The 56,298-nt window shown below is 60.9% G+C and carries 52 protein-coding genes, 2 tRNA genes and 1 pseudogene (2 of these 55 running past the window's edge); 17 read left to right on the top strand and 38 right to left on the bottom strand.

The features are described from left to right. The 7 genes in view from AC2CGQ_RS03620 to citC are tightly spaced (at most 25 nt apart) and all read right to left on the bottom strand, a layout consistent with a single transcriptional unit that may run on beyond the window. Positions 1-869 carry the 5' portion of an anion permease gene (locus tag AC2CGQ_RS03620; protein ID WP_015378437.1) on the bottom strand. The gene continues 595 nt to the left of window position 1, outside the view, so only the first 869 of its 1,464 coding nucleotides appear in the window; it begins with the start codon at positions 867-869; its stop codon lies off the left edge, out of view. A gap of 25 nt (positions 870-894) precedes the next feature. Then, entirely contained in the window at positions 895-1,779 is an 885-nt protein-coding gene (citG, locus tag AC2CGQ_RS03615; RefSeq protein ID WP_076740671.1) for a triphosphoribosyl-dephospho-CoA synthase CitG, read from the bottom strand. After that, the gene (citX, locus tag AC2CGQ_RS03610; protein WP_015378439.1) at positions 1,760-2,308 is read right to left on the bottom strand and encodes a citrate lyase holo-[acyl-carrier protein] synthase; all 549 of its coding nucleotides are present in this window, start codon (positions 2,306-2,308) and stop codon (positions 1,760-1,762) included. Before citX ends, citG begins: the two co-directional genes overlap by 20 nt. A 3-nt stretch (positions 2,309-2,311) precedes the next feature. Beyond that, a complete protein-coding gene (gene citF, locus AC2CGQ_RS03605; RefSeq protein WP_484593713.1) occupies positions 2,312-3,817 on the bottom strand; it encodes a citrate lyase subunit alpha in 1,506 nt (501 codons plus the stop codon). Next, positions 3,817-4,737, bottom strand: coding sequence for a citrate (pro-3S)-lyase subunit beta (citE, locus tag AC2CGQ_RS03600; protein WP_015378441.1), 921 nt, complete (start codon positions 4,735-4,737; stop codon positions 3,817-3,819). Before citE ends, citF begins: the two co-directional genes overlap by 1 nt. Continuing rightward, on the bottom strand, positions 4,721-5,029 hold the full coding sequence (citD, locus tag AC2CGQ_RS03595; RefSeq protein WP_004940811.1) for a citrate lyase acyl carrier protein: 309 nt from the start codon (positions 5,027-5,029) through the stop codon (positions 4,721-4,723). The genes citE and citD overlap by 17 nt, the downstream gene beginning before the upstream one ends. Further along, positions 5,029-6,099, bottom strand: coding sequence for a [citrate (pro-3S)-lyase] ligase (citC, locus tag AC2CGQ_RS03590; RefSeq protein ID WP_004940809.1), 1,071 nt, complete (start codon positions 6,097-6,099; stop codon positions 5,029-5,031). The genes citD and citC overlap by 1 nt, the downstream gene beginning before the upstream one ends. Before the next feature lie 313 nt (positions 6,100-6,412). On the opposite strand from citC, the gene dpiA reads away from it, so the two are divergent. The 3 genes from dpiA (at position 6,413) to AC2CGQ_RS03575 (ending at position 10,487) form a co-directional block, all read left to right on the top strand. Then, positions 6,413-7,099: a two-component response regulator DpiA gene (gene dpiA, locus AC2CGQ_RS03585; RefSeq protein WP_021505854.1), complete on the top strand. Its 687-nt coding sequence runs from the start codon at positions 6,413-6,415 to the stop codon at positions 7,097-7,099. A 102-nt stretch (positions 7,100-7,201) separates the two neighbouring features. After that, positions 7,202-10,297, top strand: coding sequence for a beta-galactosidase (locus tag AC2CGQ_RS03580; protein ID WP_484593483.1), 3,096 nt, complete (start codon positions 7,202-7,204; stop codon positions 10,295-10,297). Positions 10,298-10,411: 114 nt separating this feature from the next. Then, positions 10,412-10,487 (top strand) — tRNA-Asn (locus tag AC2CGQ_RS03575). A 94-nt stretch (positions 10,488-10,581) separates the two neighbouring features. On the opposite strand, the gene AC2CGQ_RS03570 is transcribed toward AC2CGQ_RS03575, so the two are convergent. Further along, entirely contained in the window at positions 10,582-11,415 is an 834-nt protein-coding gene (locus AC2CGQ_RS03570; RefSeq protein WP_004928681.1) for an oxidoreductase, read from the bottom strand. A gap of 105 nt (positions 11,416-11,520) precedes the next feature. Here AC2CGQ_RS03570 and AC2CGQ_RS03565 point away from each other — a divergent pair, with 105 nt between their 5' ends. Continuing rightward, entirely contained in the window at positions 11,521-12,441 is a 921-nt protein-coding gene (locus tag AC2CGQ_RS03565) for an AraC family transcriptional regulator (protein WP_033645505.1), read from the top strand. 195 nt (positions 12,442-12,636) lie between these two features. On the opposite strand, the gene AC2CGQ_RS03560 is transcribed toward AC2CGQ_RS03565, so the two are convergent. The 5 genes and pseudogenes from AC2CGQ_RS03560 to AC2CGQ_RS03540 all read right to left on the bottom strand — a co-directional run bounded on the left by AC2CGQ_RS03560 (position 12,637) and on the right by AC2CGQ_RS03540 (position 16,552). After that, the gene (locus AC2CGQ_RS03560; protein ID WP_099982759.1) at positions 12,637-13,623 is read right to left on the bottom strand and encodes an aldo/keto reductase; all 987 of its coding nucleotides are present in this window, start codon (positions 13,621-13,623) and stop codon (positions 12,637-12,639) included. Between the two features lie 25 nt (positions 13,624-13,648). Next, on the bottom strand, positions 13,649-14,677 hold the full coding sequence (locus tag AC2CGQ_RS03555) for an alpha/beta hydrolase (protein ID WP_484593482.1): 1,029 nt from the start codon (positions 14,675-14,677) through the stop codon (positions 13,649-13,651). Between the two features lie 34 nt (positions 14,678-14,711). After that, positions 14,712-14,840: pseudogene (locus tag AC2CGQ_RS03550) on the bottom strand (alcohol dehydrogenase); the annotation flags it as partial. 16 nt (positions 14,841-14,856) lie between these two features. Beyond that, complete coding sequence (locus AC2CGQ_RS03545; RefSeq protein ID WP_071591411.1) at positions 14,857-16,074, bottom strand: MFS transporter; 1,218 nt, start codon at positions 16,072-16,074, stop codon at positions 14,857-14,859. Positions 16,075-16,201: 127 nt separating this feature from the next. Then, the gene (locus tag AC2CGQ_RS03540; protein ID WP_437410701.1) at positions 16,202-16,552 is read right to left on the bottom strand and encodes a cyclophilin-like fold protein; all 351 of its coding nucleotides are present in this window, start codon (positions 16,550-16,552) and stop codon (positions 16,202-16,204) included. A gap of 227 nt (positions 16,553-16,779) precedes the next feature. Here AC2CGQ_RS03540 and AC2CGQ_RS03535 point away from each other — a divergent pair, with 227 nt between their 5' ends. The 3 genes from AC2CGQ_RS03535 to AC2CGQ_RS03525 all read left to right on the top strand — a co-directional run bounded on the left by AC2CGQ_RS03535 (position 16,780) and on the right by AC2CGQ_RS03525 (position 20,671). After that, positions 16,780-17,679 (top strand): LysR family transcriptional regulator, encoded by a 900-nt coding sequence (locus AC2CGQ_RS03535; protein ID WP_004928662.1) that lies wholly within the window; start codon positions 16,780-16,782, stop codon positions 17,677-17,679. A 237-nt stretch (positions 17,680-17,916) separates the two neighbouring features. Further along, on the top strand, positions 17,917-18,405 hold the full coding sequence (locus tag AC2CGQ_RS03530; protein WP_004928661.1) for a GNAT family N-acetyltransferase: 489 nt from the start codon (positions 17,917-17,919) through the stop codon (positions 18,403-18,405). Positions 18,406-18,964: 559 nt separating this feature from the next. Further along, a complete protein-coding gene (locus tag AC2CGQ_RS03525; RefSeq protein ID WP_484593481.1) occupies positions 18,965-20,671 on the top strand; it encodes a hemolysin in 1,707 nt (568 codons plus the stop codon). A gap of 47 nt (positions 20,672-20,718) precedes the next feature. Here AC2CGQ_RS03525 and AC2CGQ_RS03520 read toward each other — a convergent pair whose 3' ends face one another. Next, a complete protein-coding gene (locus AC2CGQ_RS03520) occupies positions 20,719-21,255 on the bottom strand; it encodes a hypothetical protein (RefSeq protein ID WP_484593480.1) in 537 nt (178 codons plus the stop codon). A 164-nt stretch (positions 21,256-21,419) separates the two neighbouring features. Here AC2CGQ_RS03520 and AC2CGQ_RS03515 point away from each other — a divergent pair, with 164 nt between their 5' ends. Then, complete coding sequence (locus AC2CGQ_RS03515) at positions 21,420-22,310, top strand: LysR substrate-binding domain-containing protein (RefSeq protein WP_049242430.1); 891 nt, start codon at positions 21,420-21,422, stop codon at positions 22,308-22,310. Here AC2CGQ_RS03515 and AC2CGQ_RS03510 read toward each other — a convergent pair. From AC2CGQ_RS03510 to AC2CGQ_RS03500, 3 genes are all read right to left on the bottom strand, one after another. After that, on the bottom strand, positions 22,307-23,035 hold the full coding sequence (locus AC2CGQ_RS03510) for a PA1136 family autoinducer-binding transcriptional regulator (RefSeq protein WP_075685870.1): 729 nt from the start codon (positions 23,033-23,035) through the stop codon (positions 22,307-22,309). The genes AC2CGQ_RS03515 and AC2CGQ_RS03510 overlap by 4 nt on opposite strands. Beyond that, positions 23,032-23,907: a glyoxalase III HchA gene (gene hchA / locus AC2CGQ_RS03505; RefSeq protein ID WP_015378451.1), complete on the bottom strand. Its 876-nt coding sequence runs from the start codon at positions 23,905-23,907 to the stop codon at positions 23,032-23,034. The genes AC2CGQ_RS03510 and hchA overlap by 4 nt, the downstream gene beginning before the upstream one ends. A gap of 121 nt (positions 23,908-24,028) precedes the next feature. Then, positions 24,029-24,859 (bottom strand): alpha/beta fold hydrolase, encoded by an 831-nt coding sequence (locus tag AC2CGQ_RS03500; RefSeq protein ID WP_484593479.1) that lies wholly within the window; start codon positions 24,857-24,859, stop codon positions 24,029-24,031. A 199-nt stretch (positions 24,860-25,058) separates the two neighbouring features. Here AC2CGQ_RS03500 and AC2CGQ_RS03495 point away from each other — a divergent pair, with 199 nt between their 5' ends. The 5 genes from AC2CGQ_RS03495 (at position 25,059) to AC2CGQ_RS03475 (ending at position 33,576) form a co-directional block, all read left to right on the top strand. After that, entirely contained in the window at positions 25,059-26,483 is a 1,425-nt protein-coding gene (locus AC2CGQ_RS03495) for a coniferyl aldehyde dehydrogenase (protein ID WP_484593478.1), read from the top strand. A gap of 259 nt (positions 26,484-26,742) precedes the next feature. Beyond that, positions 26,743-28,938 carry a catalase/peroxidase HPI gene (katG, locus tag AC2CGQ_RS03490; RefSeq protein ID WP_015378454.1) on the top strand — a complete coding sequence of 732 codons (2,196 nt, stop codon included), beginning with the start codon at positions 26,743-26,745 and terminating at the stop codon, positions 28,936-28,938. A 524-nt stretch (positions 28,939-29,462) separates the two neighbouring features. After that, entirely contained in the window at positions 29,463-30,362 is a 900-nt protein-coding gene (locus tag AC2CGQ_RS03485) for a VOC family protein (protein WP_484593477.1), read from the top strand. Positions 30,363-30,403: 41 nt separating this feature from the next. Next, positions 30,404-31,693 carry an alginate export family protein gene (locus AC2CGQ_RS03480; protein WP_484593476.1) on the top strand — a complete coding sequence of 430 codons (1,290 nt, stop codon included), beginning with the start codon at positions 30,404-30,406 and terminating at the stop codon, positions 31,691-31,693. 500 nt (positions 31,694-32,193) lie between these two features. Next, positions 32,194-33,576 (top strand): serralysin family metalloprotease, encoded by a 1,383-nt coding sequence (locus AC2CGQ_RS03475; RefSeq protein ID WP_075685862.1) that lies wholly within the window; start codon positions 32,194-32,196, stop codon positions 33,574-33,576. A gap of 105 nt (positions 33,577-33,681) precedes the next feature. Here the strand turns inward: AC2CGQ_RS03475 and AC2CGQ_RS03470 are convergent, their stop codons facing one another. From AC2CGQ_RS03470 to AC2CGQ_RS03445, 6 genes are all read right to left on the bottom strand, one after another. Beyond that, on the bottom strand, positions 33,682-34,734 hold the full coding sequence (locus AC2CGQ_RS03470) for an NAD(P)H-dependent flavin oxidoreductase (protein ID WP_004928630.1): 1,053 nt from the start codon (positions 34,732-34,734) through the stop codon (positions 33,682-33,684). A 96-nt stretch (positions 34,735-34,830) separates the two neighbouring features. Then, on the bottom strand, positions 34,831-36,441 hold the full coding sequence (locus tag AC2CGQ_RS03465) for an MFS transporter (protein WP_049187892.1): 1,611 nt from the start codon (positions 36,439-36,441) through the stop codon (positions 34,831-34,833). Then, entirely contained in the window at positions 36,434-36,859 is a 426-nt protein-coding gene (locus AC2CGQ_RS03460) for a DoxX family protein (RefSeq protein ID WP_049242458.1), read from the bottom strand. Before AC2CGQ_RS03460 ends, AC2CGQ_RS03465 begins: the two co-directional genes overlap by 8 nt. 9 nt (positions 36,860-36,868) lie before the next feature. Beyond that, a complete protein-coding gene (locus tag AC2CGQ_RS03455) occupies positions 36,869-37,699 on the bottom strand; it encodes an alpha/beta fold hydrolase (RefSeq protein WP_015378462.1) in 831 nt (276 codons plus the stop codon). A 142-nt stretch (positions 37,700-37,841) separates the two neighbouring features. Further along, complete coding sequence (locus AC2CGQ_RS03450; protein WP_004928618.1) at positions 37,842-39,239, bottom strand: MFS transporter; 1,398 nt, start codon at positions 39,237-39,239, stop codon at positions 37,842-37,844. 171 nt (positions 39,240-39,410) lie between these two features. Continuing rightward, on the bottom strand, positions 39,411-40,601 hold the full coding sequence (locus AC2CGQ_RS03445) for a sugar transporter (RefSeq protein ID WP_031300703.1): 1,191 nt from the start codon (positions 40,599-40,601) through the stop codon (positions 39,411-39,413). Between the two features lie 260 nt (positions 40,602-40,861). On the opposite strand from AC2CGQ_RS03445, the gene AC2CGQ_RS03440 reads away from it, so the two are divergent. Beyond that, positions 40,862-41,548, top strand: a complete 687-nt coding sequence (locus AC2CGQ_RS03440) for an aspartyl/asparaginyl beta-hydroxylase domain-containing protein (protein ID WP_031300704.1) — start codon at positions 40,862-40,864, stop codon at positions 41,546-41,548. Positions 41,549-41,565: 17 nt separating this feature from the next. Here AC2CGQ_RS03440 and AC2CGQ_RS03435 read toward each other — a convergent pair whose 3' ends face one another. After that, positions 41,566-42,498, bottom strand: a complete 933-nt coding sequence (locus AC2CGQ_RS03435; RefSeq protein WP_088381762.1) for an aromatic alcohol reductase — start codon at positions 42,496-42,498, stop codon at positions 41,566-41,568. 86 nt (positions 42,499-42,584) lie between these two features. Between AC2CGQ_RS03435 and AC2CGQ_RS03430 the strand changes: the two genes are divergently transcribed. Beyond that, positions 42,585-43,004 (top strand): winged helix-turn-helix transcriptional regulator, encoded by a 420-nt coding sequence (locus AC2CGQ_RS03430; protein ID WP_160125614.1) that lies wholly within the window; start codon positions 42,585-42,587, stop codon positions 43,002-43,004. A gap of 30 nt (positions 43,005-43,034) precedes the next feature. Here the strand turns inward: AC2CGQ_RS03430 and AC2CGQ_RS03425 are convergent, their stop codons facing one another. The 5 genes from AC2CGQ_RS03425 to AC2CGQ_RS03405 all read right to left on the bottom strand — a co-directional run bounded on the left by AC2CGQ_RS03425 (position 43,035) and on the right by AC2CGQ_RS03405 (position 48,074). Continuing rightward, a complete protein-coding gene (locus tag AC2CGQ_RS03425; RefSeq protein ID WP_015378467.1) occupies positions 43,035-43,751 on the bottom strand; it encodes an ABC transporter ATP-binding protein in 717 nt (238 codons plus the stop codon). Further along, positions 43,748-44,623 carry an ABC transporter ATP-binding protein gene (locus tag AC2CGQ_RS03420; RefSeq protein WP_004928596.1) on the bottom strand — a complete coding sequence of 292 codons (876 nt, stop codon included), beginning with the start codon at positions 44,621-44,623 and terminating at the stop codon, positions 43,748-43,750. The genes AC2CGQ_RS03425 and AC2CGQ_RS03420 overlap by 4 nt, the downstream gene beginning before the upstream one ends. Beyond that, on the bottom strand, positions 44,620-45,906 hold the full coding sequence (livM, locus tag AC2CGQ_RS03415) for a high-affinity branched-chain amino acid ABC transporter permease LivM (RefSeq protein ID WP_015378468.1): 1,287 nt from the start codon (positions 45,904-45,906) through the stop codon (positions 44,620-44,622). The genes AC2CGQ_RS03420 and livM overlap by 4 nt, the downstream gene beginning before the upstream one ends. Before the next feature lie 10 nt (positions 45,907-45,916). Further along, entirely contained in the window at positions 45,917-46,831 is a 915-nt protein-coding gene (locus tag AC2CGQ_RS03410) for an ABC transporter permease subunit (protein ID WP_004928592.1), read from the bottom strand. A gap of 124 nt (positions 46,832-46,955) precedes the next feature. After that, positions 46,956-48,074 (bottom strand): branched-chain amino acid ABC transporter substrate-binding protein, encoded by a 1,119-nt coding sequence (locus AC2CGQ_RS03405; protein ID WP_015378469.1) that lies wholly within the window; start codon positions 48,072-48,074, stop codon positions 46,956-46,958. Positions 48,075-48,507: 433 nt separating this feature from the next. On the opposite strand from AC2CGQ_RS03405, the gene AC2CGQ_RS03400 reads away from it, so the two are divergent. Next, positions 48,508-48,583 (top strand) — tRNA-Asn (locus AC2CGQ_RS03400). Positions 48,584-48,774: 191 nt separating this feature from the next. Here AC2CGQ_RS03400 and AC2CGQ_RS03395 read toward each other — a convergent pair. The 7 genes from AC2CGQ_RS03395 to AC2CGQ_RS03365 all read right to left on the bottom strand — a co-directional run bounded on the left by AC2CGQ_RS03395 (position 48,775) and on the right by AC2CGQ_RS03365 (position 54,796). Continuing rightward, positions 48,775-49,902, bottom strand: coding sequence for an NADH-dependent flavin oxidoreductase (locus tag AC2CGQ_RS03395; protein ID WP_021505879.1), 1,128 nt, complete (start codon positions 49,900-49,902; stop codon positions 48,775-48,777). Between the two features lie 50 nt (positions 49,903-49,952). Then, positions 49,953-50,603 (bottom strand): flavodoxin family protein, encoded by a 651-nt coding sequence (locus AC2CGQ_RS03390; protein WP_015378471.1) that lies wholly within the window; start codon positions 50,601-50,603, stop codon positions 49,953-49,955. Positions 50,604-50,623: 20 nt separating this feature from the next. Next, entirely contained in the window at positions 50,624-51,457 is an 834-nt protein-coding gene (locus tag AC2CGQ_RS03385; protein ID WP_015378472.1) for an SDR family NAD(P)-dependent oxidoreductase, read from the bottom strand. 64 nt (positions 51,458-51,521) lie between these two features. Next, positions 51,522-52,250 carry an SDR family oxidoreductase gene (locus tag AC2CGQ_RS03380; protein WP_230857995.1) on the bottom strand — a complete coding sequence of 243 codons (729 nt, stop codon included), beginning with the start codon at positions 52,248-52,250 and terminating at the stop codon, positions 51,522-51,524. 42 nt (positions 52,251-52,292) lie between these two features. Further along, on the bottom strand, positions 52,293-52,928 hold the full coding sequence (locus AC2CGQ_RS03375) for an SDR family oxidoreductase (protein ID WP_015378474.1): 636 nt from the start codon (positions 52,926-52,928) through the stop codon (positions 52,293-52,295). 15 nt (positions 52,929-52,943) lie between these two features. Further along, positions 52,944-53,876, bottom strand: a complete 933-nt coding sequence (locus AC2CGQ_RS03370) for an alpha/beta hydrolase (RefSeq protein ID WP_484593475.1) — start codon at positions 53,874-53,876, stop codon at positions 52,944-52,946. After that, positions 53,876-54,796: an alpha/beta hydrolase gene (locus AC2CGQ_RS03365; protein ID WP_031300707.1), complete on the bottom strand. Its 921-nt coding sequence runs from the start codon at positions 54,794-54,796 to the stop codon at positions 53,876-53,878. Before AC2CGQ_RS03365 ends, AC2CGQ_RS03370 begins: the two co-directional genes overlap by 1 nt. Before the next feature lie 138 nt (positions 54,797-54,934). Between AC2CGQ_RS03365 and AC2CGQ_RS03360 the strand changes: the two genes are divergently transcribed. Further along, entirely contained in the window at positions 54,935-55,843 is a 909-nt protein-coding gene (locus tag AC2CGQ_RS03360; protein ID WP_484593474.1) for a LysR family transcriptional regulator, read from the top strand. A 122-nt stretch (positions 55,844-55,965) separates the two neighbouring features. Here AC2CGQ_RS03360 and AC2CGQ_RS03355 read toward each other — a convergent pair whose 3' ends face one another. Beyond that, positions 55,966-56,268, bottom strand: a complete 303-nt coding sequence (locus AC2CGQ_RS03355; RefSeq protein WP_099982719.1) for a helix-turn-helix domain-containing protein — start codon at positions 56,266-56,268, stop codon at positions 55,966-55,968. Between the two features lie 4 nt (positions 56,269-56,272). After that, positions 56,273-56,298, bottom strand: the 3' portion of a protein-coding gene (locus AC2CGQ_RS03350; RefSeq protein ID WP_015378478.1) for a type II toxin-antitoxin system RelE/ParE family toxin. It continues 328 nt past the right edge of the window; 26 of the gene's 354 nt are visible here — the last part of the coding sequence; the start codon falls outside the window, past its right edge; the stop codon is at positions 56,273-56,275.

The following is a 56,298-nucleotide window of genomic DNA, read 5'->3' as shown; positions in this document are numbered from 1 at the left end:
AGGGTGTATTCCTTGCGCGTCAGCTTACCCATTTCCCCCAGCGCGGTATCCGCCCAGGCGGCCACTTCGCTGCTGTGGGTCACGCCCGGTTTGTACAGATAGTAGGAGATCAGCGGCGCGATGATCAGCAGCAGCAGGCCGACCGGCAGGAACGCCAGGAACCATTGCATCCAGCTGATATGCACCCCGGCGATCTTGCCGACGAACTCGATGCCCAGCACGTTCGGCGCGGCGCCGGTGACGAACATCGAGGAGCTGATGCTGGTGCCGACCACCATCATCCACATCAGGTAACCGCCGATGCGGCGCGAGGAGGGATCGTTAGGGAAAGAGTCGAACAGCGGCGGCAGGTTTTTCACCACCGGGAACACGGTGCCGCCGGTGCGCGCGGTGTTGGACGGCGTGAACGGCGCCAGCAGGATATCGATGATCACCACCGCATAGCCCAGCGTCAGCGTGCGCTTGCCCATGAACTTCACCAGGAACAGCGCGATGCGCCGCCCCAGCCCGGTGGCCTCGTAGCCCAGCGCAAAAATAAAGGCGCCGAACACCAGCCAGACGGTGGTGCTGGAGAAGCCCGCCAGCCCCCATTTCAGCGCCTCTTTACCGGCCTTGAAGCCCGGCTCCGCCAGTTCCTGCGCGCCGAACAGCACCCAGTTGGCGCTCAGCACGCTGACGGTCACCGCGATAAAACTGATGGCGGTGGCCGGGATCGGCTCCAGAATCATGCCGACGATCATCGCCACAAAGATGGCGAAGTAGTGCCAGGCCTGCGGCGGCATGCCGTCGGGCACCGGTATCAATAACAGGATCGCGAGCACCGCCAGCGGCGCTATCGCTTTCCAGATCTTTTCCTGGGTTTGGGACATAGGGACTCTCCTGAAGGCTTGGTTATTATTCTTGGGCACCCAGCTGCGCCAGCAGCCAGGTCACTATCAACAAGTCGGCGCTGCCGCCGGGGCTGAGGTTGCGGGCAATGCAGTCGGCATCGAAGCGCCGCAGGCGCGCCAGGCCCGCCTCCCCGGCCGAGCCGCCCTGCGCCAGCAGCAACGCCGCCCGGCGCCGCAGCCAGCGCAGCCCTTGCAGGCCGCCGCGCGAGGCGACGTTGGTGTCACCGTTGTGGGCCATCAGCCACAGCAGACTGTCCAGCAGCGCCCGCTGTTCGTCGCCGTCGGCGGCCAACCGTTGCCGATACAGCGGCAGCGCGCCATCCAGCACCAGCCGAAAACCGGCCTCCGCCTCGCCGCGCGCGCCGCTGAGGCCGTAGGCCGCGAACAGCCGCTGGCCGGCGGTCTGCCCGGCGTTGTTGCGCCGCAGCTCGCGGTCCACCAGCCCCCGACACATCGCCGCCGTTTCGGCGCACAGCGCCGCTGCGCCGATGGCGCGCCCCTGCTGCTGCAGGCGGCCGAAGGCGGCGCACAGCAACCCGAGCGAAAACACGCTGCCCTTGTGGGTGTTAATGCCGCCGGTGGCGCGAAACATCTGGTTTTCGCAGGCCAGGCCGAGCGGCCGCAGCCGCGCCAGCTGCTGTTCTGCCGGCAGAGCCGCGTCTTCGCGCCCGCGCTGGATAAAGCGCGGCAGCCACACGCCGATAGCGCGGGCGCTACGGTAAAAATGCCCGAGATCCATATCGCGGTGGGCGCCGGTGTTATGGCGATCCACCAGCCCCGGCTTGGGCGTGAGGTTGACTTCCACCAGCAGCGCGCGAAAGGCGGCGCGGGCGAAGTCGCAGGCCGGTTCGGCACGGCGGGCGGGCAGGTTAATCGGCAGAGAGCGCATCGTTGAACATCCTTTCCATTTCATGCAGCAGCTGCTCGCTGCTATGCCGCCGCTGGCGGGCGCAGATCTTGGCCGGTTGGCCACACAGCAGGCAGCGCCGTTCCGGCAGGCCGATGTCGCGGCGCGACAAAATGCGCCCCTGCGTATCCAGCACGTCGATGTCCCACAGCCGGCCGATCGGGCGGCTCACCTCCAGCTGCATGGCGCAATCTTTCACCCGCTGGGCGTCGGCGCGCAGCGCCACAAAACCTTCGCAGCCGGTGGCGAGCGCCAGCGCCTCGGCCTGCGGGCTGGGCCATCCCTGTTCGGCGCACAGCCGCAGCAGCGCCGCCCAGCCGAGGTTGAAGATGCCGCGCGTCAGCGCGCTGTCCTTCACCGGGCCGGGGACGACCAGCGTCAGCACCAGCAGCGTGCACTGGTGCTGCGCCAGCCACGCCTGCTGGCGCGCCTGGCGGCATTCGCGGCTGGTGAGCAGCTCCGGCAGGCTGACCGCGCGTTCGGCGGCCAGTTGAGGATCGACGGCGGCCATCGGTTACTCCGCCACCTGATGCACCACGTCGATCACCGAACCGTCGCGGTAGCGCACCACCGCCACCACCTTGTCGGTAAAAGCGATCGGCTGCGGTTCACCGGTCAGCTGCAGCGCGCGGGCGCGCAGCCAGTCGATGCTCACCACCTCGAGTCCGGCCTCCCGCAGGCGCTGCGCCAGCTCCGGCCGCGCCGGGTTGACGGCGATGCCGTGGTCGGTCACCAGAATGTCGATGCTGGAGCCCGGCGTGACGCAGGTAGTCACCTGCTCCACCAGCGTCGGGATGCGCCCGCGCACCAACGGCGCGACGATGATCGCCAGCCGCGCGGCGGCGGCGGTGTCGCAGTGGCCGCCGGACGCGCCGCGCAGCACGCCGTCGGAGCCGGTCAGCACGTTAACGTTGAAGCCGGTGTCGATTTCCAGCGCGCTCAGCACCACCACGTCGAGCCGATCGACCGAGGCGCCCTTGGAGCTGAAGTTGGCGTACTGGTTGGCGCTGATTTCGATATGGCGCGGGTTGCGCGCCAGCGAGGTCGCCGCCGCCCGATCGAAGCTCTGCACGTCCAGCAGCTTGCCGATCAGCCCTTTCTCGTGCAGATCCACCATGGTCGAGGTGATGCCGCCGAGGGCGAACGCGGCGCGAATGCCGCGGGCGCGCATCTTGTCCTCCAGGAACCGGGTCACCGCCAGCGAGGCACCGCCGGTGCCGGTTTGCAGCGAAAACCCTTCGGTGAAGTAGCCTGAACCGGCGATCACCTCGGCGGCGCGGCGGGCGATCAGCAGCTCGCGCGGGTTCGAGGTCATGCGCGTGGCGTCGGCGCCGATCTTGTCGGCGTCGCCCACCCGCTCCAGCTGCACGATCAGATCCACCCGATCCTGCGCCAGGCTGGCGGGATGATGCGGATACGGCACCAGCTGCTCGGTCAGCAGCACCACGGTGCCCGCCGCCTCGGCGTCCACCCGCGCATAGCCGAGCGAGCCGCAGCAGGCTTCACCGCTGTAGCCGTTGGCGTTGCCGAACTCATCGCAGGCCGGCACGCCGAGGAAGGCCACGTCTATCTTCAGCTCGCCGGATTCGATCAGGTTGACCCGGCCGCCGTGCGAATGAATTTGCACCGGCTCCGCCAGCAGCCCGCGCGAAACGGCGTCCGCCAGCGAGCCGCGCAGCCCGGAAGTGTAAATGCGGCTCACCACGCCGTGGCGGATATGCTCAACCAACGGCGCGTGGCAATCGGTCAGCGAACTGGAGGCCAGCGTCAGGTTGCGGAACCCCATCGCCGCCAGCGTCTCCATCACCTGATTGAGCGTCAAATCACCACCGCGAAACGCATGGTGGAAGGAAATGGTCATGCCGTCCTGCAGCCCGCTGCGGCGCACCGCTTCCTGCAAGGAGTCGCACAGCTTGAGATCGCGCGGTTTGCGCGCCTGCAGGTTGGCTTTGGAAACGTCCTGATAGCCCGGCAGATCCGCCGGGTTGGCGAAGGTCATCAATCGTTGTTGGCGGTTCATCATGCTTCCTCCCCGTGCTGCGCCGGTTCTTCCCGTAAGCCGGACAGCGCGGCGCGCTCCAGCACCAGCCGGGCGCGTTCAATCACCGGGCTGTCGACCATTTTTCCGTTCAGCGACACCACGCCGCGCCCCTCCCGCTCCGCCGCTTCGGCGGCGTCCACCACCCGCTGCGCGTGCGTCACCTCTTTGGCGGTCGGCGCGTACAGGTTGTGCAGCAGCTCAATCTGGCGCGGGTTGATCAGCGATTTGCCGTCGAAGCCGAGCTGTTTGATCAGCGCCGCCTCCTGCAGGAAACCGGCCTCGTTGTTGGCGTCGGAGTAGACGGTGTCGAACGCCTGAATGCCGGCGGCGCGCGCCGCCTGCAGCAGCGAGCAGCGGGCGAACAGCAGCTCGATGCCTTCCGGCGAGCGTTCGGTGCGCAGGTTGCGTACATAGTCTTCCGCCCCCAGCGCGATGCCGATAAGACGCGGTGAAGCGTGCGCGATCGCCACCGCGTTGGTGATGCCCTGCGCCGATTCGATCGCCGCCAGCAGCCCGGTGCTGCCGACCGGCCGGCCGCAGGCCGCTTCGATGGCGGCAATCTCGCGCTCCATGTCGATAACGTCCTGCGCGCTGTCGGTCTTCGGCAGGCGCACGATGTCCGCGCCGCCGCGCACCACCGCCTGCAGGTCCGCCAGACCGTAGGCGGAGTCGAGCGCATTGACGCGCACGATGGTTTCCACCTCCTGGTATAGCGGGTGCTGCAGCGCGTGGTACACCAGCCGGCGCGCCGCGTCTTTTTCACGCAGGATCACCGAGTCTTCCAGGTCGAACATCAGCGCATCGGCCTGATAGATAAAGGCGTTGCTGACCATCGCCGCGTTGGCGCCGGGGACGAACAACATGCTGCGGCGCAGCCGGGTTTTATTCAGCGTTTTCATCTTTCGCCTCCCACGGCAGTTGGCCACCCTCGCAGGCGCGCATCAGCGCGGTTTCCAGCCGGGCGCGCAGCACGCAGTCCAGCGCCCCTTTGTCGTCGACGATCACCTGCACCGGCTCCACCTCATAACGCTGCAGCACTTCCAGCAGGGTGCGACGGATCGCCGCGCCGAACTGTTTTTCCACGCTGCTGGCGATCAGCAGATCGTGCTGCGGCCCCTCGGCGGGCGCGATGCGCACCATGACATCGCTGGATTCCAGCGTGCCGGCCATTGCTTCTCGGATAATTTTCATCATTCACCTGATTGTGCGGACTCAAAAGGATGCGGGGCCGCCTTGGCCCGGCGCTGCGTTTGCAGATCCTGCAGGTAGTACAGGGTGTCCGGCGGCACCAGCGGCGCGGCGGCGTGGAAGTCCCCCGCCGCCAGCAGCTTGCGCACCCAGGAGGCGGAGATCGCCGTGCCCTGATATTGCAAACGCTCGATTTCCACCAGCGCGATCGGCGGGCTGGGCAGCGCCGGCGTTTCCAGCCAGTAGCGCATGTCGCGGTTGTATTTCGCGGTCACCGCGCAGAACGGCTCGTTGCCGACGAAGCGGTGCGTAATGCCCAGCGCGGGCGCCAGATACTGGCGGAAGATCTTCAGATCGATTTCGGTGTAACAGTCGTCGGCCACGCCCTGGTCCTTGATGAAGTAACAGGGGAAGGTGGCGCGCGAGATCACGTACTGCGAGCCTTCGTGTACCGTGAGGTTGGGGATGTCGGCAGTGCCGGCCAGCACCAGCCGGCGCCGGTCTTCATAGCTGAAGCGCGAGGTATTTTCCTTCACCAGAAACAGGTGCAGCCAGTCGCAGCGCTTGGCCGCCTGACGCACCAGATACTGGTGCCCGCGGGTAAAGGGGTTGGCATTCATCACGATGCTGCCGATGGTGTCGCCCGGCCGGCGCTGGCTCGCCAGTTGGGCGGCGTAGCGTTTCAGGCGGCACGGGCTGTTTTCCATCAGCACCACGATGCCCGGCACGGTGGCAATCGGGTAGAAACCGCACTGGCGAAACAGCGGCTCGTTCTGCACCTTGGTGTAGATAAACAGCTGGGTGTGATGGCGCTCATAGGCCAGGTTCACCAGCTCGGTCGCCAGCGCCAGCGCCAAGCCTTCGCCGCGCATCAGCGGGCTGATGGCGACGCATTTGATAATATTGTCGGCGATGCCGCCGCAGGCGACCAATTTGTCGTGCTGGGTAACGGTAATAAATATTTCAACCGTGGTATCGATATTCAGATCGTTACTGCGCAAGAAGGCGCTTATTTCTGAAATCGCTTTATGATCCGATCGCTTTACCCGATTAAATACGGCATCGCCTAACATAACACGCTCTCTGGGTTAACTGGCAAACAACAAATGAAATACAAAAATGCATTTTAATTAACATCGGAAATGGCAATTAAAACCTTAAAAACCATGAAGATAAAATCACCCTCTCGTTCAATAAACCCATGGTAAGCAGAAAAAAAACGCGGATTATTGACCTATTTCACAAACCGATCCCGGTTAATAAGTTATTTAATGTTCTTTATTTTCTTAATTAATCTTATGGTGTTTATTATTGAGATAATCTTTATTTGGCGCCGCAATTCACTTACATTCACTTAGCATTTTTATTGCAATTACGGGTCGCACTATGGAATGGCTGAACATCCTGATCGTTGAAGACGAAACGCCGCTGGCGGAGATGCACGCGGAGTTTATCCGCCAGAACGGCGGCTGCCGCCAGATTTGGCTGGCCGGCACGCTGGCGCAGGCGCGCGCCATGACCGAACGCTTCAAGCCGGACCTGATCCTGCTGGACAACTTTCTGCCCGACGGCCAGGGCATCACCCTGCTGCGCGAACTGACGCTGAGCGGGTATCGCGGCGGCATCGTGTTCATCACCGCCGCCAGCGACATGGCTACCGTGGCCGAGGCGTTGCGCTACGGCGTGTTCGACTACCTGATCAAACCGCTGGCCTATGACCGGCTGAGCCAGACGCTGCAGCGCTTCAGCCAGCGCCGCGAAGCGTTGAAGGACAAAGCGCGCCTTAACCAGCGCCGCATCGACGAGATGTTCAACACCTACGCCCGCGGCGAACAGCAGGCGGCGCTGCCCGCCGGCATCGACGAGCTGACGCTCGGCAAGGTCCGCGCGCTGTTCGCCGAGCCCGCCGCGCGCCACACCGCTGAAAGCGTTGCGCAAAAAATGGGGCTCAGCCGCACCACCGCGCGCCGTTATCTGGAGTTTTGCACCGCCGCGCAGCAGCTGCGCGCCGAGATCATTTACGGCAAGGTGGGCCGCCCACAGCGGATCTACCGCGCTGGCGAGCCGCATTAGCGGTTATTTGATCGCCCTTGCAAGGTTGCGTGTAACCGCTTTACTTTTTATGCGCCGGTCAGCATCTTGGTGAGCATCACCTAGCCGACTGGACGATCGCCGATGCCCGCTGAACCCCTAGCTTCCCTGTCCGAGATCCTCGCCCGCCGTGACTGGCAAAACCCGGCCTGCACCCACTACCGCCGGCTGGACGCCCACCCGCCGTTCGCCAGCTGGCGCACGGTGGAAGACGCGCGCGACGATGCCCCCAGCGCCAGCCGCCGGTCGCTGAACGGCGAGTGGCGTTTCAGCTACTTCCCGCGCCCAGAGGCGGCGCCGGAAGGCTGGCTGCAGCAAGATCTGCCGGACGCCGCCCCGCTGGCGGTGCCGGGCAACTGGCAGCTCGCCGGCTACGACGCGCCGATCTACACCAACGTGCGCTACCCGTTCCCGGTCGATCCGCCACGCGTGCCGGAAGACAACCCCACCGGCTGCTACTCGCGCACCTTCAACGTCGATCCGGCCTGGTTGGCCGCCGGCCAGACGCGCGTCATCTTCGACGGCGTCAACTCGGCGTTCTATTTATGGTGCAACGGCCACTGGGTCGGCTATTCGCAGGACAGCCGCCTGCCGGCGGAGTTCGATCTCAGCCCGTGGCTGCAGCCGGGTGAAAACCGGCTGGCGGTGATGGTGCTACGCTGGTGCGACGGCAGCTATCTCGAAGATCAGGACATGTGGCGCATGAGCGGCATCTTCCGCGACGTCAGCCTGCTGCACAAACCCGCCGCGCACCTGAGCGATGTGCGCATCACCACCCCGCTGCATGACGGCTTTACCTGCGGCGAACTGGTGGTGACGGCGCGCGCCAGCCGGCCCGGCCCGCTGCAGGTGCAGGTGCAGGTGCAGCTGTGGCGCGATGGTGCACGGGTGGCCGAGCGCACCCAGCCGCTCGGCGGCGAGATCGTGGACGAACGCGGCGCCTATGACGATCGCGTCACGCTGCGCCTGCCGGTGGAACGCCCGGCGCTGTGGAGCGCCGAAACGCCCGCGCTGTATCGCGCCACCGTCGCCCTGCTCTCCCCCAAGGGGGAGATTATCGAGGTGGAAGCCTATGACGTCGGCTTCCGCCAGGTGGAAATCAGCGGCGGGCTGTTGAAGCTTAACGGGCAGCCGCTGCTGATCCGCGGCGTTAACCGCCACGAGCATCATCCGCGCCACGGCCAGGTGATGGACGAAGCGACGATGCGCCACGACATCCTGCTGATGAAGCAGCACAACTTCAACGCGGTGCGCTGCTCGCATTATCCCAACCACCCGCTGTGGTATCGGCTGTGCGATCGCTACGGGCTGTACGTGGTGGACGAAGCCAATATCGAGACCCACGGCATGCAGCCGATGAACCGGCTGGCTGACGATCCGCTGTGGCTGCCGGCGATGAGCGAGCGCGTCACCCGCATGGTGCAGCGCGATCGCAACCACCCTTGCATCATTATCTGGTCGCTGGGCAACGAGTCCGGCCACGGCGTGAACCACGACGCGCTGTACTGCTGGGTGAAAAGCCAGGATCCGACCCGCCCGGTGCAATATGAAGGCGGCGGCGCCGACACCGCCGCCACCGACATCATCTGCCCGATGTACGCGCGAGTGGATCAGGATCAGCCGTTCCCGGCGGTGCCCAAATGGGCGATCGGCAAGTGGATCGGCCTGCCGGAGGAGCCGCGCCCGCTGATCCTGTGCGAATACGCCCACGCGATGGGCAACAGTTTCGGCGGTTTCGAGCGCTACTGGCGCGCGTTCCATGCACATCCGCGCCTGCAGGGCGGCTTTGTCTGGGACTGGGTCGATCAGGCGCTGATCAAGCGTGACGAGCGCGGCGAGGAATTTTGGGCCTACGGCGGCGACTTCGGCGACACCCCCAACGATCGCCAGTTCTGCCTGAACGGGCTGGTGTTCGCGGATCGCACCCCGCACCCGGCGCTGTTCGAAGCGCAGCGGGCGCAGCAGCTGTTCCGCTTCGCCTTCGACGCCGCCTCGCTGACGCTGACCGTCACCAGCGATTACCTGTTCCGCCACACCGACAACGAACAGCTCAACTGGCGGCTGGAGCTGGACGGCGTGGAGCGCGCCAGCGGCAGCCTCGATCTGACATTGCCGCCACAGGGCAGCGCCCGCTTTACCCTGCTCGACCGCCTGCCGATGCTGCATCAGCCCGGCGAGCTGTGGCTGAACGTGGAGGTGGTGCAACCGCAGGCCACCGACTGGTCCGAAGCGCACCACCGCTGCGCCTGGGATCAGTGGCGGGTGCCACGCGCGCTGCATCCCGCGCCGCCGCCGGCGCAGGGCGTGCCGCCCACGCTGATTGAAGACGATCAGGGGCTGACCCTCACCCACGGCGACCAGCGTTGGCGCTTCGAGCGCAGCAGCGGCCACCTGACGCAGTGGTGGCAGAATGAGCAGCCGCAGTTGCTGGCGCCACTGCGCGACGGCTTTGCGCGTGCGCCGATCGATAACGACATCGGCGTCAGCGAGGCGGACCATATCGATCCCAACGCCTGGGTCGAACGCTGGAAGCTGGCGGGCCTGTACCGGCTGGAGGAGCGCTGCACGCGGCTGCAGGCCGATGCGCTGCAAAACGGCGTGCGGGTGGTGGGCGAACACCAGTTCGGCGTGGACGGGCAGATTTTGCTGATTAGCCGCAAGCAGTGGCTGTTCGACGCGCTGGGCGCGGTGAGCGTGAACGTGGAGGTCGAGGTGGCCGACGCCCTGCCGCCGCCGGCGCGCATCGGCCTGAACTGCCAACTGGCGACGGTGCAGCCGCAGGCGGAATGGCTGGGTCTGGGCCCGCACGAGAACTACCCGGATCGCCGCCTGGCCGCGCAGCACGGGCGCTGGCGCCTGCCGCTGGCGGATCTGCACACGCCGTATATTTTCCCCGGCGAGAACGGCCTGCGCTGCGACACCCGCAGCCTGCGCTACGGCGGCTGGCGCATCGACGGCCGCTTCCACTTCTCGCTCAGCCGCTACGGCCTGCAACAGCTGATGGCCTGCAGCCACCAGCATCTGCTGCAGCCGGAAGCAGGCACCTGGCTGCACCTGGACGGCTTCCACATGGGGGTGGGCGGCGACGACTCCTGGAGCCCGAGCGTGCACCGGGATTACCTGCTCACCGCCGGCGTTTACCGCTATCAACTGCGCCTGCAACGGGCGCCCGAGGGCTAAATCTGCCAAAAAACTCAACGGGTTGCGCATTCTGTAAGCAAACAGTCACAGAATGTGTAATCCGCCTTTGACATGCCGACGGCGCCTCGCTATTATTCGCCCCGTTCCAACGATTCCTCTGTAGTTCAGTCGGTAGAACGGCGGACTGTTAATCCGTATGTCACTGGTTCGAGTCCAGTCAGAGGAGCCATATTTAGAGAAGCCCGCTCAGGGAAACCTGAGCGGGCTTTTTGCTGTTGGGCGGCTATGCTCGAGTATCCCCGACACTCTCTACCCGAAACCGGTCAGCCATCCGTTGAACGGGTAAGTTTCTCCCATTGTTCAATTTCCTGACCTAACGCCTCGAGCTTTTGCCGCACCAAACTTAATGCGTCACTGCCTAACAACAGATGCGTGGGTGGGTTCCGGCTCTCAATCACTGCCAGCATGGCGTGAGCCGCCTTAATCGGATCGCCGAGTTGCTTACCGCTTTTTTCCTGACGCGCCTGACGAACAGGTTCAAATAACGCGTCATAGTCCGGGAGACGGCGAGGGCTGCGCACCATTGAACGCCCGGCCCAGTCCGTTCGAAACGAGCCGGGCGCTACTGCGGTCACGTAGATGTTGAACGGGTCAAGCTCTTTACTTAACGTTTCTGATATCCCTTCCAGTGCAAATTTGCTGCCACAGTAATAGCTGATACCGGGCAAGGTAATGAAGCTGCCCATTGAGGTAATATTGATAATGTGGCCGCGACGGCGCTGGCGCATGCCCGGTAGCACGGCTTTGATCATCGCCACCGCGCCAAACACATTGACGTCAAACTGGCGGCGCAGCTCTGCAAGCGGGGACTCTTCCAGAATGCCTTCGTGGCCGTAACCGGCATTGTTCACCAGCACATCTATCGGACCGACGGCGGACTCAATCTCTCCAACCACCTCATCAATACGCTCAACGTCCGTGACATCAAGCAGATAGCCAAAAGCCCGCTGCGTATCGAGCGCGCCGAAAGCCTGCAGTGCTTCGCTGTTGCGCACCGTCCCTACAACCCGATGTCCTACGGCGAGGGCTTCCCGCGCCAGCGCCTGGCCAAAGCCACTGCTGACGCCGGTGATTAAAATCGTTTTTGCAGATGCCATAAAAAGAACTCCCATGAACCATGAAGGTTGCATGGTATTCTCTGCTCTGCCGCATTTTTAGGCCGTATCTTCTCTTTTTATTGCCTGATTTTATGAGGTGGTGGGATGTCCGACATGATTGCCCTGATGAATAGACTTGCGGTGCAAGAGGGATACAACCTCACTGCCCTACCTGATGTGCGAATTTTGCGTTCCGATCGCCCGCTTGCCAGAACGCCGGTGCTTTACGATCCGGGGATCGTGATTGTCTGCCAGGGCAGCAAACGCGGTTATTTCGGTCAACAAACCTATTTATATGATGAGCAGCACTACCTGGCGGTTTCGGTGCCGGTGCCGTTTGTGATGGAAACCGACGCGTCGGCAGCACATCCGCTGCTGGCGATTTATATGCATCTGGATTTTCAGCTTGCCGCTGAACTGATGTTGCAGATTGAACAGCATGGCGCCCCGCATCCTCCCGTCGCACCGCAAAGCATGATGTCGAGCCCGATGGACGACAGGGTAAAAATGGCCGTTCTTCGCTTACTTGACGTCCTGACCAACCCGCTTGAGGCGGCGATCCTCGGCCCGGCGCGGGTGCGTGAGCTTTATTTTCGCGTGCTGACAGGCGCACAGGGCAACGCAATGCGTGCCGCTCTGGCCTTGCAGGGCCAGTTTGGCAAAATCGGTAAAGCGTTGCAGCACATCCATGCAGCTTACGCGGAGCCGTTAACGCTGACGCAGCTGGCGATGAGGGCCGGCATGAGCGTGCCGACCTTTCATAGCCATTTCAAAGCGATAACGCAGATGCCGCCGATGCAGTATGTGAAATCGGTACGCCTGCACCAGGCACGGATGCTGATGGTGCGCCAACAAATCACCGCCGCCGCCGCGAGTTACGCCGTTGGCTATGAAAGCCCATCGCAATTTAATCGAGAATTCAAACGTCTGTTTGGCCTACCACCGGCAGAGGAGATAAAACGCATGCAGCGTCACTTCGCCATTCCGCCCGCGCAGCCTGCCTCGGTATTTGTTTCATCGCACTGAGGCTTATGTGGTCAGGCGAACGATAGTCCGCTTCTGGCGCCAGGCGGATCGGCACTTGGGGAGAAAGTCCGCTATGAGCGAGAGCGGACATCAAAGTATTAAAGCAAAGAACAACATCTTCAGGTAATAAATAAATTTGACTGAAATAACGTACTTACCGACCCGAAGGCCGGTCATTGTTAACACGGATAACGGTTACCATGCGTAGGCTTCAGGGGCTTCCCCACCCGGTCCCGGCCAGATGGTATCCAGTCTTTTGAGCGTATCGCCTGAAAGGGACAACGTCAGGGCATTGAGATTCTGACGGAGCTGTTCAGCTGTGCGCGGACCACTGAGCACAGCGGTAACCACGGGGTTCTGCAACAGCCAGGCCAACGCCACGTCTGAGGGCGCCTCCCCCAGCTCATCACACAGCGTTTCCCAGGCCTCCAGTTGCGACCGCAAGCGATTGATTTGTGCCTGCAGCTGCGGTGTTGCCCGGCGGCCATCGGCAATTTTTTTCAGCACGCCACCCAGCATCCCCATCCCGACCGGGCTCCAGGGGATCAGGCCAATGCCGTAATGGCGCAGTGCCGGAATGACTTCAAGCTCAACCGTGCGCTGGGTCAGGTTGTAAAGGCTCTGTTCCGATGCCAGCCCCAGCAGGTTGCGCGCATCAGCCGTGCACTGTGCGGTGGCAATATCCCAGCCGGCAAAGTTACTGCTGCCCACGTAGCTGATTTTACCCTCACGGATCAGCTGTTCCATGGCCTGCCAGATTTCCTCCCAGGGGGTGTTCCGGTCGATATGGTGCATCTGGTAGAGATCGATATGGTCCGTTTTCAGTCTTTTCAGACTGGCCTCACAGGCCCGGCGAATATGGTAAGCGGACAGATATTTGTCATTCGGGCCCGTATCCATCGGCTGGTAAACTTTCGTGGCCAGCACGATTCGGTCACGCAGGCCACTGCGCGCCAACCAGTTACCGATGATTTCTTCGGATGTCCCGTACCCCTTTGCCATATCCGGTGACTGCGGTCCGCCATAGACGTCAGCGGTATCGAAAAAGTTGATACCCGCATCCACGGCTTCATCCATGATCCTGAAGCTGGCCGGCTCATCCGTCAGCTCACCGAAATTCATGGTACCGAGACCGATGCGGCTCACCCGCAGGCCGGTACGACCCAGATGTTTATAGTTCATGTCAGATGCTCCTTAACTGAACGTGTTATTGCAGGTTCTTACGGAAAAAGTCTGTCAGTTTGTCAAAAGGGATCACGTCGGTACGATCATAGAGATCGACATGCCCTGCGCCCGGTACGACATAAAGCTCTTTAGGCTGACCGGCGCGTTTGAATGCATCCTCGCTGAACTCTTTTGAGTGAGCCCGATCGCCGGTGATAAACAGCATCGGACGCGGTGAAATGGTTTCAATATCGTTGAACGGATAGAAGTTCATAAACTTGCCGATACTGCTCAACATCGGTTTCGTCGTCAGTGCTTCTTTCTCACCCTTCGGGGTGTAACCACCGCGTTCGGTGCGGTAGAAATCGAAAAACTCACGCTGAATATCCGGCGTTGAAGCGTCCAGTGTATTCACGGTACCGGGAATGTAGGCCGTCTCGCCTCCCTGAAACTCTGCTAAACGCTGCTCTGTGGCTGACCGGATAAAGGCCTTTCGTTGTTCCGGCGTCTGGGAATGGTTGAGGCCGTTGCGAAATGCAGCCCCCATGTCATACATGCTGACGGTGGCAATGGCTTTCATACGCGGGTCAATCTTGGCAGTACTGATAACAAAACTTCCGCTGCCGCAGATACCTAATACACCGATGCTATCCGGATCAACAAACGGCTGTGTGCTTAGATAATCAACCGCCGCGCTGAAATCATCTGTGTAGATTTCCGGTGAAATCAGGTGCCCCGGTTTGCCCTCGCTTTCTCCCCAGAAAGAGAGATCGATAGCCAGCGTGACAAACCCCTGCTCCGCCAGCTTCTGCGCATAAAGATTCGAACTCTGTTCCTTAACGGCTCCCATCGGGTGACCAACGACGATCGCCGGGTGTCGGGTATTCTGGTTCATCTTTTTCGGGATAAACAGGTTGCCGACCACGGCCATCTGATACTGGTTTTTAAAGGTGACTTTTTGCTGCGTCACCTTATCGCTTTTATAAAAATTATCGGCCCCACGGGACATATCCGCCGCAGAGGAAGCAAATGCACTGATCAACAGCCCCAGCGCTAACGTAAATTTTTTCATGATGGTCTCCTTATCATTAAGCCAGGGTGGCGTTATCCGAATGGCAGACGCCGCAGAACGCGAAATCAATCTGCACATCACGGGCGCCGGAGGCGCGACGGGTGATATCCATCGGCTCCAGCGGCAGTGTGCCCGCATGGGCACCGTAAGCTTTACCTGTCATGACATAACTCCAGGGTTTATGAATGGTCTCTGGCAGAGGTGTCTGCGCGTGAGGTCAGGAAAATCAGCCCGGCCGCGATAAGCAGCATCGTGACGCTGGCCAAGAAAGTGCTCTGGTAGCCGTGGTGATCGAAAAGCAGCCCCCCTACCGTTGAACCTAGCGCAATGGATAACTGGACCATTGCCACCATCAGCCCGCCGCCGGCTTCGGCATTCTGCGGAAAGATACGCGGTACCCAGGCCCACCACCCCACCGGCGCACCGGTAGAAATCAGCCCCCACAACCCGAGCAGCACCATCACGATGGCCACCTGACTGCCAAAAGCGATCAGTGCCAGCGCGGTGATGGCCATCAGCACCGGAATGGCTATCAGGGTCGAGTAGAAGCCGCGTTTCAGCACTCTGCCAATCAGCGTGGTGCCGATGAAACCCGCGACACCGATAACCAGCAGGATTAGGGTGACCACTGAAGCATCCACCTTCGTCACCGTTTCAAGGAAAGGCCTGATGTAGGTAAAGAGCGTGAACTGCCCCATAAAGAAGATGCCGACGCCCAGCATGCCTAACGTGACCACTCGACGGCGAAACAGCGTGAAGACATTGCTGGCACCGTTACTCTGCCGGGTGACCTGCATGGAGGGCAGGCTGAACAACTGCCAGATAAACGCGGCGATCGCGACCGGCACCAGACAAAAGAAGGCCCCGCGCCAGCCGATCACCGAACCGAGCCAACTGCCCAAAGGGGCCGCGATGACCGTGGCCAGTGCATTGCCGCTGTTAAAAATGGCCAACGCCAGCGGAACTCGGTGCACCGGAACCAAACGCATCGCCGTGGCTGCCGACATCGACCAGAACCCGCCGACTACGATGCCAATCAGAGCCCTGCCCGCCATATAAGTCAGGTAATTGGGTGCCATCGCAATAACAGCACCGGAAATTGCCATCATGCAGGTCAGGCCGAGCAGCAGCGTTTTCCGGTTAAGCGTGCCTGCCAGCACGGAAATAAACAGGCTGGTTACCACTGCAAATGCCCCGGAAATGGCGATGCCCTGTCCGGCCATGCCTTCGGTGACACGAAGGGTCTGCGCCATCGGTGTCAGCAGGCTGACCGGCATGAATTCGGAGGCGATCAGGGCGAAGACGCACAGCGTCATGGCAAAGACACCACTCCAGTGCGCAGGCTGTTTCCCGCTTCCGGTGTTTTTTTTTCTGTTTTCGTCTGTCTTATTACTCATTCAGGGATTTCTTTTCAGTAGATAACATGAAGTCTGTGCCCCGGAGCCTTCAGCGCTGCAGGAAGAGCTGAAACGGCATACGGAGACGGGATAAGGGGGATAATCGCGGTACGGAAGGTGCTGCGGGTCAGTTGGCGACCCTGACCTGCACCGCAAGAGGTCCGTGGCGCTGCAGGATCGGCAGTCCGGAATCCACTTTCCCTAACGGGATCAGTGAACGGGCGTAAGCCCTGCCCTGGGCAAAAATCGCCAGGTTGCCCCAGGGCGCGTAGTAAGTGATATCTCCGGCTTCCGGCGTCATGCCGTCCGGTGCCTGCACCGTGGAAAGCCTGCGCGGCAGGTCGCTTATACGCTCAATATCGTCATAGTCTTCCAGCGTCAGGCTGAGGGGAAGCAAAGACGCAAAGTCCCGGCCTGTCGGCGTATCAAAGAGGGTGGCGGTGGCGGTTTCTCCCTCCACAATGATCTCAATTTTCATAAGCGTCTCCTGCGCCACTCCCCGGTCGTTGTCACCCGCCATAGCGGACTGCGTGACGAAAAGCAGGCCGGCAAGGAGCAGCAGTGATGTTCTGCAGTAAGCGTTTTGCATAAGGGTTAGCGTTGACTTTTTCATCGCATTATTGTTACCAATATGCAGCGGGTTAACTAGCTAATGAATACTTAATACCCTTATAAGTAAAATTTATAAATGGACCGGAAACGAGCATGGCCAGACGCAATCTCAACGACTTACTCTCTTTCGTCACCGTGGCGCGTGAGGGCAGCTTTACGCGCGCTGCCGCCCAGCTCGGCGTGACCCAGCCCGCACTGAGCCAGGCGATTTCCGGGCTGGAAGAACGGATGCAAATCCGCCTGCTGACGCGAACCACGCGCAGCGTGTCAGTGACCGCCGCCGGGGAACGCCTGCTGCAGTCTGTGGGCCATCGTATTGATGAGATTGAAGCCGAGCTGGACATGCTGACGGCACTGCGTGATAAACCTGCGGGGACCGTCCGTATTACATGTGGACCTAATGTTCTGAAGACCACGCTGCTGCCAAAGCTGACACCACTGTTACGCGAATATCCTGATATTCATATTGAGTTTGATGCCAACCACGGGTTCCGGGATATCGTGGCGGACCGTTTTGATGCCGGCGTGCGGCTCGGAGACACTATCGACAAAGATATGATAGCCGTACCCATTGGCCCGAAACTGCGCATGGCGGCTGTAGCTTCCCCTGAGTATTTTGCCCGGTGCGCCGCCCCTCAGACGCCACGCGATCTGATGCAACACTGCTGTATTAATGAGCGCATGGTTCAATCGGGGAAAATTTACGCCTGGGAGTTTGAGCAGGAAAACGGTAAATTTCACGTTCGGGTTGAAGGGCAAATGACGTTTAACACATCGGAACACGTCGTTGACGCAGCTCTGGCCGGACTGGGCATTGCCTTTTTACCTGAAGAGGAGTTCGGCACACATCTGCAGGAAGGAAAACTGATCCGCGTGCTTGAAGAATGGTGCCGTCCTTTTCCCGGCTACTATCTTTATTATCCCAGCCGTAAACAGCCTTCCCCAGCGTTTTCACTCGTTGTGGATGCGTTGCGTATTAACCGGAAAATTTAACGCTGAATTATCGAGCCAATATTTCAAGAACGGACGTGAACGTCCGCTTCTGGCACGCAACGGACAGGCTACGTGGTCATTGGGTCTGCTTTGAGCGAAGTGCAGACTTCGGCGTCAGCAAAATTACGCTCAGTTGACAAAGCTATATGATATAATTTTATCATGCTGAATCGGCGGATAATTCGGTAGAATAGTACTAAGTATGCGTTACGTTGCTATTAAGAATGAGACAGTAAATTGAAAACAAAACAGTCAAAAATCCCCAAATCAATTTATAGGCCCATGCATGACGACGAATTTGGCCTCTGGGGGGGCCTCTCTTTAAATGACTATGTTGAAGACCTGATGGCAAATCATCGATACAGTCGTAAAAAAGCCCAGATAGAGGCGTCGAAATCATTTAAAGCAGCCTTGCCAGCGGGTATCAATACTCAGAATAACCATTTTAGAACTTATGAACATGACGGTCAGGCTGCGGGATATCTGTGGTTCAGCCTGGAAGATAACTCAGCCTTTTTGTCAGATATAATGCTTCTCCCAGAATTTCAGGGTAAGGGAATGGGTCGGGATTTTATCCGTGCATTCCTGAATGAGCTGACTCAACAGGGCGCATATGAGGTGGAACTCAGAGTGTCACCGGACAATCAAAGGGCTTTGAAATTATATAAAGAATTTGGTTTTCGGATAACTGGTTTTGATATGAGTCTTTTGCTAGGATCCGACTGATCAGCAATCCGTTAATCATAATTTTCGGAGACAATCTCGGGTAATATCAACTATCGATAGGCAATCTACCACTATATATCTTCACATCATCAATGTCCACTTCTGGCACAAAACCGACCGCCAGAGTCCCCACTCCAGCATTCCCCCCCATTCCACACTCCAGCAGCGCCAGAGAGAAATCGCCCTCCTGCGTTGCCGTCGGTGTGAACCCGCAAAGCGGCAGCCACCGCCATAACGCCGACGCTTGGCCCCACCAGCGAAACCCACTCTTTTATCTAAGAAGATTCCTAACCCAGCTGACGGAAATCCCTCCCTGGCGCCAATACGCGGGTTAACCCGCCGATTTACAGCAATAATCCTGTAAAAACAATCGATAAGCGAATTTTTCGCGCTCGGCAAGTTACGTCTATCCTTTCGCTATGGGCGCCTGCCGCCCATCGTTCGCTGCAGATCGCGGCATGCGCGTTTCTGGCTGTTCGGGTTTCGGTTTATTCCATCGCGCGCTTCCATTCATCATGTTGAATTTCAAAGCAATCTCTCAGCAACAAGGAGTGTTTATATGGCTTACGTCATTACCGACCGAGAAAAACTGCAAGCGATTTGGGAGGCCGCCAAAGCCGGCGACTGGCCGGCCGTGTATGCCGCCTCCGTCGATGCGCTCACCGATCCCAACCATGCCAACCAACCTATTCAGGGCGTGGATATCGCGGTGTATACCTGGATCAAAGGCGCCTATGGCGTGAACTCGAATCAGGGGGCGTTTGCCCATTACATTCGCGACCAAACCAAGCTGCAGTATGAGCTGCGCACCGGGCATGTGCCCGATGACTGGGAGGCGCGCATTCAGAATGCCTCCGACAACATCGCCAAAAACTTCGCCAAAACGCTGTTTGGCGTCGATCTGAGCAGCGATCCTAACGCGCCGCTGCCGGATGCCCCGCCCACCAGCGCCAAAGTGCCGGATATTCACGAGGTTGGCCTGATCGACGCCGGTGCGGCGGCGTCCGAAGTGTTCACCGACGCCTCCTCGACCGGTGCTCCCAACTATTCCCCCTGGGCCGGCACCACGCTGTTCTCTTATTTAGGCGATACCTCGTTCTTTACCGAATGGGTGGCGACCAACGATACCTCGGCCTTTAAGGTGGAAGGCGGGACTTACGATCTGATTGCCGCGGCGCAGGTCTCCATGCAGATGAAAAACCTCAGTTACGTGGTTGAAACGCTGCTGGCGGGCGAAGTGCCCACCTATTTGACCACCCTCGGCATTGGCCACGAGACCATCCGCCTGGCCGCCGCGGCGGCGCGTGATTTCTACACCGAATCCTACGGTAGCAGCGTGACCGGCGGCGGCAGCATTATCCCCGGCAAGCTGGATATCGGCTCGGCGATTTTCAACGACATTGCCGACGTGCTGTCCACGCCGAATCTGTACCGTGTCGGTACGCTGCATGACGACGATTTCACGCTGGCGTTCGGCAATATCGCCGTTAACACCGGCAGCGGCGACGACACCATCAGCGTGCCGCGCGGCTGGCAAAACAACGCCGGCAACTACGGCTGGACGGTGATCGACGGCGGCAGCGGCCACGATACGGTCGATTATTCCAGCCTGTCGCACGGGGTAAACCTGAAGTTTGACGCCCAGGGCAGCTATGGCGGGCGCGGGGTAATCGAGAAAAACGGCATCGGGCTGTATGGCTTTAAGGACGGGCTGTACAACATCGAAGCGGTGAAACTGACCGACTTTAAGGACAACGTCACCTTTAACGATCGGGTGCTGACGCCGGCCAACGGTCTGGAAGTCAACCTGGGCAAAGGCTCCAGCGAGATTCGCTTCGAGCATGGTTATACCACTGCGCCGGGTGGGAGTGCGCCGCAGGATTATCTCGGCGTGAACCTGAGCATGCTATCCAACGATGTGCCCTTCCCCAACAGCCTGCTGAACATTCCCGTGAAGCAGACCCACAATATCTACATCGACGACAGCTTCGAGCTGGGCTTTTTACAGGCCTCCTCCCTGTCTATCGATAACCACCTGCTGGCCTTCGGCGCCGAAGGATCAAACAGCAGCTTCTCACTGAACTACAACGCGCAAACCCATACGCAGGATCTGTCGATATTCATGCAGGGCGAAAGCGCGCTCAATCAGCACGTCGTCAATATCTACAATTGGGATCAAGGATACTTTGGCATCAATCTGGAGCAGCCGGCCATTCAGCTTGTCGGTTTGCAAACCATTGCCCCGCAAGAGCTGGCGGCCGCCTAAGCGAAGCCCGCCGGGTTTACCGGCGGGCTGTTTACCTGCGGCGCGGCTCACTCCCTGTCACGCTCCGCAATCCGCGCCATCAACGCCCCCAGCAAGGCCAGATCGACCAGCAGCGCCAGCGCGAAACAGGCTCCCTTTATCCCCGGCGCGGCATAGGTTTGCACCAACGAAACGGCAACCACTACGGCTACGAGAGTCACCACCGTCGTCAGCCTGCACGCCACGGCGAACGCCGCTTTCTCCCCCCCTGCCGTGCGGTAGGCGACGCCCTGGCCCAGGCCGCCGAGGGCGAGGCCCGGCAGCAGGGCCGGCCAGCCGTGGCCGCCGAACAGCATCAGCAGCATCAATAGCCATCCCGCCGCCGCCAGTAAAAAGCCGTGGCGGAGAATAGCCAGCGCAGGCCGGTTCCGCAGCGTCCGCCAGCGGGCCAGCGCGGCGCCGCCGAGAAACGCCAGCGCCAATGCCGTCAGCAGCATCAGGGTCGCGCCGATGCCCAGCAGATTTTCGGTCTTCAGCAGCAAGGCGCCCGCCGCGACCGGCACGCTGAGCGCCAGGGCGCTCGCCGCCGTTCCCGTGTGTTCCATAGCGCCCAGGGCGCCGTTGTTGATATAGAGGCTCATCGTTCACTCCGACATGATGGAAATGATGAAATAAATTCATTTCCCTGTTCACATGTCAGTAGCCTATCTCTTGTATAATCGGTAAGACAAACTCATAGTTTTCAGCCTTGGATGAGAATAATTCAGCCATGAGAAAAACCCGTTTGCCGCCGCTGGGCGCGCTGCGCGCTTTCCACGCCGTGGCCGTCTGCCGCAGCTTCAAACTGGCCGCCGAGGAGCTGGGCGTCAGCGCAACGGCGATCAGCCATCAGATCAAGCTGCTGGAGTCGGTGCTGGCATGCCGGGTGTGCGAGCGCAGCGCGCAGGGCGTCAGCCTGACCGAAACCGGCGAGATCCTGTATGCCGGCACCCAGCGCGCCTTCGCCGCGCTGGAGCAGTCCGTCGCCCAAATCACCCGCGCCCGGCAGCCGCCGGCACTGACCGTCACCACCACCTCCAACTTTCTCACCCACTGGCTGGTGCCGCGCCTGGCGGATTTCAAGGCGGAGTTTCCCGCCATCGATCTGCGCCTGCACACCAGCGTCGAGCGGGTGGATCTCAGCCAGCGCACCGTGGACGTCGCCATCCGCTACCGTGAAACGCCGGAAAGCGATCTGCACTGCACCCTGCTGCATGAGGATCGCTTTATCGTGGTGGCCAGCCCGGCGCTGGCGCTGGAGCGCATCGAAGATTTGCTGCGGGTGACGCTGTTTCACGTGGAGCATCGGCAGGTGCCCGCCGACTCACCGACCTGGGAGAACTGGCGGCGGCGCTACGGGCCGGAAGGATTGAACGTGGAAGCCGGGCTGACCTTCAGCGACGAGACCCATGCGCTGCAGGCGGCGGTGGCGGGCCAGGGGGTGGTGATCGCCAGCCGGCTGCTGGCGCGCGATTTGTTGCAGCGCGGCGTTCTGGCGGCGCCGTTCGAGATGTCATTGCCCGGCGCCAACTACTATCTGGTGGCCACCGAAGAGACCGCGCAGCGCCCCGATATCATGGCGCTGCGCGCGTGGCTGCTGCGGCAAATGGCGGCGGGCTAACGGCTATCGGGGGCGATTTCCCCCAGGCGGATCGCCACGCCGATCGCCTGCGCGGTGGTGGCGGCGCCGAGACGTTGGCGAATGCGCCGCAGGTGATTTTCCACCGTGCGTTCAGACAGGCCGAGCATCGCGGCGATATCCGCCTGCCGCCGGCCAATGGCGGTCCAGCTCAGCACCTCGCGCTCGCGCGCCGACAGCCGGCCCTCCCGTTCACCGGCAGCAGGTTCGAACAGCCGCCGCGCCGCCAGAAAAGCCGCCGCGCCCACCAGCGACAGCGCCAGCCGCACCGGCGGCGAGGCGTCGATGCGCTCGCCCCCCAGGCTGACCGCCCCCTCCAACCCGGCGGGGCCGAATACCGGGATCTGTACGCCGTGCAGACCGGCGCCGCGCGGCGTGCGCACAATCCGGTAGCGCTCGCCCTGCTGCGCCCGGGTTTTGGTCCAGAAGAACGGTTCTGCGGCCCGCAGCATGTGCCGGGTCACCGGGCAGTGCCGCACGTAGGTCAGCGCATCGACCGCCTCCCCCTCACCGAACCAGTCGCCCTCGACCCAATAAATATGCTCGATCCCCGCCTCCGCCGCCGCGGAGGCGGAAAACAGCACAAAGCGGTTGAAACCGAACGGCGCGACGAAGGCGCGAACCCGCCCCTGAATGGCGGACAAGGTGCGCTCGTGGTCCATCGCCAACGCCGTCTGGAAAGCGCGCTGCGCGATCTCGTCGCTCATCGCGCGGCGACGTCGGCCAGCAGCGTTTCTGCCGCCAGTTTGCCGAGGTTGTTGGAAGCCAGCGGGCTGTCGCCGGTCAGCAGGCGCCGATCTTTATGCACCTTGCCGGTGATGTCGGCGTTGACGATCTTAACGCCCAACTCGCGCAGGCGTTCGCCTACCAGCCAGGGCATCGGGCCGGGGATATAGCCGATATCGATGTTGGCGCCGGTATCGAGCGAGTCCGGGAACACACACATCTCATAGCCGCGATAGAGGAAATCCGCTTTGCTCTCGCCGATGCCCGCCGCCAGCAAACCGGCCGGCCCGTGGCACAGCGAAATCACGTAGCGATCGTGGTCATGCGCCCAGTGCAGCGTCTTTTTCACCTCTTCACTGAACGGGATATCGTTGAGCACGCCGTGGCCGCCGGGAATGAAAACGCCGAGGTAGTTGCCGCCATCCAGATCCTTCACCACTTCCGTCAGCTTTTTCGGCTGCTTGAGTTGGCTGCGGTACTTCTCGTAGGTGGCCTTGACCGCTTCATCTTCATGCGGGAACGCCCACATCTCCAGCTTCACCGGATCGCCGGACGGCGTAGCGACGTCGATCTCGAAACCGGCCAGATCCAGGTGATACATCGGCAGCAACATCTCGACCGGGTGATTGCCGGTGGAGAAGAACTTGCCGTTTTGCATCAGCAGGTAGCGCTCCTGCGAGGCGATCATCAGCACCTTCCACTTGCCGCCGCGATAGGCGTTCGGGTAACTGGCGCCCGTGAAGTCGGTTTTGGACGAGGTGTACTGGCTGAGGGAGTAAGGGGATGGGAAGAACGCGTTGTCTTCCGCCACATCCGGGGTGGGATTACGATCGTTGGACACTGAATCAGTCATGATTATCTCCATATTCATCGTTGCATTGCCCATTCAGCTTAAATAACCGCCGGCAGGGCCGCAATGAGGGATATCCCTCAAGCAGCGCCCAGGCGGCGGAGCGTCCCCCTGGGCGCTGTTCTTAGCTGTTCACAAACGCCAGCAGATCGGCGTTGACCTGATCGGCGTGGGTGGTCGGGATGCCGTGCGGCGCGCCCTTATAGGTATGCAGCGTGCCGTTTTGCACCAGCTTGGCCGACAGCACGCCGGAATCCTGATAAGGCACCACCTGATCGTCGTCGCCGTGGATCACCAGCACCGGAATGGAGATCTTCTTGAGATCTTCGGTGAAATCGGTCTGCGAGAAGGCGACGATGCCGTCATAGTGCGCCTTGGCGCCGCCCATCATGCCCTGGCGCCACCAGTTCCAGACAATGGCCTCCGACGGTTTGGCGCCCGGACGGTTATAGCCGTAGAACGGACCGGCCGGCACGTCGTAATAGAATTGCGCCCGGTTGGCGGCCAGCTGCGCCTGGAAATCATCGAACACCGCTTTGGGGGTGCCCTGCGGATTGGCGTCGGTTTTCACCATCAGCGGCGGCACCGCGCTGATCAACACCGCTTTGGACACCTTGTCCTCGCCGTGGCGCACGATATAGCGCACTACCTCGCCGCCGCCCGTCGAGTGGCCCACGTGCATCGCGCCCTGTACGCCCAGGTGTTTCACCACCGCGGCGACATCATCGGCGTAGTGATCCATGTCGTGCCCTTCCCACACCTGGCTGGAGCGGCCGTGGCCGCGGCGATCGTGCGCAACCACGCGGAACCCTTGGTTCACGAAGAACAGCATCTGGGCATCCCAGTCATCGCTGGACAGCGGCCAGCCGTGGTGGAAATAGATAACCTTGCCGTTTTTGGGGCCCCAATCCTTGTAGAAAATCTCGACGCCATCGCTGGTCGTTACATAACCCATGTCGTTTCTCCCATTTACACTATGGTTAAAAAAGAAGGTTTATACTGCGCGCGGCGCCGGGATCTCTGGCTCCCTCATCCCGGCTGGCCGACGATCTTGCGTTGATCGTTTAACGAGTATAGGTTTAAAGCTCACTTTAAGGTCAAACCCAATTCGGCAAACCGCATTCCCGCTTTCGATCGGCATCAGGAGTATTCAAGTGCAAGGAGATGACACCGCCACGACGATGGAGCAACGGCTTGCCGCCCAGCGCCACGCCTTCCTGCGCGACGGCGCGCCGACGATGGATCAGCGCAAGGCCGTCCTGCGCCGCCTGCGGAGCGCCATTCTGGCCCAGCGCGGCGCGCTGGCGGCGGCCGTCAGCGCGGACTTCGGCCACCGCTCGCCTTACGAGACCGACATTCTGGAGATTCTGGTCACCGTGCAGGCGATCGATTACCTGCTGCGCAACCTGAAACGCTTCATGAAACCGGAGCGCCGCCACGTCGCCCTGCCGTACCAGGCTGCGCGCGCCTATGTGCAATATCAGCCCAAGGGCGTGATCGGCGTCATGGCGCCGTGGAACTACCCTTTATCGTTGACCTTCATCCCGCTGGCCACCGCCCTGGCCGCCGGCAACCGCGTGATGCTGAAACCTTCGGAGCTCACGCCGCATACCAGCCAGCTCATCGAGACGATGCTGGCGGCGCAGTTTCCCGCCGACGAGATCGCCGTGGTGACCGGCGGGCCGGAGGTCGGGGCCAGATTCAGCGAGCTGGCGTTCGACCATCTGGTGTTCACCGGCAGTACGGCGATCGGCCGTCAGGTCATGCAGGCGGCCGCTAAAAATCTGGTGCCGCTGACGCTCGAGTTGGGCGGCAAAAGCCCTGCCGTCGTGGCGCCCGGCGCGCTCACCGCCAGAATCGTTAACAGCCTGGCGTTCGGCAAGCTGTCGAACGCGGGCCAAACCTGCATCGCGCCCGATTACCTGCTGATCCATCAGAACGATGTGGAGAGCTTCATTGCGCTCTACGACGCGGCGGTCAAAGCGTTTTACCCCACAGGGCCGACGGGCAGCGACTACGGCGCCATCATCAGCGACAGGCACTATCAACGTTTGCAAGACCTGCTGGCCGATGCCCAGGCGCGGGGCGCGCAAATCATTCCGGTCGGCCATCGCCCGGACTCGGCGTCTGAACGGCCGAAAACCCTGGCTCCCACGCTGATCGTCGGCGCCCCCGACGACAGCCGGATCATGCAAGAAGAGATCTTCGGGCCGCTGCTGCCGGTGCGCACCTACGCCGCCTTTGATGAAACGATCGACGTTATCAACGCCGGGCCGCGCCCGCTGGCGCTGTATTACTTTGGCCCGGCAGGCGCGCAGCAGGATCGGCTGCTGACGCACACCACCTCAGGCAACGTCAGCGTCAACGCCACCCTGCTGCATTTCGCCCAGGACGATCTGCCGTTCGGCGGCATCGGCCCCAGCGGCATGGGGGCCTGTCACGGCATCGAAGGATTTCGGGCGCTGAGCCACGCCAAGGGCGTTTTCATCCAGAGCCGCTGGCACTTTACCGGCCTGCTGCGCACGCCGTTCGGCAAACTGGCGGACGCGGTGCTCACGTTCATGTTGCGGCGCCGATAAAGCGGTGTGCTGACAATCAATAGCACAGCCATGAATCGCCGCAAGCTATCACAATATTCACTCATTCCTATTTTATCTCTCCGCCGCCGCTGACTAAGCTTAGCCATGAGTCACCCTTTGTCCGTTGGCGACGGGGGTGACGTAAATCGATTGAGTTCAGTTATTTAGCGCAACACCCGACGCAAGCCTTACCCGCATGCCTTGTTAACCGCTCCACGCCCGGCGGCTGGAGCATCTTTACGGAAGCAGAGAGCGCATTATGACAACTGAAAGCAAATGCCCGTTTTCGGGCGGCAAGCAGCCCGCACCGCAGAACGGCCCCACCAATCAGGATTGGTGGCCTAATCAGCTCAGCCTGAAACCGCTGCATCAGCACTCCCCCCTGTCCGATCCGATGGATAAAGACTTCAACTACGCCGATGCCTTCAACAGCCTCGATCTGGCGGCGGTCAAACAGGATCTGCACGCCCTGATGACCGATTCGCAGGAATGGTGGCCGGCGGACTTCGGCCACTACGGCGGCCTGTTCATCCGCATGGCCTGGCACAGCGCCGGCACTTACCGCATCGGCGACGGCCGCGGCGGCGCGGGCGAAGGCCAACAGCGCTTCGCCCCGCTCAACAGCTGGCCGGACAACGTCAGTCTCGACAAGGCGCGCCGCCTGCTGTGGCCAATCAAGCAGAAATACGGCCGCAACATCTCCTGGGCCGATCTGATTATCCTGACCGGCAACGTGGCGCTGGAATCGATGGGCTTCAAAACCTTCGGCTACGCCGGCGGCCGCGCCGACACCTGGGAGCCGGACGACGTCTACTGGGGGTCTGAGAAGATCTGGCTGGAACTGAGCGGCGGGCCGAACAGCCGCTACTCGGGCGACCGCGATCTGGAAAACCCGCTGGCGGCGGTGCAGATGGGCCTGATCTACGTCAACCCGGAAGGCCCGGACGGCAACCCCGATCCGGTGGCCGCCGCGCGCGACATCCGTGAAACCTTCGCCCGCATGGCGATGAACGACGAAGAAACCGTGGCGCTGATCGCCGGCGGCCACACCTTCGGCAAGACCCACGGCGCCGGCCCGGCGTCTCACGTCGGCGCCGATCCGGAAGCGGCCGGACTGGAGTCGCAGGGCCTCGGCTGGCACAGCACCTTCGGCACCGGCGTCGGCAAAGACGCCATCACCAGCGGCCTGGAAGTGACCTGGACCACCACCCCGACCCAGTGGAACCATGACTTCTTCCGCCACCTGTTCGAATACGAATGGGAGCTGAGCCAAAGCCCGGCCGGCGCGCACCAGTGGGTGGCGAAAGACATCGGCGAAACCATTCCCGACGCCTTCGACCCGAACAAGAAGCGCCGCCCGACCATGCTGACCACCGACCTGTCGCTGCGCTTCGATCCGGCCTACGAGAAGATTTCGCGCCGCTTCTATGAACACCCGGAAGAGCTGGCCGACGCCTTCGCCCGCGCCTGGTTCAAGCTGACCCACCGCGATATGGGGCCGCGCGCGCGCTACCTCGGCCCGGAAGTGCCGCAGGAAGAGCTGATTTGGCAGGATCCGATCCCGGCGGTCGATCATCCGCTGATCGACGAGCAGGACGTCGCCGCGCTGAAAAGCAAGGTGCTGGCTTCCGGCCTGCCGGTGTCCGCGCTGGTTTCCACCGCCTGGGCTTCCGCATCGAGCTTCCGCGGTTCCGATAAACGCGGCGGCGCCAACGGCGCGCGCATTCGCCTGGCGCCGCAGAAGGACTGGGCCGTCAACCAACCTGCGCAGCTCGCCGCGACGTTGGCCAAGCTGGAGAGCATCCAACGCGCCTTCAACGACGCGCAGACCGGCGGCAAGCGCGTCTCGCTGGCGGATCTGATCGTGCTGGCCGGCGCGGCGGGCGTGGAACAGGCGGCGAAGAACGCCGGCTTGACCCTGACGGTGCCGTTCGCCCCAGGCCGCATGGACGCCTCGCAGGAACAGACCGACGTGGACTCCTTCGAGGCGATGGAGCCGCTCGCCGACGGTTTCCGCAACTTCCTGAAGGGCAAATACCGCGTGCCGGCCGAAACGCTGCTGGTCGACAAGGCGCAGCTGTTGACCCTGACCGCGCCGGAAATGACGGTGCTGGTCGGCGGGCTGCGGGTGCTCGGCGCCAACGTTGGCGGCACGCAGCACGGCGTGTTCACCCATCGCCCGCAGGCGCTGACCAACGACTTCTTCGTCAACCTGCTCGACATGGGCACCACCTGGCACCCGGTGGGTGAGGACGGCCTGTTCGAAGGCCGCGATCGCCGCAGCGGCGCGGTCAAATGGACCGGCACCCGCGTCGATCTGGTGTTCGGTTCGCACGCGCAGCTGCGCGCGCTGGCCGAAGTCTACGGCAGCGCCGACGGGCAAGAGAAGTTCGCCCATGACTTCGTCGCCGCCTGGAACAAAGTGATGAACCTCGATCGCTTCGATCTGGCGTAAACTCCCCGCAACGGTCTGCTTCGGCAGGCCGTTTTTCCTCCCGAGAACCACACCGCCTCCGCTCAGCGCCAGCCGTAGCGCACGTCGTTATATTTCTTTTCCCGCTTATTCGTATTTACTCAACAAGTCATATAAAAATTTGATGGGCGGCAATTCTTTTAATGCTGTATTTATATTTAGAGGGCAATGAAGAACGTAAATTCAGCGCGCTAATACGATATATCCCATCAAGGAGAACACCGTTATGGATTATCCCCAATTCACTTCAACACGCGGCGAGGCGGACCGCATTATCAGCGCCGACCCTTAGCGATAGCGGGCCTGCTGGCCCGGCGCCTCACCGTTTACGCCAATAAGAATAAATGTTCTGCCCCTGCGCCATATTCGCCGGGGCGTCAGAACTTCGCCCCTATTTAGCGTTTCATCACGCGCGTTGCGTTTTTAGCTTTTATTTTTCAGCCGACGGGAAAGCTCATAGGAAATGACGTTTCACTCAGGAAAATAACCGCTACCTGGAGGTCATCATGCAACACATTATCGGTATTTCTTCTCGTCGGCTGAGGATATCGGCCCTTGCGCTGCTGCTCCCTGCCGTATCATGGGCGGCCGATACGGCATCTCTCGCCGTGGGGCCGCAATATGACACCACCCATGTCTACGTCGAACGCGGCAAGATGGATTCCTTTGTCGACAGCATCCTGAAAACCTTCGGCGGCACCCGCACCGAACGCGTGCTGGTCAACGTCACGCCCACGCCGAGCGAAACCTATTCCCAGCTGATACTGACGCCAGCCGGCAGCTTCTCGGTGTTCGATTTCAAAACGCCGATCCCGCACCCGTTCGGCGCCGAGCGCAACGGTTTTCTGGTCAGGGATATGGATGCCGCCATTCAACAAGCCAAGGCCGCCGGCGCCGATGTGCTGGTCGCCCCCTTCGACGATCCGATTGGGCGCGACGCGGTGATCCAATGGCCCGGCGGCGTCAACATGCAGCTTTATTGGCACACCAAAGCGCCCAACTACAAGCCGCTGCTGAGCGTGCCGGAAAACCGCCTGTATCTCTCCGCTTACCGCGTCGATGACTTCCTGAAAAGCTATCAGACGTTCTCGCACGGCGAAGTCGTGCGCGACGAGCAGGTCAGCGATGCGGCGATCGGCCGCAACGATAACGGCAAGATCCGCCAGATCGAACTGGACTCGCTTTTTGGCAAAACGCGCATTTTCGTCACCGATGGGCATCTGCCTTATCCGTTCGGCCATGAGCGCACCGGCTATGGCGTCGAGGATCTGCAGGCCACGCTGGCCAAAGCGACGGCCAGCGGCGCGCAGGTGCTGTGGCGATCGACGGCGGCGGAACGCCGCGCCTCGGCGCTGGTGCGTTTCCCCGGCGGCTACATCGCCGAAATTCACCAGACAGCCAAATAAACCCAAGGCGCGCTGCGGCGCGCTTTTTTCTTCGGATATTCATGATGAAACGCACGCTACCCGCACTGTTGCTGTTCTCCACGCTCCCCGCTCTGGCGGCGGAGCCCGCCGCCTCTCCCTGGAAAAACATCCCGTTGGGCGATGCGGCCACCTTATCTTTCGACGGTTCACTGCGCGAGCGCTATGAATGGACGGATCAACGGGATTTGAATGGCGGACGCGACGACACTTTCATGCAGCGCTTGCTGGTTGGCGCGCGCCTCGACTACGGCGACTATTTCGGCGCCTATGTGCAAGTGGGATCGTCGCTGGCCACGCCGCGCGATCGCGGGCGCAAGCCGACCGACGAAGATCATGCCTACCTCGGGCAGGGCTATGTGGATATGAAACTGCCCACTGCCTACGGCCTCGGCACCCTGCGGGTCGGCCGCCAGGAGATTGCGCTGGGCTCGCTGCACCTGCTGGGCACCCGCGACGGCCCCAACGTGCGCCGTTCCTTCGATGCTATCCGCGCCAGCTGGGTCAAGGATAAAAACCGCCTCGACGCCTTTATCGGCCATCCCGTCACCCTTAAAACCGGCAGTTTCGACGACGATACCGACAACAGCCAAAAGGTGTGGGGACTGTACGGCACCACGCCGCTGACGCCGCTGGCTTCTTCGCTCGATCTCTACACCTTTGGCTTTGAGGATAACGACGCCCACTACGCGCAGCTTAGCGGGCAAGAGCGGCGCTATACCGTCGGCGCACGCATCTTCGGCGCAGCGCGGGGGTTCGACTGGGATAATGAAGCTGCCTGGCAGTTCGGCAGCGCAGAACAGCGCGATATCCGCGCCTGGTCGGCGTCGGCGCACGCCGGCTATACGGTGAGCGACTGGCGCTGGCGGCCGCGCTTTGGCGGCAAGATTGGCATCGCCAGCGGCGACAAAAACGGTCACGATGGGCAGCTCAACACCTTCAACGCCATGTACCCCAAGCTGCCCTACCTGACCGAAAACGGGCTGGTGGCGCCGGCTAACCTGATCGCCATCCATCCTTCGGTCACCATCACGCCGTGGCAAACCCTGGCCATCGACTTCAGCTGGGACGCGTTATGGCGGCAACGCCGTGAGGACGCCTTCTATCTCGGGCCAATGCGCCCGGTGAAAGGCAGCGAACAGGGATCGCGCTTTATCGGCAACCAGTACCAGGTCGAAACCACCTGGACGCCGAGAAGCGATCTCCAGTTCAAGGTAGCCTATGTCTACTTCGACGTCGGCCACAGCCTGCAGCACCATGCCGGGCTGAAAGACATCAACTTCGTGCTGGCGCAGGGCACCTACAGTTTTTAAGCATCAGGCAAGTTAATCGGTATACGCGGGCCCCTCAATAATCCCGTATCCGATTAATGACGACAGCCGGAGTGCGGCCGCCTCTATGCGTTACGGCAATGGCGGCTACTCACCGCATTTCACAGATAAAAAGCCGGAAAAACAGAAAGATAAATCAGCAACGCAAATGCCGCGCGCCGATTACAGAGAAATATTAAATAAAGATTTAATTCCAACGAGTTATTTAAACAAGTCTTTTACTCATATCTTATGTAAAAGATTCATATAAGAATAACTAATTAATAAAATAATTGTGTTTATACTGCTTTAACTCAATCGCAGTGCACAATTAATTCCTCACCGTGACTAATGATAAGGATATATTCCGCTTGAACGCAATATTCAAGCCAGACCAAGGAGGCAAGCCAATGATATCACATTAATTATCCCTGATTTTCAAACCTGTGTACGAGCATATAGAGCGTTAGGTGCAATATTGTCAACGTCCAAAGGAGTTTGATATGTCATTAGCTACCGATAAGATTTCCGATTATTTAACCAGTTATGAAAGAGGCGATCACGCGGAGAGCAGTAAACCGTCATATACCACGCAAGAGGTTTCAGATCTGCTGCTGAGGAGCCATTATTCCGCCAATGGCAAAGGCGTGACAGACCATGCGGCTACCTTGACCTACTCTTTCCCCGTCTATACCGGCAGCGACAAGACGGGCGCCGCGCAGCTTACCGCCGCTCAACAAGCCCAAACCAAGCTTTCATTGCAATCCTGGTCGGATGTGGCCAACATCACGTTCACCGAGGTTAAAGGCAACGACGCGAAAAATGCAGATATAAAGTTTGGTTTTTATAAGGCGGCCAGCGGGGGCAATTACACCTCGTATGAAAGTACGCAGAGCGATCTCAAAAGCACCATTTGGATCAGCGGTAATAACGGCTACGACGCCTCCAATCCGCAAACCAATAACTACGCCAGGGATACGCTTACCCATGAAATAGGGCATGCGTTGGGGCTTTCTCATCCCGGCAATTATGATGCGTCAAATGCCACCTACCCCACCTACGCCAACTCGGCGAAGTATTATGAAGACGACCATCAATATTCTTTGATGAGCTATTTTAACGAACAATACACCAGCGCTGACTATAAAGGCGTTTGGCCATCAGGACCGCAGCTGGATGATATTACCGCCATACAGAAGCTTTACGGCGCGAATACCACCACGCGCACCGGCGATACCACCTATGGTTTCAACTCGAATACGGACAGAGACTTTCTGAGCGTTAAAGCGTCCACGGACAAAATCGTGGCGGCTATCTGGGATGCCGGCGGCAATGACACGCTGGATTTTTCAGGCTACAGCCAGGATCAGCGCATCAACATTAACGAAGGCGCATTCTCTGATGTAGGCGGCTTGAAGGCGAATATAGCCATCGCCTACGGCGCGCAGATTGAAAATATCATCGGCGGCAGCGGTGCCGACATTCTTGTGGGCAACGCGCTGAACAATACGCTAAAAGGCGGTGCAGGCAACGACATCATTTACGGTGCCGGCGGCGCCGATCAGCTTTGGGGCGATGCAGGCGCGGACACCTTCGTCTTCCGCGAAGCCGGCGACAGCCAAGCCGCCGCGCCGGATTGGATCCGCGATTTCCAGACGGCGGTGGATAAAATCGATCTGTCGTGGCTCAACCAGACGGCTAAGGCCGAAGGGAGCGAGTTGCACTTCGTGGATAGTTTAAGCGGCTCGTTGTATGAAGCGGCGCTGAATTATGACGCGCAGCAGAATGTCACCGATCTGGCCATCAATCTCTCCGGCAATCAACTGCCTGATTTACTTGTAAAAATCGTTGGGCATGTCGACGCTTCCGCCGATATTCTCGTCTAGCCAAGAAACCAACAGTCCGGCGCGAACGCCGGACTGTTCATCTCTTATCAGGCCTCACCCTGGCGTCTTTTTACATTGCCACAGCAATAAATCGCGCAGACGAGGTCACACCGCTTCCAGCTCCGCCGCCAGGGTGGCGACCAGCTGCGCCGCCGGCATCGGCCGCGCCAGGCCGACACCCTGCCCGGCCCACAGCGACATAAACTCCCCGCGCCCGGCCTTGGCCGCCGCCTGGCGGATATCGCCGGTGAGCGCGTTCTGCACCGGATAAGGCAGGATCTGCGCCTCTTCCGCGCGCATCTGCCGCATGAAATCATTGACGATGCCGCGCGCCGGGCGGCCGCTGAAGGCGCGCGTCAGGCGCGTGCTGTCATCGCCGGCGTTGCTCAGCGCCGCCCGCCAGGCTTCGGCGATGCCCGACTCCGGGCTGCACAGAAACGCGGTGCCGAGCTGCGCCGCCTGCGCGCCCAGCAATTGCGCCGCCGCGATGCCGCGCCCGTTCATGATGCCGCCTGCAGCGATCACCGGGATTTTCACCGCCGCCACCACCTGCGGCAGCAGGGCCATCAGCCCGACGCAGGATTGTTCGATATCGCCGAGGAAGGTCGGGCGGTGGCCGCCCGCCTCCGAGCCCGAGACGCAAACGAAGTCGGCGCCCGCCTCTTCCCAGGCGCGGGCTTCCGCCACCGTGGTGGCGGTGCCGATCACCCGTGAACCGGCCTTCTTGAACTGCGTGACCGTGGCGCGCGGCAGCACACCGAAGGTGAAGCTGACCACCGGCGGCGCAGCCTCCAGCAAGGCTGCGATCTGGTCGCGGTTGTTTTCGGCGAATTGAGTGGGGATCGGCGGCTCGCTCAGCCCCAGCGCTTCGCGGAACGGCCGCAGCAGGTGCTGGGCGCGCTTCAGTTCGGCAAGATCCGGGTGCTGCTCATTGAGCAGAAACAGGTTGATGTTGAACGGCGCGGCGGTCTGCGCGCGGATCTGCTGCACACGTTCGAGGAGCACCGCCGGTGAAAACAGCGCCGCCGCGCACGATCCCAGCGCCCCGGCGTTGCTCACCGCCACCGCCAACGCCGGCGGTGACGCGCCGTTCATCGGCCCCTGAACGATCGGATAGCGCAGCCCAAGCTCGCGGGCAAAAGCAGAAGGTGCCGTCATCAATGTGTCTCCCTGTACTGACTACATTCGTCTTACGGCGGCCGCGCCGCCGAACCGACCAAAAGCATAGCACCTTCTCACCGCCTGGCCGCGCAGTTAATGCTTCACCTGACGCCGGTCGAGCGACAGGAAGTGATGCACCACCGGTTTCTCCGGGCCGATATGGAAGCGCAGCGCCTCCTGCTGCAGATCGGCGTCGGCGTGCGATACCCGCTGGTGCTGCCGCAGGTGCTCCGCCCAGGACTCCACCAGGAACCACTCCATGATGCATTCCGGATCGCCGGTATGCTCGGTGATACCCCAGGCGTAAGCGCCATCGCGGCGGCGCGCCCGCTCCAGCATCAGCAGCGTGCGCAAGAACTGCGGCCGATCCTGTTCGCGGATGCGGTACTCCACCTGAATCATTACCGGGCCACGATCGTTTTCGACCGGCGTGTTGACCAACGGTTCCGGCCAATGGTTCGACGGCTGCAGATCGGCCTCACCGGTCGGCAGACGCAGGCGGTGGAACAGCAGCCCCGCCACCAACAGGCCGACGCCGCCGACCAGCAGCGTGGCAGCCACGCCCAGCTCCTGCGCCACCAGCCCCCACAGCAGGCTGCCCGCCGCCATCGCGCCGTTGAACACCATCAGGTAGATGGCCAGGCCGCGGCCGCGCACCCAGTTGGGCAGCACGCCCTGCGCCGCACCGTTGAGCGTGGTCAGCGCGATAATCCAGCCTGCGCCCAGCACCAACAGCAGCACCACCGCCAGCCACTGCGGCGGCGCCAGCGACAGGGCCGCCATCACCGCCGCCGTCAACACCGCCGCCAGCAACACCAGCCCGTCGGCATTCAGCCGCTGGCGCAGGCGCGGCAGCACAATAGCCCCGAGGATCGCCCCGGCGCCCACCGCCCCCAGCAGAACGCCGTAAAAGCCGGCGCTGCCGCCCAGCATGCGGCGCGCCACCAGCGGCAGCAGCGCCCAGACCGAGCTGGAGAAGGCGAAAAATACCGCCGCCCGCAGCAGCACCACGTGCAGCTCGCGGCTGGAGCGGGCATAGCGCAGGCCGGCGCGGAAGGCGCCGAAGAAATGCTCCGACAGGCCGCTGTCTTCGGCCTTCGGCCGCTTCCACCACAGCAGCGCCGCAATCACCAGCACATAGCTCATCACGTCCGCGCCGTAGGCCGCACCGGCGCCGAAGCTGGCCAGCAGCAGCCCCCCGGCCGCCGGGCCGATGGAGCGAGCGATGTTGATGCCCAGCGAGTTCAGCGCCACGGCGTTTTTCAGCTCGGCGCGCGGCACCAGCTCCGGCACGATCGCTTGCCAGGTCGGCCCCATCAACGCCGCGCCGATGCCGCCGACGAACGTCAGCGCCAGCAAATACTCCACCGTCAGCGAGCCGGTCTGCGACAGCACCAGCAGGCTGCCGCTCACGCAGGCCAGCAAGATTTGCACGAAGATCAGAAAGCGCCGCCGGTCGAGAATGTCCGACAGCACCCCTGCCGGGATCGCCAGCAGGAACACCGGCAGCGTAGCGGCGGTTTGCATCAGCGCCACCGCCGAAGGGTTGCTCGACAGGTCAGTGATCAGCCACGAGCTGGCGACGTCGCGCATAAAGCTGCCGACGTTGCCGAGCACCGTCGCGCCCCACAGCACCGCAAATAATGGGATTTTCAGCGGCGCGAAGCCGCCCGCCGCCGCCTTGTTTTCCGTCTGCTCAGCCATCTGTTCGCTCCTTCAAATCGTTAAATGCCACCAGCAACAGCGCGCCGGCCAGCCCAAGGTGTTCAAAAAATCCGTTCATCATCTGGCCGCGCTCCGCCCCGTCGAACTGCCAGAACGGATTGGCCATCAGCGTCGCCATCAGGGTAAAACCGGCCAGCGCCAGCGCGCCGAGCCAGCGATAAAAGCCGCTCAGGATCAGCGCCGACGCAGCCAGTTCGAACAGCGTCACCAGCACGGCGAACAGCGCCGCCGGCTGCAGGCCGAAGTGGCTCATCTCGGCGACCGCGCCTTCGACGTTCAGCGCTTTGACCAACCCGCCCTGAATATAGGCGGCGCAAATGGCGAGCAGCAGCAGCCAGCGCACCACAGGCGCATGCAGCCGCTGTGCGCAGCGGGCGGCGATAGCAGTCAGGTTCATCGCGCCCCCTTAAAACGGCGAATTTTGGATGAAGGCCAGCAGATCGGCGTTGAAGCGATCGGGATCGATCTGCGCCAAACCGTGCGAACCGCCAGCGTAAACATTCAGCTCCGCCTGTTGCATAAGCTTAGCGGCTTTCAGCGCCGAGGCGCCGATCGGCACGATCTGATCGGCGTCGCCGTGCACCAGCAGCGTCGGCTTGTCGATCGCCAGCAGGTCAGCGGTGTAATCCACTTCGGAGAACGCGCGCACACACTCGTACTGCCCTTTCACGCCGCCCTGCATGCCCATCAGCCAGAAGTGGTCGATCAGCCCCGCATTGCTCTCCACCTCGTCGCAGTGGAGGCCATAGAACGGCACCGCCAAATCTTTGAAGAACTGCGAGCGGTTGCCCGCCACGCCGCTGCGAATGCCGTCGAAGGCCGCCATCGGCGTACCCTCAGGGTTGACCGGCGTTTGCAGCATCAGCGGCGGTACGGCGCCGACCAGCACCACCTTCGCCACCCGATCGCTGCCGTGACGGCCGATGTAGCGCGCCACTTCGCCGCCGCCGGTGGAATGGCCGACCAGGATCAGATCGCGCAGATCCAGCGTTTCGATCAGCAGGGCCAGATCGTCAGCGTATTGGTTGATGTCGTTGCCGTGCCAGGTTTGCTCCGAACGGCCGTGGCCGCGGCGATCGTGGGCGATCACGCGGAATCCGCTCTGGCCGAAAAACAGCATCTGGTTGTCCCAGGCGTCGGCAGACAGCGGCCAACCGTGGGAGAACAGGATCGGCTGGCCGCGGCCCCAATCCTTATAAAAAATGCGTGCGCCATCGGGCGCGGTAAGGGTGCTCATGACGTGTTCCCCGCTCGGTATCGAATTGGATTTTGTACGGGTTAACAGTACGGCAGGCGTAAAGGCAGTGATAACGGAATAATTTTCGCATGATCGCGAGTTTTTTTGCTGAAGAAGCCGGCGTCGCCGCCGGCGCAAAACGTCAGATGTTTTCCAGATCGATACCGCGCGTTTTTGGGCCAAACAGCCCGATCACCAGCATCACGATCAGCATGCTGGCGACGATAAACGCGATCACCCCCAGCGAACCACCGTACTGCAAGATAATGCCGATGATGATGCTGCTGAACACCGTCGACAGCCGGCTGAAGGAGTAGCAGAAACCGACGGCGCGGGCGCGGATATGGGTCGGGAAGATCTCGGATTGATACGAGTGGTAGCTGTAGGTCAGCCAGGCGTTGGACCAGGTGATGAAGAAACCGCACAGGATCAGCCACAGCGGGTTGTTCTGCAGTGCGAACAGCGAGCCGAAGATCACCGTCACCAGGCAGGACAACACGATCTGCCACTTGTTCTCCATCTTGTCGGCGTAGAAGCTGCACAGCAGCGAGCCCAGCGGGTAGGCCAGCGTGATAAAGAAAGCGTACAGCAGGCTGTGGGTGACCGAAGCGCCCTTGCCCGACAGCAGCGCCGGCAGCCAGTTGCCGAAGCCGAAGAAGCCGATGGCCTGAAAGAAATTCATCACTACCAGCATCAGCGTGCGATCGCGATATTGCGGCGCCCAGATGTCGCGAAAGCGGCCGCGCAGCGGCGCTCCCTCGGCATCGTCCACCGGGCGCGACGGGAAGTCCGCGGCCGCCACGCCGCAGCGCCGCTCCATGTCCCGCATCACCTGCCGGGCCTGCGCATAGCGCCGCTGTTGCACCAGCCAGCGCGGCGACTCCGGCAGCCCCTTGCGCACCAGCCAAATCACCAGCGAAGCCAGCGCGCCGGCGATCACCACATAGCGCCAGCCGCTCAGCCCCCAAATCGTCTGCGGCACCAGCCACCAGGACATCAGCGCCACCGCCGGCACCGACAGAAACTGCACGAAGAACGCGAAGGCGAAAGCCCGGGTGCGCAAGTGCGCGGGCACCCACTCCGTCAGGTAGGTATCGATGGTCACCAACTCGATGCCGAGCCCGACGCCCACCAGAAAACGCAGAAAGATCACCCATTCCGCCTGCTGTTGAAACGCCAACAGCAGCGAGAAGGCGCCATACCAGATCAGAGCGAACATAAAGGTGGCGCGCCGGCCGAAGCGATCGGCGTACGGGCTCAGCAGGCTGGCGCCGACGAACAGGCCGAGAAAGGTGGCGGAGGCAAAGGCCGCCTGATCCGACACGCCGAAAACGCCCTGCGCGCCGGTGTGGAAAATGCCGTCGGCGATAAGGCCAGTGCTGATATAGCCGGTCTGGAACAGATCGTAGAGTTCGAAAAAGCCGCCCAGCGACAGCAGAATGATAAAGCGCCACAGGCCGGCCGACGCGGGCAAGGCGTCGATTCTGGCCGCCAAATCCCGCGCATGGATCGGCGACGCCGCTACAGATTCACTCACCATTAACCTCGCATTAACATTTTTGATGACTTTCTATGCTAGCGAAGCGGCGTCGGAGTTAAATTTTTAATTAGCAGACTATGAAAAAAAGTTAAGCATAAAACGCTGCAGCAGCCTGTTTTATAGCAGGAAAATGTAGCGCGGGATGCCGCAGCGGCATCCCGAATCGGCAGGTTAACGGCTGTGGTGCTGCTGCAGCCGTTCGCTGCGGTAGACGCTCAACAGGCACCAGCCGAGGGCGATCAGCGCCAGCGGCGCGGCGACGAAGCCGATGTTGCCCATGCCCAGATGCAGGCTCACCTGGTTGCCCAGCAGCGCGCCGCTGCCGATGCCGAAGTTGTACAGGCCGGAGAAAATCGCCATCGCCACGTCGGTAGCGTCCGGCGCCAGGCTCAGCACTTTGGCCTGCATCGACAGGCCGATCGCCATGATCGCCATCCCCCAGAAGATGCACAGCACCGTCAGGTGGCCTTCACTGCCGGCCGCCGGCAACAGCAGCAGCAGGCTCAAGGCCAGCAGCGTGATGGCACCGATGAAGAAGCCGGAAGGAAACCGCTCGCTGTAGCGGCTGAACAGCAGGCTGCCGACGATGCCGGCGGCGCCGAACAGCAGCAACATCAGCGTGGTGAAGTTCTCCGACAGCCCGGCCACGGTCTGGATAAACGGCTCAATGTAGCTGTAGGCGGTGAAGTGCGCCGTCACCACAATGATGGTCAGCATGTAAAGCGCCACCAGCGCCGGGCGCTTGAACAGCAGCGGCACGCTGGCCAGCGAACCGGAATGCTCGCTTTTCAGCACCGGCAGCAGGCGCCACAGCAGCACCAGCGCCAGGGTGGCGCACACCGCGATGCCGATAAAGGTCATGCGCCAGCCGAGCAGCTGCCCGACCACCCGCCCGAGCGGCAGCCCGAGCACCATCGCCAGCGCGGTGCCGCCCGCCAGCAGGCTCAGCGCCTGGGCTTTCTTGCCTGGCGGCGCCACGCGGATCGCCAGCGAGGCGGTGATAGACCAGAACACCGAGTGCGCCAGCGCCACACCGGCGCGCGAAATGACCAGCGTGGTGAAGTTCCAGGCCACGGCGGTCAGCACGTGGCTGGCGATAAACAGCACGAACACGCCGATCAGCAACTTGCGGCGCTCAATCTTGCTGGTCAGCAGCATGCACGCCAACGAGGCGGCGGCGACGATCCAGGCGTAAATGGTAATGATCAAGCCGACCTGTTCGGTTTGCATCGAGAAGCTGGCGGCGATATCGCTCAGCAGACCGACCGGAATAAACTCGGTGGTGTTGAAGATAAAGGCCGAGACGGCGAGGATAACCACGCGCAACCAGGCGGTTGAGCGCGAAACGGGAGCGTGTTCCATGGTAAACAAAATCCGGACAGGTGCGGGCAAGTCGCGATATTTTAACCAACCGGCCCGCTAAATGCGATATACGTCACACTTTAATTGTGTGGTTTTTTTCACCGCCCATCGACACGCTCACCGACGCACGGTTGCCAAAATGCTGTGCTAATCTATTGAAGCGTACCAATTTTTCCTGCCGTTCTTCCCAGGCCGTCCACGCGCCGCGCCGAAGAAGCGCGCAGTGTCCCTTTGGCGTTTCCTGAGGCGAGGTCATTATGATGTCCGCGATTTATGATTGGTCCGTGCTCGCATTGCGCAATGTTTACGATCGCCGCATTCAGGGCAAGCCGGTGCTCGACAGCGCCGCGCTGTTCCCCGACGCCGAACGTTTCACCGCCCAATGGCGGCAGATCCGCGAAGAGGCGCTGACCGTCGCCCACGATCTGCACAATATTCCCCGTTTTCACGAGATCATGAGCCAGCAGGCGTCGATCTCCGCCAACGACGCGCGCGACTGGCGCATGTTCATCATGAAGGCCTACGGCCAGCCCATCCCCCACAACCTGGCGCGCTGCCCGACGCTGGCGGCGCTGATCGCTTCGTCGCCTGACGTGCTGTCCGCCTCGCTCTCCTTCCTGGCGCCCGGCAAACAGGTGCCGCCCCATCGCGGGCCGTTTCGCGGCATTCTGCGCGGCTATCTGGTGCTGGACATGCCCAAACGCGCCGACGGCGCGCCGGCGGCGGTGCTGAAAGTGGACGGCCGCGAATACCGGCTGCACGAGGGGGAGTTCATGCTGTGGGACGATACCTTCGAACACGAGGTGTGGAACGACAGCCCGCAGGTGCGCACCGTGCTGCTGCTGGACATCCGCCGCCGCGACATGCCCGCCGGGCTGCGGCTGCTCTCCGGCGCCATCATCGCGCTGGTGCGGCTGAACGTGCGCTGGATGCAGCGCCAGTTCTGACTGCGGCGCTCAGGCGATTAACCGCCCTGAGAAGCCAGCCACTGCTCGGCGGTAGTGGTGGCTATGCCCTGGCGCGCATTGAAGGTTTTCGCCTTATCCCAGGCCACGCCGTCGGGCCGGGCGAAAGCCAGCCGGTATTTGGCGCCGACGTCATGCGGATGATTGCGCACCTCCGCCTGCAGCCGCTCTTTGTCCAACAGGATCCTGTTGACCTCCACGCCCCAGTGCGCCTGCATAAGTTCGGCAAGCTCGCGGTAGGTCAGCGTGTCGCCGGCGATATAAACCACCTGGTTGCGAAACGCGGGCCGATGGAAAAAAATCGCGGCCGTCAGCCGGCCAATGTCCTCAGGGGTGGTCAGCGTCACCGCGTAGCGCCAGTCGCCCAGCGCGCGCACCGTTTTGCTTGCCGCATCCACCACGCCAAAGCCGGGGTCAAACAGGTAGCTGGTGAAAATGCCCGTGGAAACAATCACCCACTCCGTCGCCTTCTGCGCACGCAGCAGGTGGCGCACCTCAAGCTGTTCATCCCACACCTGTTGCCCGCTGCCTTTACCCACGACATCGTAGTCCACGCCGAACTGCCACGGGAAGTAGCGCGCCACGCCCGCCAGCAAGACGGCCTGGGTGATCTTTACCTGCGTGCCCGCCCCGCCGACAAAGCCGCTGCAGTTGATCACCGCGTCGAAGGAACGGAATAGCGCGCTCAGCGCCTCCACGCCGTTTTGCTGCAGATCGCCTTCCACCACGGCGATGCCGAGCCGCGCCAGCGCATCCCGCCGCGCCCGGAGCGGGCCGCTCACGGCGCGTGCAGCCTCCGGCCGGAGCAGCACGCTGATTTTTAAAGATGGAGATAACCGAGCCTGCCGGCTCATCGCACGCAATACCGGCAGCCCCAGTTCACCGGCGCCGAGTATGAGCACGGCATTGATAGATGGATTTGTGGATTTCATTCTTGCCTCCTGTCTTGACACTGCGTCATCCTGACAGCTGACAAAAACGGGTTCAATTAGGTACACGCGTGATACCGGAGAGGAATATGACGAGCGATCGGGAAGCGCTGCTGCAATTTTCGCAGGCGTTCTGTGAAGAACTGAGCAACGACGATGAAGGGTTGAAGCGTGAGATCCTCGCGCATGCGGGCAACCGTTGGTCGCTGGGGGTATTGCATATCCTGGGCACTCACGGGCCGCTGCGCCACGGCGAGATAAGCCGCCAACTGGCGGGCGTGACGCAGAGAATGCTGACGCGGACGCTGCGCCATCTCGAGCGGGACGGGCTGATATCGCGCTGCGATTATCAGGAGAAACTGCCCCGCGTGGTTTACACCATCACCGACGCGGGGGAAGAGATGCTGCTCAACATGCTGCCACTCTGGTCGTGGATTATCGCCTCCGCCGACGCCTTCAGAGCGGCCCGTTCGCACTACGATGGCCAAGAGCGCAACGCCGAAAAATGAACGCGGGCATCCCTGCCCGTGGGGCGGCGCTCAGCCGCCGCCCAGATAGGCCTTTCTCACCTCCGGATCGTTCAACAGTTCTTCCCCGCTGCCGGTGAGGCGGATCTGGCCGTTGACCATCACATAGCCGCGATCGGACAGTTTCAGCGCATGGTTGGCGTTTTGCTCCACCAGAAACAGCGTCATGCCGCTGCGGGTCAGTTCGCGCAGCACGCCGAAGATCTGCCGCACCACGATCGGCGCCAGCCCCAGGCTCGGCTCGTCCAGCAGCAACAGCTTCGGCCGGCTCATCAGCGCGCGGGCGATCGCCAGCATCTGCTGTTCGCCGCCGGACATGGTCATCGCCCGCTGGTTGCGCCGCTCCTTGAGGCGCGGAAACAGTTCGAACATGCGCGGCAAATCCTCTTCCAGGTAGCGATTGCCGACGGTGATGGTGCCCATCAGCAGGTTCTCCTCCACGCTCATGTCCGGAAAGATGCGCCGCCCCTCCGGCGCCTGCGCGATGCCGCTGCTGGCAACAAAGTGCGTGGAGCGGCGGCTGATGTCCTCGCCGCGAAACAGGATCTGTCCGCCGGCGATGCGCGGCTGACCGAAGATCGACATCAACAGCGTGGACTTGCCCGCGCCGTTGGCGCCGATCAGCGCCACCGTCTCCCCGGCGTTTACCTGCAGCGACACCTGGCGCAGCGCCTGGATCGGCCCGTAAAACACATCGACCTCGCGAAATTCCAACATCGCTTCGCTCATCCCGCCAGCTCCTCTTCGTCCGCGCCCAGGTAGGCGGCGATCACCGCCTCGTTGTGCTGGATCTCCTGCGGCGTGCCGCGGGCAATCACATCGCCGTGATCGAGCACGATCACCCGATCGGAGATCTCCATTACCATGCCCATGTCATGCTCGATCAACAGCACCGTGATGCCGTGATGCTGCCGCAGGAAGCGAATGATGCGGCTCAGCGTGGCCGTTTCCACCGGGTTCAGCCCGGCGGCCGGCTCATCGAGGCAGATCATCTCCGGCGCGGTGCACATGGCGCGCGCGATCTCCAGCCGCCGCTGCTGGCCGTAAGACATCTCTCCCGCCAGCCGGTTGGCGCAGCTCACCAGATCCACCACCTCCAGCCAGTAGAAGGCATGATCGAGCGCGGCGCTCTCCGCCCGGCGGTAGCCCGGCGTATTCAGCACCCCGGCGATCAGGTTACGGTTGCTCTGCATGTGCTGCGCCACCAGCAGGTTCTCCACCACCGACATTTCGCGGAACAGACGGATATTTTGGAAGGTGCGCGCCAGCCCGGCGCGGTTCACCAGGTGGGTGCCGCCGAACATCTTGTAGTAGAGGCGCGAACCGAGCCGCTTTGGACGTATCCAGTCGCCGGCGCGGAACTTCTGCCCCAGCACCTGGATCACGTCGGTCGGCCGCTTGTGGGTATTGAGCAGGATCGCGCCGCCGCTGGCGCGGTAAAAGCCGGTCAGGCAGTTGAATACCGTGGTCTTGCCGGCGCCGTTGGGGCCAATCAGCGCGGTGATGGAGCCGCGTTCCACCTCCAGATTGACGTCGTTCAGCGCTTTGATGCCGCCAAAGTGCATCATCAGGTGTTCCACCCGCAAAATGGCGTCGCTCATGGCGCCACCCCCTTGCGTTCGGCGAAGCTGGATCGGCTGATGCGCACCAGCCCGCGCGGCCGCCAGATCATCATCGCCACCATCAGCACGCCGAACAGCAGCACCCGGTATTCGGCGAAGCTGCGCAGCAGCTCCGGCGCCACCGTCAGCACGAAGGCCGCCAGCACCACGCCGAGGGTGGAGCCCATGCCGCCCAGCACCACGATCGCCAGGATCAGCGCCGACTCGAAGAAGGTGAACGAAGTCGGGTTGACGAAGCCCTGGTAGGTGGCGAAAAACACCCCCGCCAGCCCGGCGGTGGAAGCGCCGAGCATAAACGCCGACAGCTTCACCAGCACGTGATTCAGCCCCAGAGAACGGCAGGCGATCTCATCCTCGCGCAGCGCCTCCCAGGCGCGGCCGATCGGCATGCGCGTCAGCCGGTGCTTGATATACAGCACCAGCAGCACCACCAAAAACAGCACCGCGTAGATGAAAATGAACTTGAGATTCGGGTTGTAATCGATGCCGAAAAACTCGTGGATCGGCACCCCGCCGTCTTTGGCGCGCCGGCCGAACTCCAGGCCGAACACCGTCGGTGCCGGCACCGAGACGCCGTTCGGCCCGCCGGTGAGCGACATCCAGTTGTTCAGCACCAGCCGAATGATCTCGCCGAACCCCAGCGTAACGATCGCCAGGTAGTCGCCGTGCATGCGCAGCACCGGGAAGCCCAGCAATGCGCCGGCCAGCGCCGCCATCAGCGCGCCCAGCGGCAGCATCGCCCAGAACCCCAGCCCGAGATACTGGTAGCCCAGCGCCAGCCCGTAGGCGCCGATGGCGTAAAACGCCACGTACCCCAGATCGAGCAGCCCCGCCAGCCCGACCACAATGTTCAGCCCCAGGCCGAGCAGCACGTAGATCAGGCCGAGGATCGCCACCGTCAGCAGGTATTTGGTGGCGACAAACGGGAACAGCAGCGCGATCGCCGCCATCAGCGGCAGGATCCAGCGCAGGTTGGATTTATAGCCCAGCGGCCGCACGTAAACGCCGTCGTTGCCGCCGTCGAAGCGCGCCAACACCCTGCGCCCCGGCGCGGTTTGCAGGAACAGGCTCAGCAGCAGCCGCCCGGCCATCACCGCGACGATGATCCATACCAGCCGGTGCGGCTCGAAGTTAAAGCTGTAGCCATTCAGCACGATGCCGACGATCGGCCCGAACACGATCAGGGCGATCAGCCCGGCCAAGACAGCGTCCAGCAGGCTGCGTTTGACGTTCAGCCCGCCGTTGATTACGGATTGCGACATGGCGTTCTCCTTAAACCTTGGCGATCAGGGGCCGGCCGAGCAGGCCCTGCGGACGGAAGATCAGGATCGCCACCAGCAACCCGAAGGAGAACACGTCCTTGTAATCCGAATTCACCATGCCGGCAAACTGCGCCTCCGCCACACCGAGCAGCAGCCCGCCCAGCATCGCGCCCGGCAGCGATCCGATGCCGCCCAGCACCGCGGCGGTGAAGGCCTTGATGCCAATGATAAAGCCGACGTAAAAATCGAAGGTGCCGTAGTTCATGGTGATCAGCACCCCGGCCAACCCGGCCATGGCGGCGCCGATCACGAACACCAGCGAGATCACCCGATCGGTATTGATGCCGAGAATCGAAGCCATTTTGCGATCCTGCTGGGTGGCGCGGCAGATGCGCCCCAGCCGGGTGCGCTGAATGATGTAGGTGAGGATCGCCATGCCGAGCAGCGACGCCACCAGAATGAACACTTTGGTGTAGGTGATCTGCACCACGCCGCCGTCGAACTCCAGGCGGAACACGCCGCTCAGCAGCGTCGGGATGCCCTGCTGGCGCGGCCCCTGGCTTATCTGCGCGTAGTTTTGCAGGATTAACGACATGCCGATGGCGGAGATCAGCGGCGCCAGGCGGGTGGAGTTGCGCAGCGGCTTGTAGGCAATGCGCTCGATTACCCAGCCGTACACCCCGGTGATGACGATGGTGAACACCAGCGTGCCGAGGATCAGCAGCGGAAACGAGTGCAGCCCGAAGAACGACAGCAGCGCCAAACCGATGGCGCACAGGTAGGCGGAGATCATATATACCTCGCCGTGGGCGAAGTTAATCATGCCGATGATGCCGTAAACCATGGTGTAGCCGATGGCGATCAGGCCATACACCGCGCCGAGGGTCAGGCCGTTGATCAGCTGTTGCAGAAAGAATACATCCATAATGAGCAGTCTCGCCTGGTAAGGCCGCCAACGCAGTCCGACGCGGCCCAAAGGTCATCGCGGAACGGGCGCGCCAAGGCGGCGGCCCGTCGGTCATAGGGTCATAACTTCACGGTTAGGCCGTTTACAGTTGGTGATATTTGCCCTTGTCATCCCATTGATAGACCACGTAGTCCGAGACCTTCAGATCGCCCTTCTGGTCCCAGGCTTTCTTGCCCATCACGGTGTCCACGTCGTGTGACTTCAGCCATTCGGCGGCCTTGGCGCTGTCTTTGCCGCCGGTGGCGTTAAAGGCGGCGGCGATCGCCTGGATCGAGGCGTAGGAATAGAGGGTGTAGCCTTCCGGCTCAAAGCCGCTGGCGCGGAACTTGGCGATCACCGCCTTGCCCTCCGGGATCAGGCGCGGATCGTTGCCGAAGGTCATCAGCACGCCGTTGGTGTACTGCGGCCCGCCGGCGGCGGTCACCAGCTCTTCGGTCACCACGCAGTCGCCGGAGAAGAACTTGGCGGTCACGCCCTGCTCGCGCATCTGGCGCACCAGCGGCCCGGCTTCCGGATGGCAGCCGCCGAAGTAGACCACGTCGGGTTTGACCGAGGCGATCTTGGTCACCAGCGCGTTGAAGTCTTTCTCACCGCGCGACAGTCCCTCATACAGCACCTCTTTAACCCCGCGCTTGTTCATCGCCGCCTTCGCTGCGTCCGCCAGCCCCTGGCCGTAGGTGTCTTTATCGTGGATCACCGCGATGCGTTTGGCCTTCAGGGTATCCAGCATGTAGTTGGTGGCGATCACGCCCTGCTGATCGTCGCGCCCGCACATGCGGAACATGGTCTTCATGCCGCGCTCGGTGATCTGCGGATTGGTGGAGCCGGGGGTAATGGCGATAATGCCGGCCTCGTCATACACCTCGGAAGCGGGCATGGTGGATGAGGAACAGAAGTGGCCGACCACCGCCGAGACCTTGTCCTGATCCACCAGCCGGTTAGCAACCGCGACCGCCTGCTTCGGTTCGCAGGCGTCATCCCCCTGCACCAGCTTGATTTTTTCCCCTTTGATGCCGCCGGCGGCGTTGATGTCCGCCGCCGCCTGCGAAGCCCCGCGCCAATACTGATCGCCATAGGTGGCGTTCGGCCCGGAGAACGGCCCGGCGACGCCGATGACGATATCGGCCTGCGCGGAAAAAGCCGTACCTAAACAACCGATGAGCAAAGCAGCGAGCGGACTTTTTATCAATTTCGATGACATTGTTATCTTCCTCAGCACTGTTGTAGCGAAACGCCCTGGGGCGCGGATCAGTCACTTTATGTGTAGACGGGGAAAATAATTTTCTTGAGAGCGCAGTCGCATTCCCCAAAAATGGGTAAGCAAAAATCCAGCCATTGTGACGACGAATACATATTGTTTGCTTATTCATCCTACATATCAGTTGCAGCGCGGCGTGTAGCGGGGATAACCGAGAGTATGGGCAGTGCGGCTAGCATGAGAGGGAGAACGGCCCTGCACCATCGCCGTGCAAAGGCTTGTGCAATCGTTGTGGGCCGCAAAATCACCGCACAGCGATGGAAAATGCCGAAAAACAGCGCAAGATGTTCATTCCGCCAGCAAACGCGCTTTTTTTGCAGTTTAGCGCTTTGACAAACCCCAGGCGCCCCGCTATTATTCGCCCCGTTCACACGATTCCTCTGTAGTTCAGTCGGTAGAACGGCGGACTGTTAATCCGTATGTCACTGGTTCGAGTCCAGTCAGAGGAGCCATATTTAGAAAAGCCCGCTTAAGGCAACTTAAGCGGGCTTTTTGCTTTTCGGGTTATAACTCGCTGCAAGAGAGGGTTCATTCATCCAGGAATGACGACCGGTTACCTGGATCGCTAACCGGTGTTTCAATAGGGTTTACGGTGCATGTCAGCACATCATCACCGCCCCAGGGACAACATGACAATGGCGGTTCAGCTCGGGAACCAGCCTGGGGTATTTTGAATCGCTTGCCACAGTTTATGTGGGATCTGTAATTCATCCGGATCTTGCGACAAATTGAGTTTGACGTTCATGCTTCCTTCATGACCTGATTGTACTCTCTCCACCCATTGGGGATTCATAACCATCGCGCGTCCCAAAGCGACCATGGACAATCCGGCATCCAGCGCTTGCCGTGCCACGTCCGACGACGTGATTTTTCCGGCGGCCAGTATCGGTAAACGGCCGTTATTCTGCTCAATGAACCTTGCCAGCGTACCCTTTTCATCATCGTCATCCCGAGGGGTGTCCGTCAGTACATGGTGCAGCGAGATGTGCAAATAATCGATAAGCGCCTCTTCCGTCAATTGGTTCGCCAACGCCAGAGAATCATCTATACGCAGTCCCTTTTCGCCGGATTCTTCCGGAGACAACCGATACCCCAATAAGAAAGGCTGCGTAGCATGGCGTTCGATAACTCGCCGAACTTCGCGCGCCACTTCCAAGGGGAAACGCATGCGATTCTCTAGCGAACCGCCCCATTCATCCGTGCGCTGATTGAAATACGGGGAGAAAAAGTTTTGGAGCAGGAAACCATGCGCGCCATGCAATTCCACGCCATCGAACCCCGCCTCAATCGCGCGGCGAGTGGCTTCGCCAAAATCGCGGATCACAGTCAGAATTTCATCATGGCTTAACGCGCGGCCGGCTTTTTTGCCATCGTTAAACGGGCCTGCCGGTGCGGCTAGCGCACTGGCGCTAACGAGCTCGCCATCGGGGATCAAGGCCGGAACGGCTTTATTTCCCGCGTGAAAGAGTTGCAGGATCGCCGGCGCGCCGCCGCTTTTAGCGGCATCCGCCAGCCGTTTCAGGCTCGGAATAAAGCGATCGTCATAGGCCGCGAACTCATGAGTAAACCCGATGCCATTTCGCTGTACATGGGAACAGCCTGTCAGCACCAACCCAACACCGGTCGCGCGTGCCCGATAATAGGCTAACTCCGCATCTGAAATAGTTTCATCATCATTGGCTGACCAGGTGGTCATTGGGGCCATCACGATGCGATTACGCATCTCAAGACCGTTTTTAAATAAAAATGGCTGCATTAATGGATCTTTCATAACTCTCTCAGCATTTAACATTTTGATCTAAAATAAAAAATCATAAAAAATCACTTCGCCAGCGGGGTTCCCAGCCAGCGATCATCGATAAATTGCAGCATCTGTTCCGGTGTGATTTGCTGCGTCATTCGCCCTCGCAGCACCGTGCGATGCTCGAAAGTTACTGCTCCCCGTGCAAGCACCTGGGCTTTAAAACGCGCGATATGCTCGTCCGAAAAGTGGCTGTTGTGGGTATTAAACAGGATGACCCGTTTACCGCTGAAATCGCTGTTCTCAATAAAAGCCCAAATCGGCGGCGCCGGACTGTATAGCCAGATCGGCGAGCCCAACCAGAGGGTGTCAAACGGCGTCAAGTCAATCTTGGCCGGCGTTATCTCGGGCAACGCATCCTGCCGCTCTTTCAGCAAAGTGGCGTCTTTCAGCGCATACGCCAGCCCCGGCAAGCCAGGGGCATAGTTCGGCGCATCAAGCCTGAAGAGCTGTGCATCCAGGCGGTGAGCGATATGGCGAGCGGCCAGCGCCGTATTCCCTGAACGAGAAAAATAAACGACGGCGGTACGCGATGCGTTTTCTCCTGAATGCGCATGAGGCTCTATCTTGGCCAACTGGGCGGCTTGTCGATTTTCAATCAGCGTGACAGAGGCCAATACGCCCAAAATGGCCAGCAAAACGACCGTCAAACCGATGAGGGTTCCATACATAGGTAAGCGCCTTGATGCCATTAATCAAAATCGGTCGTCTTGCTGAGCGCCTCAAACTCCCACGTTTCTTCAATGCGGGACTGCAACGTCGGCATGACGAAATCGATAGCATCATTACCGATTAATAGCTGGCGCGGAGGCGTGTCCATTTCCACCAACCGGCAAATCACCTGCGCAAGTTTGGCAGGATCGCCCTGTTGCTGACCATCGGCGGATGCCAGTAGCTCGCGCGCGCTGCCAAAAGCGGCATAATCGGCAATGCTTCTTTCCCCGTACCGGGCAGAACTGTCATTGAGAAATTCGGTGCGGAAAAAGCCGGGCTCAACGGCGGTGACGGTAATTCCAAGAGGCGCGACCTCATCAGCCAACGCCAGGGTCATACCTTCCACGGCAAACTTCGACGCGGAATAAAATGTGGCGTTCGCGACGGCTTTTACGCCGGCGATGGAAGAGGTGTTGATAATGCGCCCGTTCCGCTGGCGCCGCATCACCGGCAGCACCGCGCGCAATACATTGGCCATGCCGAAAACGTTGGTTGAAAATTGCTGCTCTATCTGTTCGGCTGTCGCTTCTTCAAAACGCCCCAACAGACAGAACCCGGCATTATTCACTAATACATCAATGCGGCCAAAACGGCTCACGGCCGCATCTGCAGCAGCCAGCGCCTGATGTTCATCACGAACATCAAGCTCCAGCAGCTCAATCTTTTCCGCTGCAACATCGCTGAATGTCCGGCGCAATTTTTCCCTATCCCGCCCCGTTGCGACCACACAGTCTCCCTGTTGCAACGCAGCCCTGACAATATGGGCGCCCATGCCGCGCGCGGCGCCGGTGACAAACCAAATGCGATTCATATCTGTTCACCTTAATCGGTTTAAAAACTCGTACTGCCTCATTGCAGTACGAGGTGTCGAGGCACTAAAGCGTCAATTGCAAACTAGGGCGTATCACGATGTCATCGAGTAATACGCCGGGCGGTTGAGCAAATGAATAGACCAATGCACGAGCCACATCATCCGGCATGAGAGCCTGAATGGCATCACGACGTTCGCGCATCATGTCCGCAGAAACATTGTGTCCCCATTCCGTATGCACCGCCCCCGGATGAATCAATGACACGCGTATCCCTGCTTCAGCCAGCTCCTGCCGCAAGCCGTCACAGAACCCCCTGACTGCAAATTTGGTGGCGCAATACACGGCCCAGTTAGGCGCGCTGCTTTTCCCCCCGACGCTGGATACCGTGGAGATCATTGCGCCGGGGCGATTTTTCATCAGAGGGATAGCTTCGTAGGAACAGTTCAACACGCCGTACATATTCGCATTGATCTGCTCCTGCCAGCCCTCGGGTGAGCTCTCCTCGAACCGGCCGAAAATCCCCATGCCCGCGTTGTTGAAAAGCAGATCCACACCGCCGAAGCGGCTCTTCACCTCATTAAAAAGTGACCGGACCTGAGCTAAATCAGCAACGTCAGCGTCAAAGGCGACGGCGCCCCCGCCCAGTTCGGCAGCCAGGCTTCCGATTCGCTCTTTGCGTCTTGCTACCAGCACGACCGAAACGCCTTCCGCAACCAATCGGCGGGCGGCAGCTTCACCAATACCGCTTGAAGCCCCGGTGATAACAGCGACTTTGCCGCTGAGACTGTTCATCTCCATCGTCCTGCCTCTATAGAAAAATTTTATGGCGGGTGTTTACATAAAATACGGCTTGTCACCGTCAGTGCCCGGCTGGTTGACGCCGATGTTTTCACCCAGATGTTTTTTCGGTTGCTCGATGATGTCGGCAACTAAAGCGGCGACGCTCTTGCGCGATACGATGGTTCCTTTGAACGGCGCATCGCGGGCGGTAAGCTCATAGTCAACCAGGTCTTCATCCGTTAACCAGGCCGGGCGCAGAATGGTGTAGTCCAGCCCGGAGGCTTCAATCGCGTCAGCCGCCCGACGAAATGGCTTGAGGGGCTCACCGATGATCGCGTTGTTCCATTCACCGAATTTTCCCGGGACCTCATCATAAATCCCCAGCGAAAGAACGAAGATCAGGCGTTTGACGCCGCTGGCCTGCATGGCGGCAATCACCGCCTCAGCCTGCACATCCAGATCCTCTCCCGTCAGGTTGGCATACACCAGATCCTGGCCCTGCATCGCTTGTTCCAATGCGGACGGGTTCAACACATCGCCGATAAGGATCCGGCCGTTGGCCGGGCGCGACCGGATTTTTTCCGGCTGGCGAGCGAACAACGTTTGCACAAGCGACTGTTCATCCGCCAATCTGTCGATAACATGGCGGGCGATTTGGCCGCCGGCGCCAAGGATCAATACATTCTTCATGGTGTTCTCCATCGGTTATTCACCCAGGTGCGCGGCCAAAAACGGCAGCACCTTGTCCATCGCTGCGCGAACGGCTTCCGGTTTGTCATACAGCTCGTAATGTGAAAAGTCCGCTAACGAGACCAGCTCGCGATGCGCTGAAGCCGTTGCGCGCCCATAGACTTCCATGCCATCGCGATAGGCGCCGAAGGCACCGACTTTCTCGCCCACCACCACCATCACCGGCTGAGTCAGCAGCACCTCGGTAAAGGCGAAGGCATCCCAGGCCAGCGTTTTTTGCGCATGCGAGAACAACATGCGCGTCGCGCCACCCGGCTGTTGACCGCGCGCGGTCTTGTAATAGTCTGTCGCTTCGAAAACGTCGCGTTCGGTGAGCCCATGGGCCGTTGCCTCTTGAGGACTGGCGGGCAGCAGTTCATTGACCTGAAGCTCTCCGCCCCGCGCTTCCCGGGTGCGCTGCGCAGCCATCGCGCTCAGCGCGCCCAGCGGATCGTAGCCGCTGAAGCCTTCGCGGAAGAGTCGCCCAATATTAACGCCGGTGATGCTCACCACGGCTTTGATGCGTTTCTCTGTCAGCGTGGCATTGACGGCATAACCGCCGCCGCAAATGCCCAGCACGCCGATACGCTCCGCATCGACATACGGCAAGGTGACGGCATAGTCGATGACGCGGCTGATGTCTTCCACCCGCTGGGTCGGATCTTCTATCCAGCGCGGCACCCCGCCCGACTCCCCCTGAAAACTGGCGTCATAGGCGATAACGACGTACCCCTGCTCCGCCAACGCCTTACCGTAAACATTGCCGGAGGTTTGTTCCTTGCAGCTGCCGAAAGGATGGACGCTGACCACCGTCGGGTAGCGCTTGGATTCATCGAACCCCGGCGGCAGCTGAATGTGGGCGGCGATGTGCCAGGCCATATCGGCGTTTTGGATGCGAACATTTTTCATTACAGCGTCTCCTCAAAGAACGGCGCCAGGACGGAAACGGCTTCGGCGACATAGGCTTTACCGTCATACAATTCCATATGATTCGCGCCTTCGACGATGTGGTAACGCTTGTCGCTGCTCGCGGCGCGGTCGTATAAATCGTCACTCATCCATTTACTGCCCGCCACGCTGCCCGCCACGATCTGCATCGGCTGGGTCAGATACACTTCGGCCATATGGTAGGCGTCGTAGGTAATGATCTGGTTGAGGCTGCGCAGCGTCGCATAGCCGGGCGCCGTCGGATATTGCGCGCGCGGGGTGTGGTAATACTCCCAGGCCTGGCGCAGCTCTTCGTTCGGCGCATCGGATTCTTTCATCGGCGCCAGCGGCATGGTGGCATGTTCACCGCTGCTGATATCGCCGGTGCGGGCGTTGGAGCCCGCCTCAACGTACGGCAGCGCATCAATGGACTTCACATTGTTTTCCCACCCGTTGCGGAACATCGAGCCGATATTGACGGCGCTGACGGTGCCGATAGCCTTGATGCGGCGATCCTGGATCGCGGCGTTGGCGGTATAGCCCGCACCGGCGCAAATGCCCATCGCGCCAATGCGCTCGTTGTCGACATAAGGCAGCGTGGTCAGGTAATCAATCACCGCGCTGACGTCTTCGGTGCGGATATAAGGGTTTTCCAACTGACGGGGTTCGCCGCCGCTTTCCCCCTGATAAGAGGCATCGTAAGCCACGGTCACGAACCCCTGCTCCGCCAGTTTTGCGGCATAGGTGCCGGCGGTTTGCTCTTTCACGCCGCCCCCCGGGTGAGAAACGACGATGGCCGGATACTGACGGCCCGCGTCGAAGGCCGGCGGGAAGTAGAGCACTGCGGAAAGATCGATGGTTGGGTTATTGCTATTCGTGAAGCTGATTTTCTGGTTCATCATCCGGTTCCTCATCAGGGTGATCGGTTAACTGCATCGTTTCTGATTCTCACTATAGACATTGAACATTAAGATGATTAGACCCAAAATAATGATTAGACCTATCACTTAAATGATTAATCAGCCGAACGGAAAACAGAGATGAAACGTGATGAGATAGCCGATTTGGTGGCATTTGTGATGGTCGCCGAGGAGCGCAGCTTCACCCGGGCCGCGGCTCGCCTGGGCATGGCGCAGTCGGCGTTAAGCCAGATCGTCCGCCGCATCGAAGAACGGCTGGGGTTTCGTCTGCTGACGCGCACCACGCGCAGCGTAGTGCCCACCGAGGCCGGAGAGCAGCTCTTGTCGACCCTGGGTCCCATGCTGCAAGACCTGGATTCCGTCATGACTTCACTGGGCGAGCTGCGCAACCGCCCTTCCGGCACCATACGCATCACCACGGTGGAGCATGCCGCTAAAACCCTTTTGCTGCCCGCCATGCGCATGCTGCTGAAATCTCACCCAGAAATTAACGTGCAGCTCATCATCGATTATGGTCTTAGCGATGTGGTCGCAGAACGTTTCGATGCCGGCGTCCGTCTGGGGGGAGAGATGGATAAGGATATGATTGCCGTGCGGATTGGGCCTGATATTCCGATGGCGATCGTTGGCGCGCCGGATTATCTTGCCCGGCGAGGCACCCCGACCTCGGTGGCGCAACTGGTCGATCATCAGGCGATTAACCTCTATCTTCCTACATCGGGCACCGCCAACCGTTGGCGGCTCATGCGCGGCGGACGTGAAGTTCGGGTTCGCATGCAAGGCCAACTGTTGTTAAACACCATCGACCTGATCCTGGACGCCGCTCTCGACGGGCACGGCCTGGCCTACCTGCCTTGCGATCAGGTGCAGAACGCCCTTGACGAGAAAAAACTCGTCCGCGTGCTGGACAAGTTCACCCCGGACTTACCGGGGTATCATCTTTACTACCCACACCGCAAGCACCCAGGATCGGCCTTTTCTTTGCTTATCGATGTGCTTAGGTTTAACGACGCGCAGAAGCCCAAATAGCGTGCTGCCGCCTGAATCCACTCCGACAGGCACAGGTATCGTCTCCTGTCAGAGAAACTCTGGTTGAGAAAAGCCCGCTCAGGAAGACCTGAGCGGGCTTTGTGCTTTTCTGCCGTTAGCGCTTACAGCACAAATTCGTAGTGCGAACCGTCCGGCAGTTCGACATCCAGGCGCAGTTGGCCGCCGGCCGCCTCAACATAGCGTTTAAGCGAAGACAGTTTCAGATCGCGGCCCGGTTTTTCCATCACGGCGACGGTCGGTTGCCGGATACCCAGCGCCTGCGCCATTTCAACCTGGGTTTTCTGCACCTTCTCGCGCAGCTCGGCAAGATGGATGTTCAGCATAATGTCCGTCGCCATTGCCTGCGCTTCGGCCACGACCTCGGGCTTTTCCTCCGCAATAAGCTGTTCCAGCGTTCTGCCCATCGCGTCACTCCTTCTCTTTTAGTGTGTTCA

Source organism: Serratia sp. DFXYC6 (assembly GCF_057196085.1).
Note: the sequence above shows the minus strand (reverse complement) of the source record. Positions and strands in the feature narration are given on the sequence as shown.

Excerpts from the sequence above, each read along its gene's own strand:
- citG (WP_076740671.1), bottom strand. The coding sequence starts at position 1,779 with ATGCGCTCTCTGCCGATTAACCTGCCCGCCCGCCGTGCCGAACCGGCC.
- citX (WP_015378439.1), bottom strand. The coding sequence starts at position 2,308 with ATGGCCGCCGTCGATCCTCAACTGGCCGCCGAACGCGCGGTCAGCCTG.
- citF (WP_484593713.1), bottom strand. The coding sequence starts at position 3,817 with ATGAACCGCCAACAACGATTGATGACCTTCGCCAACCCGGCGGATCTG.
- citE (WP_015378441.1), bottom strand. The coding sequence starts at position 4,737 with ATGAAAACGCTGAATAAAACCCGGCTGCGCCGCAGCATGTTGTTCGTC.
- citD (WP_004940811.1), bottom strand. The coding sequence starts at position 5,029 with ATGAAAATTATCCGAGAAGCAATGGCCGGCACGCTGGAATCCAGCGAT.
- citC (WP_004940809.1), bottom strand. The coding sequence starts at position 6,099 with ATGTTAGGCGATGCCGTATTTAATCGGGTAAAGCGATCGGATCATAAA.
- dpiA (WP_021505854.1), top strand. The coding sequence starts at position 6,413 with ATGGAATGGCTGAACATCCTGATCGTTGAAGACGAAACGCCGCTGGCG.
- AC2CGQ_RS03580 (WP_484593483.1), top strand. The coding sequence starts at position 7,202 with ATGCCCGCTGAACCCCTAGCTTCCCTGTCCGAGATCCTCGCCCGCCGT.
- AC2CGQ_RS03570 (WP_004928681.1), bottom strand. The coding sequence starts at position 11,415 with ATGGCATCTGCAAAAACGATTTTAATCACCGGCGTCAGCAGTGGCTTT.
- AC2CGQ_RS03565 (WP_033645505.1), top strand. The coding sequence starts at position 11,521 with ATGTCCGACATGATTGCCCTGATGAATAGACTTGCGGTGCAAGAGGGA.
- AC2CGQ_RS03560 (WP_099982759.1), bottom strand. The coding sequence starts at position 13,623 with ATGAACTATAAACATCTGGGTCGTACCGGCCTGCGGGTGAGCCGCATC.
- AC2CGQ_RS03555 (WP_484593482.1), bottom strand. The coding sequence starts at position 14,677 with ATGAAAAAATTTACGTTAGCGCTGGGGCTGTTGATCAGTGCATTTGCT.
- AC2CGQ_RS03545 (WP_071591411.1), bottom strand. The coding sequence starts at position 16,074 with ATGAGTAATAAGACAGACGAAAACAGAAAAAAAAACACCGGAAGCGGG.
- AC2CGQ_RS03540 (WP_437410701.1), bottom strand. The coding sequence starts at position 16,552 with ATGAAAATTGAGATCATTGTGGAGGGAGAAACCGCCACCGCCACCCTC.
- AC2CGQ_RS03535 (WP_004928662.1), top strand. The coding sequence starts at position 16,780 with ATGGCCAGACGCAATCTCAACGACTTACTCTCTTTCGTCACCGTGGCG.
- AC2CGQ_RS03525 (WP_484593481.1), top strand. The coding sequence starts at position 18,965 with ATGGCTTACGTCATTACCGACCGAGAAAAACTGCAAGCGATTTGGGAG.
- AC2CGQ_RS03520 (WP_484593480.1), bottom strand. The coding sequence starts at position 21,255 with ATGGAACACACGGGAACGGCGGCGAGCGCCCTGGCGCTCAGCGTGCCG.
- AC2CGQ_RS03515 (WP_049242430.1), top strand. The coding sequence starts at position 21,420 with ATGAGAAAAACCCGTTTGCCGCCGCTGGGCGCGCTGCGCGCTTTCCAC.
- AC2CGQ_RS03510 (WP_075685870.1), bottom strand. The coding sequence starts at position 23,035 with ATGAGCGACGAGATCGCGCAGCGCGCTTTCCAGACGGCGTTGGCGATG.
- hchA (WP_015378451.1), bottom strand. The coding sequence starts at position 23,907 with ATGACTGATTCAGTGTCCAACGATCGTAATCCCACCCCGGATGTGGCG.
- AC2CGQ_RS03500 (WP_484593479.1), bottom strand. The coding sequence starts at position 24,859 with ATGGGTTATGTAACGACCAGCGATGGCGTCGAGATTTTCTACAAGGAT.
- katG (WP_015378454.1), top strand. The coding sequence starts at position 26,743 with ATGACAACTGAAAGCAAATGCCCGTTTTCGGGCGGCAAGCAGCCCGCA.
- AC2CGQ_RS03485 (WP_484593477.1), top strand. The coding sequence starts at position 29,463 with ATGCAACACATTATCGGTATTTCTTCTCGTCGGCTGAGGATATCGGCC.
- AC2CGQ_RS03480 (WP_484593476.1), top strand. The coding sequence starts at position 30,404 with ATGATGAAACGCACGCTACCCGCACTGTTGCTGTTCTCCACGCTCCCC.
- AC2CGQ_RS03475 (WP_075685862.1), top strand. The coding sequence starts at position 32,194 with ATGTCATTAGCTACCGATAAGATTTCCGATTATTTAACCAGTTATGAA.
- AC2CGQ_RS03470 (WP_004928630.1), bottom strand. The coding sequence starts at position 34,734 with ATGACGGCACCTTCTGCTTTTGCCCGCGAGCTTGGGCTGCGCTATCCG.
- AC2CGQ_RS03465 (WP_049187892.1), bottom strand. The coding sequence starts at position 36,441 with ATGGCTGAGCAGACGGAAAACAAGGCGGCGGCGGGCGGCTTCGCGCCG.
- AC2CGQ_RS03460 (WP_049242458.1), bottom strand. The coding sequence starts at position 36,859 with ATGAACCTGACTGCTATCGCCGCCCGCTGCGCACAGCGGCTGCATGCG.
- AC2CGQ_RS03455 (WP_015378462.1), bottom strand. The coding sequence starts at position 37,699 with ATGAGCACCCTTACCGCGCCCGATGGCGCACGCATTTTTTATAAGGAT.
- AC2CGQ_RS03450 (WP_004928618.1), bottom strand. The coding sequence starts at position 39,239 with ATGGTGAGTGAATCTGTAGCGGCGTCGCCGATCCATGCGCGGGATTTG.
- AC2CGQ_RS03445 (WP_031300703.1), bottom strand. The coding sequence starts at position 40,601 with ATGGAACACGCTCCCGTTTCGCGCTCAACCGCCTGGTTGCGCGTGGTT.
- AC2CGQ_RS03440 (WP_031300704.1), top strand. The coding sequence starts at position 40,862 with ATGTCCGCGATTTATGATTGGTCCGTGCTCGCATTGCGCAATGTTTAC.
- AC2CGQ_RS03435 (WP_088381762.1), bottom strand. The coding sequence starts at position 42,498 with ATGAAATCCACAAATCCATCTATCAATGCCGTGCTCATACTCGGCGCC.
- AC2CGQ_RS03430 (WP_160125614.1), top strand. The coding sequence starts at position 42,585 with ATGACGAGCGATCGGGAAGCGCTGCTGCAATTTTCGCAGGCGTTCTGT.
- AC2CGQ_RS03425 (WP_015378467.1), bottom strand. The coding sequence starts at position 43,751 with ATGAGCGAAGCGATGTTGGAATTTCGCGAGGTCGATGTGTTTTACGGG.
- AC2CGQ_RS03420 (WP_004928596.1), bottom strand. The coding sequence starts at position 44,623 with ATGAGCGACGCCATTTTGCGGGTGGAACACCTGATGATGCACTTTGGC.
- livM (WP_015378468.1), bottom strand. The coding sequence starts at position 45,906 with ATGTCGCAATCCGTAATCAACGGCGGGCTGAACGTCAAACGCAGCCTG.
- AC2CGQ_RS03410 (WP_004928592.1), bottom strand. The coding sequence starts at position 46,831 with ATGGATGTATTCTTTCTGCAACAGCTGATCAACGGCCTGACCCTCGGC.
- AC2CGQ_RS03405 (WP_015378469.1), bottom strand. The coding sequence starts at position 48,074 with ATGTCATCGAAATTGATAAAAAGTCCGCTCGCTGCTTTGCTCATCGGT.
- AC2CGQ_RS03395 (WP_021505879.1), bottom strand. The coding sequence starts at position 49,902 with ATGAAAGATCCATTAATGCAGCCATTTTTATTTAAAAACGGTCTTGAG.
- AC2CGQ_RS03390 (WP_015378471.1), bottom strand. The coding sequence starts at position 50,603 with ATGTATGGAACCCTCATCGGTTTGACGGTCGTTTTGCTGGCCATTTTG.
- AC2CGQ_RS03385 (WP_015378472.1), bottom strand. The coding sequence starts at position 51,457 with ATGAATCGCATTTGGTTTGTCACCGGCGCCGCGCGCGGCATGGGCGCC.
- AC2CGQ_RS03380 (WP_230857995.1), bottom strand. The coding sequence starts at position 52,250 with ATGAACAGTCTCAGCGGCAAAGTCGCTGTTATCACCGGGGCTTCAAGC.
- AC2CGQ_RS03375 (WP_015378474.1), bottom strand. The coding sequence starts at position 52,928 with ATGAAGAATGTATTGATCCTTGGCGCCGGCGGCCAAATCGCCCGCCAT.
- AC2CGQ_RS03370 (WP_484593475.1), bottom strand. The coding sequence starts at position 53,876 with ATGAAAAATGTTCGCATCCAAAACGCCGATATGGCCTGGCACATCGCC.
- AC2CGQ_RS03365 (WP_031300707.1), bottom strand. The coding sequence starts at position 54,796 with ATGATGAACCAGAAAATCAGCTTCACGAATAGCAATAACCCAACCATC.
- AC2CGQ_RS03360 (WP_484593474.1), top strand. The coding sequence starts at position 54,935 with ATGAAACGTGATGAGATAGCCGATTTGGTGGCATTTGTGATGGTCGCC.
- AC2CGQ_RS03355 (WP_099982719.1), bottom strand. The coding sequence starts at position 56,268 with ATGGGCAGAACGCTGGAACAGCTTATTGCGGAGGAAAAGCCCGAGGTC.